The sequence below is a fragment of the Pseudomonas sp. ZS1P83 genome (genome assembly GCF_054897825.1).
The window spans coordinates 570433-626919 of the sequence record NZ_CM142706.1 but is presented as its reverse complement, the minus strand read 5'-3'; the positions used below and the strand labels follow the sequence as shown (position 1 = coordinate 626919).

54 protein-coding genes (2 of these 54 cut by a window edge) are annotated in these 56487 nt (G+C 59.6%); 25 read left to right on the top strand and 29 right to left on the bottom strand.

Translation table 11 applies throughout. The features are described from left to right. The 10 genes from pcaC to pcaR form a co-directional block, all read right to left on the bottom strand. On the bottom strand, positions 1–330 hold the 5' portion of the coding sequence (gene pcaC, locus ACYZT0_RS03030) for a 4-carboxymuconolactone decarboxylase (protein ID WP_033060940.1). It extends 63 nt beyond the left edge of the window; only the first 330 of its 393 coding nucleotides appear in the window; the start codon lies at positions 328–330; its stop codon lies off the left edge, out of view. Positions 331–340: 10 nt separating this feature from the next. After that, positions 341–1132, bottom strand: coding sequence for a 3-oxoadipate enol-lactonase (gene pcaD, locus ACYZT0_RS03025; RefSeq protein WP_462044570.1), 792 nt, complete (start codon positions 1130–1132; stop codon positions 341–343). Between the two features lie 11 nt (positions 1133–1143). Further along, a complete protein-coding gene (locus ACYZT0_RS03020) occupies positions 1144–2508 on the bottom strand; it encodes a 3-carboxy-cis,cis-muconate cycloisomerase (RefSeq protein WP_462044569.1) in 1365 nt (454 codons plus the stop codon). Between the two features lie 148 nt (positions 2509–2656). Further along, positions 2657–3223, bottom strand: a complete 567-nt coding sequence (pcaG, locus tag ACYZT0_RS03015; RefSeq protein ID WP_462044568.1) for a protocatechuate 3,4-dioxygenase subunit alpha — start codon at positions 3221–3223, stop codon at positions 2657–2659. Position 3224: 1 nt separating this feature from the next. Continuing rightward, on the bottom strand, positions 3225–3929 hold the full coding sequence (gene pcaH, locus ACYZT0_RS03010) for a protocatechuate 3,4-dioxygenase subunit beta (RefSeq protein WP_462044567.1): 705 nt from the start codon (positions 3927–3929) through the stop codon (positions 3225–3227). Positions 3930–3982: 53 nt separating this feature from the next. Then, positions 3983–5188 (bottom strand): 3-oxoadipyl-CoA thiolase, encoded by a 1206-nt coding sequence (gene pcaF / locus ACYZT0_RS03005; RefSeq protein ID WP_462046495.1) that lies wholly within the window; start codon positions 5186–5188, stop codon positions 3983–3985. Further along, positions 5185–5964, bottom strand: coding sequence for a CoA-transferase subunit beta (locus ACYZT0_RS03000; RefSeq protein ID WP_462044566.1), 780 nt, complete (start codon positions 5962–5964; stop codon positions 5185–5187). The genes pcaF and ACYZT0_RS03000 overlap by 4 nt, the downstream gene beginning before the upstream one ends. Further along, on the bottom strand, positions 5964–6821 hold the full coding sequence (locus ACYZT0_RS02995) for a CoA transferase subunit A (protein WP_462044565.1): 858 nt from the start codon (positions 6819–6821) through the stop codon (positions 5964–5966). Before ACYZT0_RS02995 ends, ACYZT0_RS03000 begins: the two co-directional genes overlap by 1 nt. Before the next feature lie 173 nt (positions 6822–6994). Beyond that, entirely contained in the window at positions 6995–8341 is a 1347-nt protein-coding gene (locus ACYZT0_RS02990) for an aromatic acid/H+ symport family MFS transporter (RefSeq protein ID WP_462044564.1), read from the bottom strand. Between the two features lie 138 nt (positions 8342–8479). Further along, positions 8480–9322 carry a pca regulon transcriptional regulator PcaR gene (pcaR, locus tag ACYZT0_RS02985; RefSeq protein WP_462044563.1) on the bottom strand — a complete coding sequence of 281 codons (843 nt, stop codon included), beginning with the start codon at positions 9320–9322 and terminating at the stop codon, positions 8480–8482. Positions 9323–10010: 688 nt separating this feature from the next. Between pcaR and ACYZT0_RS02980 the strand changes: the two genes are divergently transcribed. Together ACYZT0_RS02980 and ACYZT0_RS02975 are read left to right on the top strand one after the other, a co-directional pair. Beyond that, positions 10011–10211, top strand: a complete 201-nt coding sequence (locus ACYZT0_RS02980) for a hypothetical protein (RefSeq protein ID WP_007935837.1) — start codon at positions 10011–10013, stop codon at positions 10209–10211. A gap of 377 nt (positions 10212–10588) precedes the next feature. Then, positions 10589–12064 (top strand): inorganic phosphate transporter, encoded by a 1476-nt coding sequence (locus ACYZT0_RS02975; RefSeq protein WP_462044562.1) that lies wholly within the window; start codon positions 10589–10591, stop codon positions 12062–12064. Between the two features lie 171 nt (positions 12065–12235). Here ACYZT0_RS02975 and ccoM read toward each other — a convergent pair whose 3' ends face one another. The 3 genes from ccoM to ACYZT0_RS02960 form a co-directional block, all read right to left on the bottom strand. Next, positions 12236–12349, bottom strand: a complete 114-nt coding sequence (ccoM, locus tag ACYZT0_RS02970; RefSeq protein ID WP_282381713.1) for a cytochrome c oxidase subunit CcoM — start codon at positions 12347–12349, stop codon at positions 12236–12238. 144 nt (positions 12350–12493) lie between these two features. After that, on the bottom strand, positions 12494–12655 hold the full coding sequence (locus tag ACYZT0_RS02965) for a hypothetical protein (RefSeq protein WP_007935839.1): 162 nt from the start codon (positions 12653–12655) through the stop codon (positions 12494–12496). A 100-nt stretch (positions 12656–12755) separates the two neighbouring features. Beyond that, positions 12756–13097, bottom strand: coding sequence for an aspartate-semialdehyde dehydrogenase (locus tag ACYZT0_RS02960; RefSeq protein ID WP_462044561.1), 342 nt, complete (start codon positions 13095–13097; stop codon positions 12756–12758). A gap of 253 nt (positions 13098–13350) precedes the next feature. Between ACYZT0_RS02960 and rapA the strand changes: the two genes are divergently transcribed. Then, positions 13351–16197, top strand: coding sequence for an RNA polymerase-associated protein RapA (gene rapA / locus ACYZT0_RS02955; protein WP_462044560.1), 2847 nt, complete (start codon positions 13351–13353; stop codon positions 16195–16197). A gap of 173 nt (positions 16198–16370) precedes the next feature. Here the strand turns inward: rapA and ACYZT0_RS02950 are convergent, their stop codons facing one another. After that, a complete protein-coding gene (locus ACYZT0_RS02950; protein WP_462044559.1) occupies positions 16371–17720 on the bottom strand; it encodes a spinster family MFS transporter in 1350 nt (449 codons plus the stop codon). 291 nt (positions 17721–18011) lie between these two features. On the opposite strand from ACYZT0_RS02950, the gene ACYZT0_RS02945 reads away from it, so the two are divergent. Further along, a complete protein-coding gene (locus ACYZT0_RS02945; RefSeq protein WP_462044558.1) occupies positions 18012–20294 on the top strand; it encodes a putative bifunctional diguanylate cyclase/phosphodiesterase in 2283 nt (760 codons plus the stop codon). Here ACYZT0_RS02945 and ACYZT0_RS02940 read toward each other — a convergent pair. Next, entirely contained in the window at positions 20185–21081 is an 897-nt protein-coding gene (locus tag ACYZT0_RS02940; protein ID WP_462044557.1) for an NAD(P)-dependent oxidoreductase, read from the bottom strand. The genes ACYZT0_RS02945 and ACYZT0_RS02940 overlap by 110 nt on opposite strands. Positions 21082–21279: 198 nt before the next feature. Between ACYZT0_RS02940 and ACYZT0_RS02935 the strand changes: the two genes are divergently transcribed. After that, positions 21280–23475, top strand: a complete 2196-nt coding sequence (locus ACYZT0_RS02935) for a hypothetical protein (protein WP_462044556.1) — start codon at positions 21280–21282, stop codon at positions 23473–23475. Positions 23476–23689: 214 nt separating this feature from the next. On the opposite strand, the gene ACYZT0_RS02930 is transcribed toward ACYZT0_RS02935, so the two are convergent. Further along, positions 23690–23995, bottom strand: a complete 306-nt coding sequence (locus ACYZT0_RS02930) for a DUF2288 domain-containing protein (protein WP_033059033.1) — start codon at positions 23993–23995, stop codon at positions 23690–23692. A gap of 338 nt (positions 23996–24333) precedes the next feature. Between ACYZT0_RS02930 and ACYZT0_RS02925 the strand changes: the two genes are divergently transcribed. The 5 genes from ACYZT0_RS02925 to ACYZT0_RS02905 all read left to right on the top strand — a co-directional run bounded on the left by ACYZT0_RS02925 (position 24334) and on the right by ACYZT0_RS02905 (position 29336). Then, positions 24334–25461, top strand: coding sequence for a branched-chain amino acid ABC transporter substrate-binding protein (locus tag ACYZT0_RS02925; protein ID WP_462044555.1), 1128 nt, complete (start codon positions 24334–24336; stop codon positions 25459–25461). A gap of 232 nt (positions 25462–25693) precedes the next feature. Beyond that, positions 25694–26617 (top strand): high-affinity branched-chain amino acid ABC transporter permease LivH, encoded by a 924-nt coding sequence (gene livH / locus ACYZT0_RS02920; protein WP_123366879.1) that lies wholly within the window; start codon positions 25694–25696, stop codon positions 26615–26617. Continuing rightward, complete coding sequence (locus tag ACYZT0_RS02915) at positions 26614–27870, top strand: high-affinity branched-chain amino acid ABC transporter permease LivM (protein WP_462044554.1); 1257 nt, start codon at positions 26614–26616, stop codon at positions 27868–27870. Before livH ends, ACYZT0_RS02915 begins: the two co-directional genes overlap by 4 nt. Beyond that, positions 27867–28634 carry a high-affinity branched-chain amino acid ABC transporter ATP-binding protein LivG gene (gene livG / locus ACYZT0_RS02910; protein ID WP_462044553.1) on the top strand — a complete coding sequence of 256 codons (768 nt, stop codon included), beginning with the start codon at positions 27867–27869 and terminating at the stop codon, positions 28632–28634. Before ACYZT0_RS02915 ends, livG begins: the two co-directional genes overlap by 4 nt. Then, positions 28635–29336 carry an ABC transporter ATP-binding protein gene (locus ACYZT0_RS02905; protein ID WP_201114164.1) on the top strand — a complete coding sequence of 234 codons (702 nt, stop codon included), beginning with the start codon at positions 28635–28637 and terminating at the stop codon, positions 29334–29336. Positions 29337–29442: 106 nt separating this feature from the next. On the opposite strand, the gene ACYZT0_RS02900 is transcribed toward ACYZT0_RS02905, so the two are convergent. Beyond that, positions 29443–30354: a LysR family transcriptional regulator gene (locus tag ACYZT0_RS02900; protein ID WP_462044552.1), complete on the bottom strand. Its 912-nt coding sequence runs from the start codon at positions 30352–30354 to the stop codon at positions 29443–29445. A 105-nt stretch (positions 30355–30459) separates the two neighbouring features. On the opposite strand from ACYZT0_RS02900, the gene ACYZT0_RS02895 reads away from it, so the two are divergent. From ACYZT0_RS02895 to ACYZT0_RS02885, 3 genes are all read left to right on the top strand, one after another. Beyond that, positions 30460–31059: a short chain dehydrogenase gene (locus ACYZT0_RS02895; RefSeq protein WP_462046494.1), complete on the top strand. Its 600-nt coding sequence runs from the start codon at positions 30460–30462 to the stop codon at positions 31057–31059. 59 nt (positions 31060–31118) lie between these two features. Further along, entirely contained in the window at positions 31119–31784 is a 666-nt protein-coding gene (locus ACYZT0_RS02890) for a COG3650 family protein (protein ID WP_462044551.1), read from the top strand. Positions 31785–31879: 95 nt separating this feature from the next. Continuing rightward, positions 31880–33493, top strand: a complete 1614-nt coding sequence (locus ACYZT0_RS02885; RefSeq protein WP_462044550.1) for an NAD(P)/FAD-dependent oxidoreductase — start codon at positions 31880–31882, stop codon at positions 33491–33493. A 120-nt stretch (positions 33494–33613) separates the two neighbouring features. Here the strand turns inward: ACYZT0_RS02885 and ACYZT0_RS02880 are convergent, their stop codons facing one another. Next, positions 33614–34708, bottom strand: coding sequence for a PLP-dependent cysteine synthase family protein (locus ACYZT0_RS02880; protein ID WP_462044549.1), 1095 nt, complete (start codon positions 34706–34708; stop codon positions 33614–33616). Positions 34709–34958: 250 nt separating this feature from the next. Here ACYZT0_RS02880 and nhaA point away from each other — a divergent pair, with 250 nt between their 5' ends. The 4 genes from nhaA to ACYZT0_RS02860 all read left to right on the top strand — a co-directional run bounded on the left by nhaA (position 34959) and on the right by ACYZT0_RS02860 (position 38041). Further along, a complete protein-coding gene (gene nhaA / locus ACYZT0_RS02875; RefSeq protein ID WP_462044548.1) occupies positions 34959–36146 on the top strand; it encodes a Na+/H+ antiporter NhaA in 1188 nt (395 codons plus the stop codon). A gap of 119 nt (positions 36147–36265) precedes the next feature. Further along, positions 36266–37492, top strand: coding sequence for a colicin E3/pyocin S6 family cytotoxin (locus ACYZT0_RS02870; protein WP_462044547.1), 1227 nt, complete (start codon positions 36266–36268; stop codon positions 37490–37492). Positions 37493–37499: 7 nt separating this feature from the next. Then, the gene (locus tag ACYZT0_RS02865) at positions 37500–37754 is read left to right on the top strand and encodes a colicin E3-like toxin immunity protein (protein ID WP_462044546.1); all 255 of its coding nucleotides are present in this window, start codon (positions 37500–37502) and stop codon (positions 37752–37754) included. A 56-nt stretch (positions 37755–37810) separates the two neighbouring features. Continuing rightward, entirely contained in the window at positions 37811–38041 is a 231-nt protein-coding gene (locus ACYZT0_RS02860; protein ID WP_462044545.1) for a DUF7683 domain-containing protein, read from the top strand. 64 nt (positions 38042–38105) lie between these two features. Here the strand turns inward: ACYZT0_RS02860 and ACYZT0_RS02855 are convergent, their stop codons facing one another. Beyond that, positions 38106–38570 carry an outer membrane lipoprotein gene (locus ACYZT0_RS02855; protein WP_462044544.1) on the bottom strand — a complete coding sequence of 155 codons (465 nt, stop codon included), beginning with the start codon at positions 38568–38570 and terminating at the stop codon, positions 38106–38108. A gap of 169 nt (positions 38571–38739) precedes the next feature. On the opposite strand from ACYZT0_RS02855, the gene ACYZT0_RS02850 reads away from it, so the two are divergent. Beyond that, complete coding sequence (locus ACYZT0_RS02850; protein ID WP_462044543.1) at positions 38740–38976, top strand: hypothetical protein; 237 nt, start codon at positions 38740–38742, stop codon at positions 38974–38976. Between the two features lie 5 nt (positions 38977–38981). Here ACYZT0_RS02850 and pdxH read toward each other — a convergent pair whose 3' ends face one another. From pdxH to dinG, 5 genes are all read right to left on the bottom strand, one after another. After that, the gene (gene pdxH / locus ACYZT0_RS02845) at positions 38982–39629 is read right to left on the bottom strand and encodes a pyridoxamine 5'-phosphate oxidase (protein ID WP_462044542.1); all 648 of its coding nucleotides are present in this window, start codon (positions 39627–39629) and stop codon (positions 38982–38984) included. 24 nt (positions 39630–39653) lie between these two features. Beyond that, positions 39654–40793 (bottom strand): OmpA family protein, encoded by a 1140-nt coding sequence (locus tag ACYZT0_RS02840; protein ID WP_462044541.1) that lies wholly within the window; start codon positions 40791–40793, stop codon positions 39654–39656. A 113-nt stretch (positions 40794–40906) separates the two neighbouring features. Continuing rightward, on the bottom strand, positions 40907–42052 hold the full coding sequence (locus ACYZT0_RS02835; protein WP_462044540.1) for a serine hydrolase domain-containing protein: 1146 nt from the start codon (positions 42050–42052) through the stop codon (positions 40907–40909). Between the two features lie 140 nt (positions 42053–42192). Then, positions 42193–44703 carry a beta-agarase gene (locus ACYZT0_RS02830; RefSeq protein ID WP_462044539.1) on the bottom strand — a complete coding sequence of 837 codons (2511 nt, stop codon included), beginning with the start codon at positions 44701–44703 and terminating at the stop codon, positions 42193–42195. 95 nt (positions 44704–44798) lie between these two features. Beyond that, on the bottom strand, positions 44799–46943 hold the full coding sequence (gene dinG, locus ACYZT0_RS02825; protein WP_462044538.1) for an ATP-dependent DNA helicase DinG: 2145 nt from the start codon (positions 46941–46943) through the stop codon (positions 44799–44801). Positions 46944–47042: 99 nt separating this feature from the next. Here dinG and ACYZT0_RS02820 point away from each other — a divergent pair, with 99 nt between their 5' ends. Next, positions 47043–47507, top strand: coding sequence for a CopD family protein (locus ACYZT0_RS02820; protein ID WP_462044537.1), 465 nt, complete (start codon positions 47043–47045; stop codon positions 47505–47507). Between the two features lie 110 nt (positions 47508–47617). Here the strand turns inward: ACYZT0_RS02820 and ACYZT0_RS02815 are convergent, their stop codons facing one another. From ACYZT0_RS02815 to ACYZT0_RS02800, 4 genes are all read right to left on the bottom strand, one after another. Further along, positions 47618–48376: a collagen-like triple helix repeat-containing protein gene (locus ACYZT0_RS02815; RefSeq protein ID WP_462044536.1), complete on the bottom strand. Its 759-nt coding sequence runs from the start codon at positions 48374–48376 to the stop codon at positions 47618–47620. Beyond that, complete coding sequence (locus tag ACYZT0_RS02810) at positions 48369–48647, bottom strand: DUF1145 domain-containing protein (RefSeq protein ID WP_462044535.1); 279 nt, start codon at positions 48645–48647, stop codon at positions 48369–48371. Before ACYZT0_RS02810 ends, ACYZT0_RS02815 begins: the two co-directional genes overlap by 8 nt. 149 nt (positions 48648–48796) lie before the next feature. After that, on the bottom strand, positions 48797–49513 hold the full coding sequence (locus ACYZT0_RS02805) for an OmpA family protein (protein WP_462044534.1): 717 nt from the start codon (positions 49511–49513) through the stop codon (positions 48797–48799). A gap of 90 nt (positions 49514–49603) precedes the next feature. Continuing rightward, complete coding sequence (locus tag ACYZT0_RS02800; protein WP_462044533.1) at positions 49604–50299, bottom strand: OmpA family protein; 696 nt, start codon at positions 50297–50299, stop codon at positions 49604–49606. Positions 50300–50489: 190 nt separating this feature from the next. On the opposite strand from ACYZT0_RS02800, the gene ACYZT0_RS02795 reads away from it, so the two are divergent. The 4 genes from ACYZT0_RS02795 to ACYZT0_RS02780 are packed head-to-tail and all read left to right on the top strand — an operon-like array spanning position 50490 to position 52213. Beyond that, positions 50490–50987 (top strand): DUF6231 family protein, encoded by a 498-nt coding sequence (locus ACYZT0_RS02795; RefSeq protein WP_462044532.1) that lies wholly within the window; start codon positions 50490–50492, stop codon positions 50985–50987. 4 nt (positions 50988–50991) lie between these two features. Further along, entirely contained in the window at positions 50992–51468 is a 477-nt protein-coding gene (locus ACYZT0_RS02790) for a YchJ family protein (protein ID WP_462044531.1), read from the top strand. A 44-nt stretch (positions 51469–51512) separates the two neighbouring features. Continuing rightward, entirely contained in the window at positions 51513–52007 is a 495-nt protein-coding gene (locus ACYZT0_RS02785) for an LEA/WHy family protein (protein ID WP_462044530.1), read from the top strand. Then, positions 52004–52213: an SEC-C metal-binding domain-containing protein gene (locus tag ACYZT0_RS02780; protein WP_462044529.1), complete on the top strand. Its 210-nt coding sequence runs from the start codon at positions 52004–52006 to the stop codon at positions 52211–52213. Before ACYZT0_RS02785 ends, ACYZT0_RS02780 begins: the two co-directional genes overlap by 4 nt. Positions 52214–52339: 126 nt before the next feature. Here ACYZT0_RS02780 and ACYZT0_RS02775 read toward each other — a convergent pair whose 3' ends face one another. Continuing rightward, positions 52340–52888: a cysteine hydrolase family protein gene (locus tag ACYZT0_RS02775; RefSeq protein WP_462044528.1), complete on the bottom strand. Its 549-nt coding sequence runs from the start codon at positions 52886–52888 to the stop codon at positions 52340–52342. A 411-nt stretch (positions 52889–53299) separates the two neighbouring features. Between ACYZT0_RS02775 and ACYZT0_RS02770 the strand changes: the two genes are divergently transcribed. Both ACYZT0_RS02770 and ACYZT0_RS02765 read left to right on the top strand, forming a co-directional pair. Further along, positions 53300–55750 carry a penicillin acylase family protein gene (locus ACYZT0_RS02770; RefSeq protein ID WP_462044527.1) on the top strand — a complete coding sequence of 817 codons (2451 nt, stop codon included), beginning with the start codon at positions 53300–53302 and terminating at the stop codon, positions 55748–55750. A gap of 212 nt (positions 55751–55962) precedes the next feature. Continuing rightward, positions 55963–56487: the 5' portion of a ligase-associated DNA damage response exonuclease gene (locus ACYZT0_RS02765; RefSeq protein WP_462044526.1), read on the top strand. Its footprint extends 510 nt past the window's final position; 525 of the gene's 1035 nt are visible here — the first part of the coding sequence; the start codon lies at positions 55963–55965; its stop codon lies off the right edge, out of view.

Genomic DNA, 56487 nt, shown 5'->3' with positions numbered 1-56487 from the left:
CGCTGCCGGAATGCCGCAGTAGATCGCGCTCTGCATGATCACTTCCTTGATCTCGCCGCGGGTCACGCCGTTGTTGGCGGCGGCGCGCAAGTGCAGTTTGAGTTCTTCGTTGCGGTTCATGCCGATCAGCATGGCCATGGTAATCAGGCTGCGGGTATGACGCGGCAGCCCCGGACGGGTCCAAATGTCGCCCCAGGCATGGCGCGTGATCATTTCCTGAAACTCCGAGTTGAACTCGGTCAGAGCGTTCAGGCTGCGGTCGACGTGGGCGTCGCCGAGTACTGCACGGCGGACTTTCAGGCCCTCGTCGTAACGTTGTTTCTCGTCCACAGCAGTCCCCTTAATGAGCTGACAAAAACGCCAGTACTCGCTCGCTGAACGCAGCACCGGCCTGAACGTTGGACAGGTGTGCGGCATAGAACTCGGCGTACTCGGCGCCCTGCACGTGTTCCTGAATGAAGTGTCCGCCGGACGGCGGCGTGACCGCGTCTTCGGTGCCGGCGATGACCAGCAGCGGCACCTTGATCGAGGACAGTTGATCGCGGAAGTCTGCATCGCGCACGGCGGCACAGTTCGCGGCATACCCTTGATGCGAGGTGGCGGCCAGCATGTCAGTAATCTTCTTCGCGGCAGCAGGATTCGCTGCAGCAAAGTCCGGGGTGAACCAACGTGCAATCGACGCATCACGAAGGGCGACCATGGCCGCCGCGCCGTCACGCAGCACGGTTTCGATCCGGGGGTTCCACACCGACGGATCGCCGATTTTCGCTGCGGTGTTGCACGCCACCAGTTTGTGCAGACGCTGGCCAGCGTTGATCCCCAACCATTGACCGATCAAGCCGCCCATCGACAGACCGCAGAAATGCGCGCGTTCAATGTGCAGCGCATCCAGCAGCGCCAGCACGTCGCGGCCCAGTTGCTCGATGCTGTACGGACCCGGCGTAACCAGCGATTTTCCGTGGCCACGGGTGTCAAAACGCAGCACTCGGAAATGCTCGGAGAACGCCGCAATCTGCGCGTCCCACATGTGCAGGTCAGTGCCCAGCGAGTTGGACAGCACCAGCACCGGCGCATCCGCCGGGCCATCAAATTGGTAATGCAGTTCGCCCTCGGCGAGTTGTACGAAAGCCACAGCAATCTCCTTCAGGCAGTCAATGCAGAATGTTCAGCCACCGCTCGCTCGACCCAGGTATGGGCCCGACCGAGATAGTGGGCGGGGTCCAGCAGATGATCGAGTTCAGCATCCGACAGTTCGGCGGTCACTTGCGGCTCGTCGCCGAGTACCGCTCGCAGATGACGTTGTTCGGCCACTGCGCGCTTGCAGCATTGCTCCAGCAAATGGTGCGCCGTGTCGCGCCCCACTCGTTGAGCGAGGACGATACTCACCGCTTCGGCGAGCACCAGGCCTTGGGTCAGATCGAGGTTGCGGGTCATGCGTTCGGCGTCCACTTCCAGTCCCTCCGCCACCAGCAACGCTTGTTTCAGGCTGCCGGACACCAGGCAGCAAATCTCCGGCAGGGTTTCCCACTCGGCATGCCACAGGCCCAGGCTGCGCTCGTGTTCTTGAGGCATGGCGCTGAACAGGGTCGATAGCAAACCCGGAATGCGCGTTGCAGCGCCGATCAGCACCGCCGCGCCTACCGGGTTGCGTTTGTGCGGCATGGTCGACGAACCGCCCTTGCCCGGCGCCGAGGGTTCGAACACTTCAGCGGCTTCGTTCTGCATCAACAGGCTGATGTCGCGACCCAGTTTGCCGAGGCTGCCGGCGATCAATCCCAATACCGAGCCGAACTCCACCAAGCGATCTCGCTGGGTGTGCCAAGGCTGTTCCGGCAACGCCAGTTGCAACTCCTCGGCCAATGCCTGGGCAATTGGCATCGCCTGCTCGCCGAGGGCCGCGAGGGTTCCGGAGGCACCGCCGAATTGCAGCACCAGCAGTCGCGGTTTGAGTTCCAGCAGACGCTGACGGCTGCGAGTGACAGCGCCCAGCCAACCGGCGATTTTCATGCCGAGGGTGACTGGCGTCGCGTGTTGTAACCAGGTGCGCCCGGCCAGCGGTGTGGCGACGAAACGCAAGGCTTGAGTCGCGAGAGTTTCGCCCAGGTGCGCCAGATCGCTTTCGATGAGTTCCAGCGCCCGACGCAGTTGCAGCACCAAACCTGAGTCCATCACATCCTGGCTGGTCGCGCCCAGATGCACATAGCGCTCGGCTTCGGCATTGTTGGCCGCGATCTGTTGACCCAGCGCCTTGACCAACGGAATCGCCGAATTGCCCGCAGTGGCAATCGCCTCGCCGAGGGCGGCGAAGTCGTAATGCCCGGCCTGGCATGCCGCTTCAATAGGCGCGACAGCCGTTGGCGGAATCAGCCCTACGCGCGCCTCGGCCCGGGCCAGTGCCGCTTCGAAATCAAGCATCGCTTGAACCCGACCCTGATCGCAAAACACCTCACGCATATCGCGGGCAGTGAAATAGGCATCAAACAATTGATTGCCCGGTCGCTCGTTCATAAACGGTCCCTGGAGGCGTGGGCCGGTCAGGCCCACGGGTAAAGATCAAAGGTCGTGGTGCAATACTTCGACTGGCAGTGCAATCTCTGTGGCGAGGGGGCAAGCCCCCTCGCCACAAAATCTCCCTGACCAGCAGAGCCTTCATCACTCAATAATCAAAGAACACCGTCTCCGCATCCGTCCCTTGCAGAATCACATTCCACTGATATACACCCGAAGCATCCTGCTTCGCCAGCAACGTACTGCGGCGTTCAGCCGGCACACACTCCAGCAGCGGATCCGACACATTCGCCGGTTCGCCATCAAAGTAAATCCGCGTCAGCAAGTGCTTCACCAACCCGCGAGCAAACACCAGCACCACAAGATGCGGCGCCTGGGTCGTGCCTTTCAAGCCTTCGACCGTACCCGGCTTGATGGTGGTGAAACGAAAGCGTCCTTGCGCATCCACCGGCACCCGGCCAAAGCCTTCGAAGTTCGGGTCCAGGGGTTTGTCCTGATCGTCTTCGGGGTGGTCGTACTTGCCGGCGGCGTTGGCTTGCCAGACTTCCAGCATCGCGTCGTTGACGACGTCGCCGTTGCCATCGATGACTTGCCCGGTGATCGCCACTCGCTGGCCCAGGGTCTGTTCGACGGTCATGTCTTCGCGGTTCAGCCAGGTCAGGCCGATGTGGTAATACGGCCCGACGGTGTGGGACGTGGTCGCGTTCAGCGTCATCTTATTTCTCCATCGGCGTGGCTTCGCGGCCGCGCAAGACGATGTCCCAGCGATAACCGAGGGCATAGGAAGGGATGGTTTTTTCCAGGTCGAAACGGGCGATCAAACGCTCTTTGGCGCTGGTATCCGGTACGCAGTTGTAGATCGGGTCATAGGCCAGCAGCGGGTCACCCGGGAAATACATCTGAGTCACCAGGCGCGTCAGAATACTCGGCCCGAACAGTGAGAAATGGATGTGCGCCGGGCGCCACGCGTTGTGGTGGTTGCCCCACGGGTAGGCACCGGGTTTGATGGTCTGGAACTGGTACCCGCCATCGGCGTCGGTCACAGTGCGGCCGGTGCCGGTGAAATTCGGGTCCAGCGGCGCATCGTGCAGGTCGCGGGCATGGTTGTAGCGACCGGCAGCGTTGGCTTGCCAGATCTCCACCAGAATGCCCGGCACCGGCAAACCCTCTTCATCCAGCACGCGGCCGTGAATGATGATGCGCTCGCCCAGTGGCTCGCCCTTGTGCTGGGCGGTCAGGTCGTTGTCCTTCTCCTGCACACGCTCGGCGCCGATGGTCGGACCGGTAATTTCCGACAGCGAATGGGGCAAAAACACCAACGGCTTGGACGGCGAGCGAAGGTTGGTGGATTGATAGGCCGGGTGTAGGTATTCCGGCTGGGTGCCCTCTTGCGGGCGGCGGTAACCAGGCTTGTCAGTCATGAAACATTCCTCAGTTCTTATTAGTCGACGCTTCTTTTTCACAGCTAAACGCGTCAGACCCGTTCGATCGCCAAGGCCAGACCCTGGCCCACGCCGACGCACATGGTCGCCAGACCTTTCTTGCCACCGGTCTTTTCCAGCTGATGCAGCGCGGTCAGTACCAGGCGGGCGCCGCTCATGCCCAGCGGATGGCCCAAAGCAATGGCGCCACCGTTCGGGTTGACCTGGGCAGCGTCGTCCGCCAGTCCCAGTTCACGCAGCACCGCCAAACCCTGGCTGGCGAACGCTTCGTTGAGTTCGATCACGTCGAAATCGCTGACGGCCAGACCGAGGCGCTCGATCAATTTGCGCACTGCAGGCACCGGACCGATGCCCATGACCCGTGGTGCAACACCGGCGCTGGACATGCCCAGCACTTTGGCCCGGGCGGTCAGACCGTGTTTCTTCACCGCCTCGCCAGAGGCCAGAATCAATGCCGCCGCACCGTCGTTCACACCGGAAGCATTTCCGGCGGTGACTGTTTTGTCGGGACCGTTGACCGGTTTGAGTTTGGCCAGGGTTTCCAGCGTGGTGTCGGCGCGAGGATGTTCATCCTGACTGAAGACACTTTCACCCTTCTTGTGGGCAATGCGCACTTCAACGATTTCTTCGGCGAAAAATCCTGCAGCTTGCGCGGCTGCCGTCCGTTGCTGACTGCGCAGTGCGAAAGCGTCCTGATCGGCGCGGGAAACCTCGTAATCGTCGGCCACGTTATCGGCGGTCTGCGGCATCGCATCCACGCCGTACTGGGCTTTCATCAACGAGTTGATGAAGCGCCAGCCGATGGTGGTGTCTTCCAGCTTCATGTTGCGCGAGAACGCCGCATCCGCCTTGCCCATCACGAACGGTGCGCGGGACATCGACTCGACGCCGCCAGCAATCGCCAGCTCCATCTCGCCACTGGCAATGGCCCGGAAAGCGGTGCCGATGGCATCCATACCCGAGGCGCAGAGGCGATTGAGGGTCACGCCCGGAATGGTTTCCGGCAGGCCCGCCAGCAACAGCGCCATGCGCGCTACGTTGCGGTTGTCTTCGCCGGCCTGGTTGGCGCAACCGAGGAACACCTCGTCCACCGCGTTCCAGTCGACCGACGGGTTGCGCTCCATCAGCGCCTTGATCGGCACAGCGGCCAGGTCGTCGGCGCGAACCGCCGACAGGCCACCGCCGAAACGGCCGATGGGGGTGCGAATCGTGTCGCAGATATAAACGTCGCGCATCAGGCTTCTCCGGGTGCTTGACCGTGGGCCGCGGCAGTGCGGGCTTCCAGATCCCTGAGTGCGGTCAGTTCGACGACCGTCGGCTCAGCGGTATTTTCAACCGTCTCGGCAAAACGAATCGCCCAACCGGTAGCCGCGGTGACTTGCTCGCGGGTCACATCAGGGTGCAGCGCGGTGACCACGAATTCATGGGTGCCGGCTTCCGGTTCCATGATGCACAGGTCGGTAATGATGCCGACCGGACCTGCGCCCGGCAGCCCCAAACGCTTGCGCGAATCACCGCCCTCGACATGGCCAACCGAGGTGATGAAGTCGAGTTTGTCGACAAAGGAACGCGCCGACTGCTTGAGGATGATCAGCACACTTTTGGCCGAACCGGCGATCTCCGGCGCACCACCGGCACCTGGCAGGCGGACTTTCGGCTGATGGTAGTCGCCCACCACGGTGGTGTTGATGTTGCCGAAGCGGTCGACTTGCGCAGCGCCAAGGAAACCGACGTCGATGCGCCCGCCCTGCAACCAGTAGCGAAAAATCTCACCGGTCGGGACCACGGTATCGGCGGTTTCCGCTAGTTCACCGTCACCGATCGACAGCGGCAGTACACTCGGCTTGGCACCGATCGGACCCGACTCGTAGATCAGGACCACATCCGGCGAGGACGTCAGACGCGCCAGGTTGGCGGCTTTCGACGGCAGGCCGATGCCAACGAAGCACACCGAACCGTTTTTCAGACGGCGGGCAGCGGCGACAGTCATCATTTCATTGGTGGTGTAAGTCATTACTTCGCCTCCGAAGCAGCGGCCAGTTTGGCCTGGAACTCGCTGAAGTCAGCGCAGCCGTGGATGTACTCGTTGATCCACGCGGTGAAGGTTTCACGGTCGCGGGCAATCGGGTCCCAGGCCTGGTAGAAACGGTTATCACGCTCGTTGTAGCCGAGAGCGTAGGACGGATGCGCGCCGCCGGGAACGTGGCAGACCGCGCTCAACGCCCACGTCGGCAGAACACACGAGTTCATCGGTGCATTGAGGTCGTCGACGATTTCTTCGACGGTAACGATGCAGCGCTTGGCAGCCAACGCCGCTTCTTTCTGCACGCCGAGAATGCCCCAGAGCAGCACGTTGCCCTTGCGGTCGGCTTTCTGCGCGTGAATCACGGTGATGTCCGGGCGCACCGAAGGCACGGCCGCCAATACTTCGCCGGTGAATGGGCAGGTAACGGTTTTGATCAGCGGATTGACCTTCGGCAGGTCGGAACCGGCGTAGGCGCGCAGCACCGCGAACGGTAGGCCGGATGCGCCAGCGACGTAGGCATTGGCCAGGTCGGCGTGGCTGTGCTCTTCGATCTCCAGCGCGTGTGGCCACTGCTTCTCGACGGCGTCACGCAGGCGGTGCAGCGAACCGACGCCCGGGTTGCCGCCCCAGGAGAAAATCAGCTTGCGAGCACAACCGGCGCCGATCAACTGGTCGTAGATCAGGTCAGGCGTCATCCGCACCAGGGTCAGGTCTTTCTTGCCCTGGCGAATGATTTCGTGACCCGCCGCCGTAGGAATCAGGTGAGTGAAGCCTTCGAGCGCGACCGTATCGCCGTCGTTAACGAATTGCTTCACCGCGTCGTGCAGCGAAAGGATTTCAGCCATGGGGCAGGCTCCCGTTTGGTTATGAACCGACAGTGGAAGAAAAAGACGCGATGCGCAGCGCCGGAATGACTGAAGAGTAAGCCCCTGAAAAATGCCAAACAATCCGATAATCGACTGAGTGTTCGTTTATCGAACAGATTGTTATCTGGCTACCGATCTTCTGACCCTCGGACTCAGGTCGCATCCGAATGACTGACCATGCCCTTGATCACCACCGCCGTGGTCGCCAATGCCGCTGGAATCACCAGCGCTGTCAGCACCTGCTCGAAGTTCCAGCCAAGGCCCAGCAGTGTCGCGCCCATCCAGGCACCGAGAATCGCGCCGAAGCGGCCTATCCCGAGCATCCACGACACCCCGGTCGCTCGCCCCTGGGTCGGATAAAACCGCGCCGCCAGTGAAGGCATCGCCGATTGCGCGCCGTTGACACACATCCCGGCCACCAGCACCAACGTCGCCAGCAGCGTGATGTTGCCCAGGCTTTGCCCTACCGCGTAGGCAAACACCCCGGCGAGTAGATAGAAAATGCCGATAACCTTGTGCGGATTGAACCGATCCATCGCCCAGCCCACACCCACCGCGCTCAATACCCCACCAAACTGGAACAACGCGCCAATAAACGCCGCGTTCTCCATACTCGCGCCACTGTCACGCATCAGCGTCGGCAGCCAACTGGTCAGCAGATAAACGATCACCAGCCCCATGAAGTAAGTCAGCCACAGCAACAAGGTGCCGGTGCTGTAGGTGCCGGAGAAGATCACTGCGAAAACGTTGCGGGCCTTCACGGTTTTCTGTTCGGGCACGCTGAAGCTGGAAGCCTTGGCAACGACCGTCGGGTCGATGGGCGCCAGCGTCTTGCGCACCTTGTCGGTGCCGCGATTGCGCACTACGAGGTAGCGCGCCGATTCCGGTAACCAAAAGAACAAAACGACTGCGAGGATCAACGGCAGAATCCCGCCGATCAGCAGCAGGCTGTGCCAGCCAAAGGCGGGGATCAGCTTGGCGGAAATGAAACCGCCGCCCGCCATGCCGAGATTGAAGCCGCAGAACATGCTGGTCACCAACAGGGACTTCTTACGCTCCGGGGTGTATTCGGACAGTAGCGTCGTGGCGTTCGGCATGCCGGCGCCAAGGCCCAGGCCGGTGAGAAAACGCAGTACCAGCAGCTGATCAACGTTGGTGCTGTAAGCCGAAGCCAGGCTGAAAGCGCCGAACAACAACACCGCGCCCACCAGTACGACTTTTCGCCCGAAGCGGTCAGCCAACGGGCCAGAACCCAGTGCGCCGAAGACCATGCCGATCAGCGCAGCACTCATTACCGGGCCAAGGCTGGCGCGGTCGATACCCCAATCCTGAGACAGGGCAGGCGCGATGAAGCCCATCGCCGCCGTATCGAGGCCATCGAGGAAAACAATCAGGAAACACAGGATGACCACTCGCCACTGGTAGCGCGAAATGGGTTGAGCATTGATGAAGGACTGCACGTCGAGGCAGTTTCCTACAGCAGACTGAGGCTGGTTCATTATTTTTATCCACGCAAGAACGCAGTCGGACAGGTGCCAGCCAAGGCTGGCGCTGCCGCGACATTAGTGATCTTGGGGAAAGAGCGTCAATTCGATAAACGCGAGTCTGTGCGTTTATCGAACATCTTAGTGGACGGTTCAGGCGAAGAGTTGTGCACTAAGGTCGCGGCTGGCGCTCAGAAGGCCCGGAAGAAAGCGCTGCTCCAGCTCGTTGCGGCTGACCCGGCCAGCGTGGGTACTGACGTTCAGCGCTGCGACCACTTGCCCGGAAGCGTCGTACACGGGAACGGCAATCGAGCGCAGGCCCTGTTCCAGTTCCTGATCGACGATGCACCAACCTTGCTGTCGCACCTCTTGCAGGCATTCGAGCAACGCCTCGGGGGTGTGCAGGGTTCGGCTGGTCTTGGCTTGCAGCTCTGCATGGTCGAGGTACTCGCGCAGTGACGTATCGTCCAGCGCCGCGAGAAGAATCCGACCCATCGAAGTGCAGTAGGCGGGCAGACGTCCACCCACCGACAAGTCGACGGAAATCAATCGCTGAGTGGTGGCCGAACGAGCGATGTACAAGATGTCATCGCCCTCCAGAGTGGCCATGTTGCAAGCTTCATGGAGTTGCTCGCTCATGCGGTCCAGGTAGGGCTGGGCGGAAGCAGCCAACGGAGTCGAGGACACATAGGCATGGCCGAGCGTCAGCACTTTGGGTAGCAGCGAATAGGTGCGGCCGTCGGTGGTGGCGTAGCCGAGTTTAATCAGCGTGTGCAGGCAACGTCGCACAGCGGCGCGGGGAATTTCCGTGCGGTGGCTGATCTGGGCAATGGTGAGGTGACGTTTGCGTTCCTGGAACGCTTGCACCACGGCCAGGCCTCGGGCGAGGGACGTCATGAAATCGGGGTCGCCGGTCAGTGCCTGGATCCGCTTGGCGGGCGAGGCAACGATCGGCGGCGCCACTGAAGCGAAGGAATTGCGCATTTGATCGTTCATACAAGGTCCTTTTCCCACACGGATCAGCGGCTATTACACGCGGCAGCCAGCCTCTCACACAAGCCCGAGCAACCAAGACTGTTCGATTATCGAACCATCGACCGATAATCGCAATCGACTCTCATCTGGGCCAGCCGACTATTGAACGGGTTTGCACCCCCCTATGACCTATTTTTACACTGGCTCGGGCGCAGACTAAAAGGGTCGATGTAATTGCCTTAACTTGTTCAACTGAATGGCGTCAGAAAGACATCACTGTAAATTCGGCGTCGCCGAGCGACCTAGTTAGCCGTAAAAGTTGCGAGTACCTAAAACAATCACACATCAAGACCCACTTTTAACTCTTTGCCGATAGTGTTCTTCAAATCGACCGCTATAATGCAATTCAGTGGCGACCGGTTTTTAATTTCCGATTCCGCCACCCGGTAGCGCGATGTTCCATTGCCGCTGCTTGCAGCAAGCGCCTGACGCTCATTTCATATGCTTCGCCAAAGCGTTCGCTGAAACAGGAAACTGATGCTACGTCAGCTGTTTGTCTCTGGTGCGTGGCCGCCTGCAACATGGAAGTATTGATCTCAATGCCGTAAAAACGATGCCTTCATCGGCCTTGTCTTTTCGGCGAGCGTAGTCAATACATTTGATGCAACGCGTTTCACCAGAATTTAACTCAACTCAATCAGGTAGCACTGTGACGAAAGACGAACTGCGCGCGGAACTTGAGCGCCAGGAACAACGTTACAAGGAAGTTTACGGCGGGGAAGTCACCACCTACGCCGCTCAGCCCGAACCAGAGCGCAAACCCTGGCGTAAACGCGCCACTGTTCAGGATCAGGCTTTCACTCAAGAATTGCAGAAAATGGAAAAGGAACTCAAAGCCGAAGAGCCATAACCGCCTTGGCCTGAATTCTTCAAGGGTCTGCGTCTGCACCCGCTACAAAGCGGGATGTATCGATGATGCCTTTCGCGCCCGCTATGAGCGGGCAGCGGCCACCTCACCTACCGGATGAGGCAAATGGCTCATGTCTGGCCCTCTTTTCAGATATTTCACACAAGCTTTCAAATCTCTTCTCCCCACGAGAGGAACCCTTGTGGCTGCTGCCTTTTCAAAGAAATTCAATGACTTGAAAAACCCCGCCAAAACCTCGGGCTTAGGCTGTCGTCACAAACTAATTCATTGAAGAATGTTACCGATGAGCACCTAGTGCATCGATTAGCAGTCTTTTCTGGCATAATCGCGCCCCCTCACGACCGGGTCAGAAAACCTTCATGATCGATTTATTCAGCGGACTGGATGCTTGGGTGCTTGTGAGCCTCTTGCTCGCCCTGGCCTTTGTCCTCGCCTTCGAGTTCATCAACGGCTTTCATGACACCGCTAACGCGGTGGCTACTGTTATCTACACCAAAGCCATGCCGCCCCATCTGGCGGTGTTCTTTTCCGGTGTGTTCAACTTTCTCGGCGTGCTGCTGGGCGGTGTCGGCGTAGCCTATGCCATCGTCCACCTGCTGCCGGTAGAGCTGCTGATCAATGTGAACACCGGTCACGGGCTGGCCATGGTGTTCTCGCTGCTCGCCGCCGCTATCACCTGGAACCTGGGCACCTGGTACTTCGGCATTCCGGCTTCCAGCTCCCATACGCTGATCGGGTCGATCCTGGGTGTCGGCCTTGCCAACGCCTTGATCAACGACATTCCGTTGGCTGATGGCGTGAACTGGCAGAAAGCGATCGATATCGGTGCCTCCCTGGTGTTCTCGCCGATGGCCGGCTTCCTGGTTGCAGCCCTGATATTGATCGGCCTTAAATGGTGGCGTCCGCTGTCGAAGATGCACAAGACGCCGGAACAGCGCCGCAAGCTCGATGACAAGAAGCACCCCCCGTTCTGGAACCGTCTGGTACTGGTGATCTCGGCCATGGCCGTGAGCTTCGTGCACGGTTCCAACGATGGCCAGAAAGGTATCGGCCTGATCATGCTGGTACTGATCGGTATTGTCCCGGCGCAGTTCGTACTTGACCTGGGCAGCACCACCTACCAGATCGAGCGGACCCGCGATGCGACCTTGCACCTGAGTCAGTTCTACAAGCGCAATGCCGCAACACTGGGTGACTACCTGGCCCTGGGCAAAAGCGTGGAAGGCGATCTGCCGGAGAAGTTCCGTTGCAACCCGCAACAGACCGAACCGACCATCGACGCTCTGCTCGGCACCCTTAAAGGTGTCGCTGACTACCACTCCCTGCCGTCGGAAAGCCGCATCGAAGTGCGCCGTTATCTGCTCTGCCTGGACGACACGGCGAGGAAAGTCGGCAAGCTGCCAAGCCTCAACGCCCGTGAAAAGGCTGACCTGGACAAGCTGCGCAAAGACCTGACCACCACCACCGAATACGCCCCGTTCTGGGTGATTCTGGCGGTGGCTCTGGCGCTCGGCCTGGGCACCATGGTCGGTTGGAAACGCGTGGTTCTGACCATCGGCGAGAAGATCGGCAAGCAAGGCATGACCTACGCACAGGGCATGTCTGCACAAATCACCACCGCGTGCATGATCGGCCTGGCCAACATCTTCAGCCTGCCGGTTTCCACCACCCACGTCCTGTCCTCGGGCGTGGCCGGCACCATGGTCGCCAATAAAAGCGGCCTGCAAGGTGGCACCGTCAGAACCATCCTGCTGGCCTGGGTCCTGACCCTGCCAGCCACAGTGGCCCTGTCGGCCGGCCTGTTCTGGCTGGCATCGAAGGCACTGGGCAGCTGATACATAGCCGCACAAAAAAAGGCGCGTCCCGTGAGGTTCGCGCCTTTTTAATGCTGCTGGAAAGTTGATCGTTCCCACGCTCTGAACGATCAAACAATAAAACCGAGGTCAAAAAAAAGGGCAACCGAAGTTGCCCAAAATGCCTTGCGTGCTCATTGCTTCCAGAAAGACCTACGGTTTGCGCTTATGCGAATCCTTCCAGATAAAAAATCCAAACCCTGCAAAAAACATAACCATGAGGCCGACAGTCAGCACTCCGGCGATCACCACGTTATCGAAAAACATGACTGGCCTCCTGCAGTTGCCTTGTTGCGATAGGGCTAAGTTAACCAATCAGGCAGGAAAGAAAATTGACCGGGATCAATGTCGCCCGAGACTGGGCGTAAAGGAGGGGAAATAACTGACCTGCATCAACCGACGCAGGGTGTTTCAACGCTTTTTCGGCTTGTTCTTCGGCTTCTTCTTCGCTTTACCCAACGGCATGGCTTGTTCGAACGCCTGGCGTACTTCGTTCAAGCGCTTTTCATTAAGGTCATGAACCCGCTTGGCGCGTTCGGAGTTCAGGTCGATCAGCTTGTCGTCTTGGCTCATGGTGCTCAGTGCATCGCTTGTAGTGAAATTCAGCTGCCGTATCGGCAGGCAAGGATGTGCCAATAATGAGGTCTGATGGCAGCGCTGACCAGCCACCCCCTCAAATCTGGATATCGACCCACAAACCCTGCCGAGGCTGATCTTCCATCAACGGCGCCACCGGCACGGTATTGTCGGCGTTGAGGTCGTCCCCGGGAATCGCCAGGTGCTCTTCGGGATCTTCATCAGCTTCACGGCGACGTCGGTCACGTTCCTGCTGCCGGCGCTGCTCCTCCCGTAGCTGCAAGCCCGCTTCTTCGGGGTCGCGCTTTTGCAGGTCGATAGTGCTTTCGTTGGAGCTTTCCTGCACCGGCACCACAGGTGGAATATCCGGCCGCTGGCGAATCGGATCCTGCTGTGAGGTGATCGGCACAGCACTCAGGGGGAGCATCGGTGGCAGCATAATTATTAGTCTCCTGTCAGCAAGCTGTCGGCTGCGGGGATGGCGACTTGAGCCATCGGTCGCAAATTGTGACCCGGTTGGCACTGTAGGTGCCGCCGCTCGCTGCGATCTTTCATCGGACAACACAGAACTCAAGTGTTCCCGAAAATCAAAAGATCGTCCGGCGTCGGCATCGCCTACGCACGTAAACCTTTGGTCTGCAGGCCCGATTCCGTTAAGATAGCCCGCTTTTTCAAGGTGGGAGTCAGGCAGCATGGCGCAGCAGTATCAACCGGGGCAACGCTGGATCAGTGACAGCGAAGCCGAGCTGGGTTTAGGCACCGTTCTGGCACAGGACGGCCGCTTGTTGACCGTGCTCTATCCGGCCACTGGCGAAACTCGCCAGTACGCGCTACGGAATGCGCCCCTCACCCGCGTGCGGTTTTCGCCGGGTGACTCGATCACTCACTTCGAAGGCTGGAAACTGACCGTCCAGGAAGTCGACGATGTCGATGGCCTGCTGGTCTACCACGGCCTCAACGCTCAAAACGAAGTGGTCACCCTGCCGGAAACCCAGCTGTCGAACTTCATTCAGTTCCGTCTGGCCAGCGACCGTTTGTTCGCCGGGCAGATCGATCCGCTGGCCTGGTTCTCCCTGCGTTACAACACCCTGGAACACACCAGCCGCCAATTGCAATCCTCCCTTTGGGGTCTGGGCGGCGTGCGTGCGCAACCGATCGCGCACCAGTTGCACATCGCCCGTGAAGTCGCCGACCGCATCGCGCCGCGGGTTCTGCTGGCGGACGAAGTGGGCCTGGGTAAAACCATCGAAGCCGGTCTGATCATCCATCGCCAACTGCTCTCAGGCCGCGCCAACCGTGTGCTGATCCTGGTTCCGGAAAACCTTCAGCACCAGTGGCTGGTGGAGATGCGCCGCCGCTTCAACCTGCAAGTCGCGCTGTTCGACGAAGAACGCTTCATCGAAAGCGATGCCGCTAACCCGTTCGAAGACACCCAGCTCGCGCTGGTTGCACTCGAGTGGCTGGTGGACGACGAGAAGGCTCAGAACGCGCTATTCGCGGCAGGTTGGGACATGATGGTCGTCGACGAAGCGCACCACCTGGTGTGGCACGAAGAAAAGGCCAGCCCGGAATACACCCTGGTCGAACAGCTTGCTGAAACGATCCCGGGCGTACTGCTGCTGACCGCGACCCCGGAACAACTGGGTCAGGACAGCCACTTCGCGCGTCTGCGCCTGCTTGACCCGAACCGTTTCCATGACCTGCACGCCTTCCGCGCCGAGAGCGAAAACTATCGCCCGGTGGCCGAAGCCGTTCAGGAGCTGCTGGACAAGGGACGCCTGTCGCCTGAAGCGCACAAAACCATTCACGGCTTCCTCGGCAATGAAGGCGAAGCCCTGCTGACCGCCGTCAACGATGGCGACACTGAAGCCAGCGCCCGCCTGGTCCGCGAACTGCTCGACCGCCACGGCACCGGCCGCGTGCTGTTCCGTAATACCCGCGCCGCCGTGCAGGGTTTCCCGGAGCGCAAACTGCACCCGTACCCGCTGCCGTGCCCGGCTGAATACCTCGAACTGCCGTTGGGCGATCACGCCGAGCTGTATCCGGAAGTCAGCTTCCAGGCCCAGCCGGACGCCAACGAAGAAGAGCGCTGGTGGAAATTCGACCCGCGTGTCGAGTGGCTGATCGACACGCTGAAAATGCTCAAGCGCACTAAAGTGCTGGTGATCTGCGCCCACGCCGAAACCGCCATGGACCTGGAAGACGCCCTGCGTGTGCGTTCCGGCATCCCCGCCACGGTGTTCCACGAAGGCATGAACATCCTCGAGCGTGATCGCGCCGCCGCCTACTTCGCCGACGAAGAGTTTGGCGCACAAGTGCTGATCTGCTCGGAAATCGGCAGTGAAGGTCGCAACTTCCAGTTCTCGCACCACCTGGTGCTGTTCGATCTGCCGTCGCACCCGGACCTGCTGGAGCAGCGTATCGGTCGTCTGGACCGGATCGGCCAGAAGCACATCATTGAAGTGCACGTGCCGTACCTGGAAACCAGCCCGCAAGAGCGGCTGTTCCAGTGGTACCACGAAGCATTGAACGCATTCCTCAATACCTGCCCGACCGGCAACGCCTTGCAGCACCAGTTCGGCCCACGTCTGCTGCCGTTGCTGGAAAACGCCGACGACGGCGAGTGGCAAGCGCTGATCGACGAAGCCCGCGCCGAGCGCGAGCGTCTGGAAGGCGAGTTGCACAGCGGCCGTGACCGCTTGCTGGAGCTCAACTCCGGCGGCGCTGGCGAAGGTGATGCGCTGGTCGAGGACATCCTTGAGCAAGACGATCAGTTCGCCCTGCCGATCTACATGGAAACCCTGTTCGACGCGTTCGGCATCGACAGCGAAGACCACTCGGAAAACGCACTGATCCTCAAACCTAGCGAAAAAATGCTCGACGCCAGCTTCCCGCTGGGCGACGACGAAGGCGTGACCATCACTTACGACCGCAACCAGGCGCTGTCTCGCGAAGACATGCAGTTCATCACCTGGGAACACCCGATGGTTCAAGGCGGCATGGACCTGGTCTTGTCCGGTTCCATGGGCAACACCGCCGTGGCGCTGATCAAGAACAAGGCGCTGAAACCTGGCACCGTGTTGCTGGAACTGCTTTACGTCAGCGAAGTGGTTGCCCCGCGCTCACTGCAACTGGGCCGTTACTTGCCGCCGGCGGCGCTGCGCTGCCTGCTCGATGCCAATGGCAACGACCTGTCGACCCGGGTCTCGTTCGAAACCCTTAATGATCAGCTGGAAAGCGTACCGCGCGCCAGCGCCAACAAGTTCATCCAGGCTCAGCGCGATCAGCTGACGCCTCGGATCAACGCCGGCGAAGAGAAGATCTTCCCGCGTCACGCCGAGCGCGTGGCTGAGGCGCAACGTCGTCTGGCCGCCGACACCGACGAAGAACTGGCGCGCCTGACCGCTTTGCAAGCGGTCAACCCGACGGTGCGCGACAGCGAACTGGTTGCCCTGCGCAAGCAACGCGAGCAAGGCCTGGCCATGCTCGATAAGGCTGCCCTGCGACTGGAAGCGATTCGGGTGTTGGTGGCGGGTTAAGTCCCCTGCTCCACTTTGCTAAAAAAAAGGCCCGCAGCGATGCGGGCCTTTTTTGTCCACTCGTTCCCACGCTCTGCGTGGGAATGCAGCCCGGGACGCTCTGCGTCCCTTTCGAGAGCTGGAACGCGGAGCGTCCCTTGAGGCATTACCACGCAGAGCGTGGGAACGATCATTTACGCAGTGACCGCCGGGATTTGTGGCTCAACCACCGCCACCAATCCTTCTTTCATCCGCTTGGCATCGCGCACAAAACACCGCGAAGCCAGGAACAGAAACACCATGGTGAAAAACAGCGCCACCGGGATCAAATACATCGCGTCATGCAAGCCGACAGCCTTGAACGCCTCGGTCATCTGTTCGGCACCGGCCGAGAGCATCGCCGTGTGCGCAAAGTGGTCGGACAAGCCGCCCACCACCACCGGCCCCAAACCGCCACCCAGCAAATATAACCCGGCAAAGAACAGCGCCATGGCCGTGGCCCGCAAGCGCGGCTCGACTACGTCCTGAATGGCTGTGTAAACGCAGGTGTAGAAGTTGTAGGCAAACAGCCAGCCCACACTGAACACCGCCACAAACACCCCGATCTCGATCCGCCCGGAATGCAGCGCCCAAGCGGTGCACACCGTCGAGATGATCAAGCTGAATGCCGCAAACAGCAGACGACCACTGGCCACCCGCTGGTGAATCTTGTCAGCGACCCAACCGCCCAGTGTCAGGCCGAACAACCCGGTCACGCCGACGATCACCCCGGTCGCCACCGCCGCTTCCTGCAACGGCATCAGGAAGTAACGCTGCAGCATCGGCACCAGAAACGAGTTGCAGGCATACGTGGCGAAGTTGAAGCACAGCCCCGCCATCACCAGCCACAGGAAAGTCGGCACCGCCAGCACCCGACGGATCGGCCGGTCTACGCGTTCCTGCGAAACCTGCACGCTTTCCGCGGCGCCGCGTTTCGGTTCCTTGATGAAGAACATGAAGATCGCCAGGATCAGCCCCGGCACCGCCGCGATGAAGAACGGTGCGCGCCAGCTGTCGAAGGCCTTGACCATGGCGCCGATGGTGAAGAACGCCAGCAGCAGGCCCAACGGCAGCCCCAGCATGAAGATACCCATGGCCCGCGCCCGGCGGTGGGCCGGGAACAGGTCGCCGATCAGCGAGTTGGCGGCCGGTGCATAACTGGCTTCACCGATGCCGATGCCCATGCGCACGATCAGGAAACTCCAGAAACTCCCCACCAGTCCGTTGACCGCTGTCAGCCCGCTCCAGGCCGCCAGGCCCCAGCCCATCAATTTGCTGCGCGAACCGGTATCGGCCATCCGCCCCAAGGGCAGGCCGGCAATTGCATAGACGATCGTGAAGGCGGTGCCGATGATCCCCAACTGAAAGTCGCTGAGGTGCCATTCCATACGGATCGGCTCGATGATGATGGCCGGGATGGTGCGGTCGAAGAAGTTGAACAGGTTGGCGAGGAACAGCAGGAACAGAATGCGCCAGGCATTCGCCGCTTGGGTCGAGTTCTGCATGGGTCCGTCTCTTTTATTGTTATTGGGGCTTCACTGCCAGCGCATCCGAGCCCGGGACCTGCAATTTAGTCAGGCCCGCCAGAGCTGTCTGTCATTATTTGTAAAGCTGATATCCGCCCATGGAAGATGTCGCAGCCCGTGCAACAGTTTATTTCCAAACGCTCTAACGTTCATTTCAAAATGGTTGCGGCCAATGTGCCACTATCGCTTGCACTCTTTACACGCCCTCTATACTCCAAAGCATTCGCCAGCGTTCATGGCGCAGCCAGGATGACAAAGACGGGGCATGCTATGGAGTGGCTTGGTTTGCTTTTCATTACCGAGCTTCCGAAAAGCGGACAGGTAATGCTCAATTGCGCACATGACCCTTTTCTGGTGTTACTGGCTTATTTGGTCGCCTGTGTCGGCAGCTTTGCCACACTGGACATGGCCGAACGGGTGGGTCACGCCGAAAAAATCGCTTCGAAACGGCTCTGGCGCTGGATCGGCGCCGGTTGCCTTGCGGGCGGGATCTGGGCCATGCATTTCATCAGCATGCTGGCATTCCAGGCGCCCGTCGAAATTCATTACCAACTGCCCATCACTCTGCTCTCGCTGTTATTCGCCCTGACCGCTTCGTGGCTGGCGATGCACACGCTCAGTCATCCTGACCTCAATTTCTGGCAGTACCTGCGGGCCGCGGTCTGGATCGGTCTGGGCATCGCGACCATGCACTATGTGGGCATGGCTGCCATGCGTTCGGTTGCAACGGCCTATTACAACCCCGCCCTGTTCGTCCTCTCCATCGTGATCGCGATTGGCGCCAGCCTCGCCGCCCTGTTGATTTCCAGTCACCTGCGCGATGGCACCGGTTTGTATCACCCACTGGTCAAATTCACCGCCAGCCTGGTGCTCGGGGCCGGTATCGTCAGCATGCATTTCACTGGCATGGCCGCGCTGACCCTGGTGCTGCCCACCGGCAGCCTGCCGATGCTACCCGCTGAAAACAACCACCTGCAACTGGGGCTGACGGTGGCAATCATGGCCCTGTTGATCATCGGTAGCTGCATCAGCGCGGCACTGGCCGACAAGAAACTACAAAACAAGGAACACGACCTGCGACGGGTCAATGCTCTGCTTAGTCAACTGGATCAGGCGCGCATGTCGCTGCAACAGGTGGCGCACTATGACGCCCTGACCAACCTGATCAACCGCCGCGGCTTCAATCAGATCTTTGCCGAGAAACTGATCGAGAAAACCAACGAGGGAGGCATGCTGGCGGTGCTGTTCCTCGACATCGACCATTTCAAGCGCATCAACGACAGCCTCGGCCACGACGCCGGCGACGAATTGCTCAAGGTCCTGGCAAGCCATATCAAAAGCTCGGTACGCAGCCACGACGACGTGGTGGCGCGCTTCGGTGGCGACGAGTTCTGCATTCTCATCGGCCTGCACGACCGTGAAGAAGCCCGGCACATGGCCCAGCGCATCATGCTGAAAATGAAGGAACCCATCGAGCTGTCCGGCCGGCGCATGGTCATGACCACCAGCATCGGCATCAGCCTGTTCCCCGAAGACGGCAAGACGTGCGAAGAACTGCTGAAAAACGCCGACCTTGCGCTGTATCAGTCCAAAGGCAGCGGCCGCAACAGCCTGCATTTCTTCAGTTCGAACCTCAGGACCCGGGCTACGATGGAACTGCAACTGGAAGAAGAACTGCGCCATGCCCTGCGCGAAGACACGGGGCTGATGATCCATTACCAACCGATCTACGACCTGAAAAGCGGCCAGGTCACCAAACTGGAAGCGCTGATTCGCTGGCAACACCCGATTCACGGCTTACTCACGCCGGAGCGTTTTATCGGCATCGCCGAGGCCAACGGGTTGATCGCCGAACTGGACAACTGGGTACTGCGCAAGGCGTGTGAAGACCTGGGCGAGTTATCCCGCCACGGCTGTGAAGCACTGAAGATTGCGGTGAACTGCTCGCCGCTGAACCTGGCACGCGAGGAACTGGCCGACGAAATCGAATACGCCCTGCGCGTGGCCGGGGTTGCGCCCGAGCGCCTGGAACTGGAGGTCACGGAGAACGCGCTGATGGGCAACATCGCCAACACCCTGATGCTGCTGCGGCAGATCCGTGCCCTCGGGGTTTCATTGTCGATCGACGACTTTGGCACCGGCTACTCATCCTTGGCCTACCTCAAGCGCCTGCCGCTGAACACACTGAAAATCGATCGCTCATTCATTCAGGACATTCCCAAGGCAACCCAGGACATGGAGATCGTCCAGGCGATCATCGTCATGGCGCACACCCTGCATTTGCAGGTGGTCACCGAGGGCGTCGAGACCTTCGAGCAATATGACTTTCTCGAACGCCAGGGCAGCGATTTCGTCCAGGGTTACCTGCTCAGCCGCCCGGTACCGCTGGAAGAATTACGCCCGGTACTGAACGAAATCAACCAGCGCAAGCACCCGTACACGGTCAGTCCTTTGAGTCTGGCTCGCGGTATAACTGCACTAACGTTGACGGATCTTTCTCCAAAAAACCCTGTGCCCCATGCAGTCGCATCAGTTGTGCGGCCAATCCACTGATCGGCGTGGCCGAGCCTTGTTCGCGAGAGAATTTCACCGCCGTGTCCAGATCCTTGAGCAGCGTGCGCACATGCCATTTCACCGGTTCGAACCGGCTCTCGGCCATTTGCGGGGCGAGGATCTGCAACGGTTTTGAATCGGCGAAACCGCCGGCCAGCGCTTCGGCGATCAGGCTTGCATCTACGCCTGAACGTTCGGCCAGCGCCACCACTTCGGCGATCACCAGGGCATTGCAGGCGACGATCATCTGATTGCAAGCCTTGGTCACTTGGCCGGCTCCGACGGTGCCCATATGGGTTACGCGTTGACCGAGGCTCAACAGAACGGGTCTAACACGCTCAAGGTCCGCCGCTTCACCACCAACCATGATCGCGAGGCTACCCGCCTCGGCGCCGACCACCCCGCCTGACACCGGTGCATCCAGCCAACTTATGCCGGTTTTGCTGGCGAGCTCTGCCGCCATTTCCCGCGTCGCTGTGGGCTCCAGACTGGAAAAATCCACTAGCAGCTGAGCGCTTTTTCCACCTTCGGCAACGCCTGCCGGGCCAAACACCACCTCGCGAACCACCGCCGTATCCGCCAGACACAGCATCACCACGTCCGCGTGTTCGCACAGCTCAGCCGGCGTTGCCACCTGCCGCGCGCCTGCATCCACCAGTGGCGCGCATTTGTCTGGATTACGGTTCCACACCGTCAGCGGATAACCCGCTGCCAGCAGGCGCCGGCACATCGGCAAACCCATCAGGCCGATCCCGGCAAACCCAAGTGAAGGTAACGTTGCCATCATTTAGCCTCCTTTTGATTAAAGATCACCGAATATTGGCCGATTCATCAAGACTAAGGAAATGATTCCCCCGAGTGATGCTCAGGCCAACACCCTGACGCTTGGCCAAAATACGCGCTGAAAAAAGACGCGATTTCCCATTCCGTGATGGTTTGACGACAGCCTGTCGCCCAACCAACCAGTCCAGGTATATGGCGCACAATGACTTCTAAAAACAATCCGGCTACTGCGATATCCGATCTGACCCTGAGCCCTGCGGCGAACAGCCCCGCCCCCTCGAAGCCAGTGACCCCATCGCGCCCGCTGGCGACTCAGCAATACCTGTACTTCACCGAAACCAATACCGACCGCATCCTCGATAATCTCGACGGCCTGCGTGACATGGTGTTCCCGCGCCCACCGCATCTGGAAGGCGCCAGTGAACAGCACAGCGATCAGGAATTCCCGTCGGTATGCCTGATCGGTCTGGGCCGCTGCGGTTCGAACATCGCACTGGACGTGGCGGAGCTGGTGTACAACGCGCGCAAGTTCTACCTCAACGAATTCAATAACGAAGATCGTCTGTCGCCGGACAAGCGCTTCGCCGAAAAGGGCTACAGCCCGGCACAGTGGATTCGCAACAACCTGCGCCTGGGCCCGAACAAGGCCACCAAACCGGTGTTCCTGGTAGAACCGCTGGTCATGCTCGGCGACCTGGACAAAGACATCGCCGGTCGCATCCGTTTCTCGCGCAAGGGCGAAAAAAGCGGTTTCCTGCGCGACTACAGCAAAATGAAGATCATGGACTTGTCGGAAGTCCACGCCGGTGGCGCCGGTAACGCGCCGATCCTCGGCCAATACCTGGCCAAGATTATCCTGAACAAGGACACCCAGCGTTTCTCCAGCCCTGACTGGAAGATGATTCACTCGTACCTGATCGACAGCTGCGGGATCAAGGCCAACCAGTCGCGCCTGTATTTCTCGATCTTCAGTGCCGGCGGCGGTACCGGTTCGGGCATGGCCTCGGAATTCGGCCTGGCCCAACAGCACTCCTACATGAACAAGACGTTCGATACCAAACCGATGGACGAGCACGACAGCAAGAGCGGTCACTCCTTCGTCTTCGAACCGATCTTCACCAGCGGCATCTGCGTGCTGCCGAACATTTCCGATCATCGCAGCGAAATGTCCGAGGCGCTGCACATCAACGCCGGTCGCCTGCTGTGCAAGTACCTGTCGGAAGAATGGGATTTCTCGTACAACTTCGACAATGAAGACAGCAGCGAAGCCAGCGTCATGGGCCGTATCCGCCCATGGAACGCCATGATGCTGATCTCCAACGACATCATGCGCTATGCCGAAGAAAGCGATGACGGCAACATTCAGAACATCGACGTCAACGCGATGGAAAAGCACGCCAACCAATACATCTCGCAGCAGATCTTCAACATTCTGACGGCGCAGGCGGTCACCACCGACTATGATCAGAACTATTTCCGTCGGGCCGGCATCGACATTGGCGAAACCATTCGCCTCGACGCCAACGACCTGTTCATGAGCCTGGCCGGCCCCGTAGCGATTGCGTACGCCGAGTCCGTGGTGCCGGAAACCCCGCCGCCGAGCAGCGACAAATTCAAGGTGTTCGAGAAGGAGCCGCAGCGCCTGAACATCGATGACTTGTTCTTCCGCTCCATCGACTTGCCGCACTTCAACAAAGTGACCCAGGCGATCGAAGGCATCAGCCTGTTGCCGATCGAGTCCAAGCGCTATCGCGCCTCGCTGGAGCAGTACAAGAATTCGGGCTATGACGCGGCCGCATTGCACGACCTGCACTTCTTCAAGAATTGCTCGTCGGTGGTCTCGATTGTTTCGTTGCCCAAAGACTACAAGTTGTCCTATATGGACCTGAACCGGTTGAAGACCCACCTCAACAGCCTATTCCCGAACACCACGCTCAAGCGTTATGCGCTGGTGATCGGCGCCTCGGCCAACCTGTCGCTGACCACCCTGATCGCCAAGAGCCCGTGCCTGTCGGACGACTTCCTGACGCTGATCGTGGCCTTCATCAAGCGTTGCTTTGCGAAAAACCCGTACCGCTTTGACGAGACCCTGGATAACTCGATCCTGGACTTCATCATTAATGAAGAGTTCGACGAAGGCCTGATCGACGACTTGCTCAACGAATTCGAGAACCCGGCGAAGATCCTCGACACCAATTGGTACGCGATCAAACCCATGTACGAGAAGAAGTACCGCGAGCTGATCAACGACAAGGACAAGTTCGTCTCGATCAACGACATTCGTTTGTCGCGCGATTGCGTGAAGAAGGCGATCAAGTACCTGCGTGAGATCTACCGTCACCGGATTGGCAAGACCAAGGTTATTTCCCTCAATAACCACACCGGCAAGACCTTCTAAGACTCGGTCATGATCGTTCCCATTCTCCGCGCGGGAACGATCACATCCAGAAACAATTAAGCAGCCATCAGGCTGCTTACAAAACTGTTCCCGTTACGCGCACGTCACCCTCGCCAAGACCCTGCTGTGGCCTTTCTCTACGGCAACATGCCATCACGCTACTCGGCTACACACTTTTGTCCCACAAATTCTCGCACCAATTGAGTGCAACCCTTCAGCTCGTCGCCCTTTCCTGGATCAGAATCCACGGCGAAACGACCACTGCCCACAGCTCCGGATCGCGTTCGAAAAGATCCAGCGCCCGCGTTTCAGACAGCTTGGCGACCTTGTCGGCGGCCAGCCAGGCAGCCACTTTCTCGCCTTCATCCGTTGCCACAGCCTCCGCTGCGGCGATCAAATCCAGACCGGGATCGACCCACAATAGGGCACCCTTGGCGAAGAACGGCTCCAGCTCTTTCCAGGTAATAGATGCGGTTTCACCAAGCAGCTTGGCATAGAGGGTGCTAGGTTCTTGAGTCATGGGCCCTGTCCGGAAAAGAAATTGACGCAATCATAACGTCGGTGGTCTGGCAGAAAAACCCGGATGCAATTGAGTCACTGATTGAAAAGTGCAGGAAAGCCAAGGATTGCTGTTAATTCAGCCTGAACCCCCGCCGCAATTCTGTCTTTTTCTTTCAATAAAGCGACACCCTCAGGTTTTGCCCCCTGGCGCCAGCTTCCCAGGCTCACAATTGGCGCTCTACACTGTACCGGTACAGTTGCCGGGGGCATTTTCCGGAGGATATCGAAGATATCTGACCCGGTTCTGCTGCTACGGCGCCAGGACTATAAAAACTACAACAGTAAGAGTGGAGCACTATGACTAAGGCTACTAAGCAGATTTCCAAACTGTTTGCCGCTATGGTTCTGGCCGGGGTTGCCAGCCATTCGTTCGCAGCTGACACCATCAAGATCGGCATCGCCGGCCCTAAAACCGGTCCTGTAGCCCAATACGGCGACATGCAGTTCAGTGGCGCCAAAATGGCCATCGAACAAATCAACGCCAAAGGCGGCGTAAACGGCAAGATGCTCGAAGCCAAAGAATACGACGACGCCTGTGACCCAAAACAAGCGGTAGCGGTCGCGAACAAAGTCGTCAACGACGGCGTCAAGTTCGTGGTCGGTCACCTGTGCTCCAGCTCCACCCAACCGGCTTCGGACATTTACGAAGACGAAGGCGTGATCATGATCACCCCGGCTGCCACCAGCCCGGACATCACCGCCCGTGGTTACAAAATGATCTTCCGTACGATCGGTCTGGACAGCGCCCAGGGCCCTGCCGCCGGTAACTACATCGCCGAATTCGTCAAACCAAAGATCGTTGCTGTTTTGCACGACAAACAGCAATACGGTGAAGGCATCGCCACCGCCGTGAAGAAAACCCTGGAAGGCAAAAACGTCAAGGTTGCCGTGTTCGAAGGCATCAACGCCGGCGACAAAGACTTCTCTTCGATGATCTCCAAGCTCAAGCAAGCCAACGTTGACTTCGTCTACTACGGCGGCTACCACCCGGAGCTGGGTCTGATCCTGCGTCAAGCCCAGGAAAAAGGCCTGAAAGCCAAGTTCATGGGTCCGGAAGGCGTGGGTAACGACTCCATTTCGCAGATCGCCAAAGACGCTTCCGAAGGCCTGCTGGTAACCCTGCCGAAATCCTTCGACCAGGATCCGGCCAACATCGCCCTGGCTGACGCGTTCAAAGCCAAGAAAGAAGACCCGAGCGGCCCGTTCGTGTTCCCGTCCTACTCGGCTGTTGAAGTCATCGCCGGTGGTATCGCTGCCGCCAAGAGCGAAGACGCTACCAAAGTGGCTGCTGCTATCCACGCTGGCACCTTCAAGACCCCGACTGGCGATCTGAGCTTCGACGACAAGGGCGACCTGAAAGACTTCAAATTTGTGGTTTACGAGTGGCACTTCGGCAAACCTAAAACTGAAGCCAAGCCTCAGTAAGGCGTTGCCTGACTGACTGCCAATAAAGCCCACGGCGTGCCGTGGGCTTTGTTTTACGAACGTATTGGGCCGCGCTGGCGTGATCCGCCAGTCTCCCCACCTGAAAATCTCAAAACCGTCATCAGCGGTTCGCTGGCAAACCTCGCGTTCGAAGTGGATGCAGATCCACGGGGCTCGAGCGGGAAAATGACTCCACCAGTGAAATGCGTATCAGGTTTTTAGGAGCGCTGTAATGCCTGACATCTATCACTTTTTCCAACAGCTGGTTAATGGTCTGACCATTGGCAGCACGTATGCCCTGATCGCCATCGGCTATACGATGGTTTACGGCATCATTGGAATGATCAACTTCGCCCACGGCGAGGTGTATATGATTGGTTCTTACGTGGCGTTCATCGCCATTGCGGGCCTGTCCATGATGGGACTCGACAGTGTTCCGCTGTTGATGACCGCCGCTTTTCTCGCGACCATTGTCGTGACCAGTGCCTACGGTTACAGCATCGAACGGATCGCCTACCGCCCCTTGCGCGGCAGCAACCGTCTGATCCCGCTGATTTCCGCCATCGGCATGTCGATCTTCCTGCAGAACACAGTTCTGCTGGCGCAAGACTCCAAGGACAAATCCATCCCCAACCTGATCCCGGGTAACTTCTCCATCGGGCCAGGTGGCGCACAAGAAGTGCTGATTTCCTACATGCAAATCGTGGTGTTCGTGGTGACCCTGGTCGCCATGCTCGGGCTGACGCTGTTCATCTCCCGCTCTCGCCTGGGTCGCGCCTGTCGTGCCTGTGCCGAAGACATCAAGATGGCCAACCTTTTGGGTATCAACACCAACAACATCATCGCCCTGACCTTCGTCATCGGTGCCGCGCTGGCGGCTATCGCGGCCGTGCTGCTGAGCATGCAATACGGCGTGATCAACCCGAACGCCGGTTTCCTGGTCGGCCTCAAGGCCTTCACCGCAGCGGTACTAGGCGGTATCGGCAGCATCCCCGGGGCCATGCTCGGCGGGATCGTGCTTGGGGTGGCGGAAGCCTTTGGTGCCGATATCTTCGGCGACCAGTACAAGGACGTCGTGGCGTTCGGCTTATTGGTTCTGGTGTTGTTGTTCCGGCCAACCGGCCTGTTGGGCCGTCCGGAGGTTGAAAAAGTATGACTAGGAATCTTAAACAGGCGTTGTTCAGCGCCTTGCTGGTGTGGGCTGTTGCCTACCCGGTACTCGGTCTGAAACTGACCATCGTCGGCATCAACCTCGAAGTTCATGGCACCAGCACTGCAACGCTGATCACCATCGCCGTGTGCTCGGTGCTGATGTTCCTGCGAGTGCTGTTCGACCAGCAGATCAGTGCAGCCTGGAAATCCTCGCCCAACATGCCGGTGATGCCGGCCAAGGCCAGTACCTTCCTGACCCTGCCGACCACCCAACGCTGGATCATCATCGCGTTGATCATCGGTGCCCTGGTCTGGCCGTTCTTCGGCTCCCGCGGCGCGGTGGATATCGCCACCCTGGTGTTGATCTACGTGATGCTCGGTCTGGGCCTGAACATCGTGGTCGGTCTGGCCGGTCTGCTCGACCTCGGTTACGTCGGCTTCTATGCCGTCGGCGCCTACAGCTATGCGCTGCTGTCGCATTACTACGGTCTGAGTTTCTGGATCTGCCTGCCGATCGCCGGCCTGATGGCGGCCACCTTCGGCTTCCTGCTCGGCTTCCCGGTCCTGCGTTTGCGCGGTGACTATCTGGCAATCGTGACGTTGGGCTTCGGTGAAATCATCCGACTGTTCCTGCGTAACCTGACCGGCCTCACGGGTGGTCCGAACGGCATCAGCAACATCGAGAAACCGACGTTCTTCGGCCTGACCTTCGAACGTAAAGCCGCTGAAGGCCTACAGACCTTCCACGAGTACTTCGGCCTGGAATACAACTCGATCAACAAGGTGATCTTCCTTTACCTGGTTGCGCTGTTGCTGGCGCTGTTTGCCCTGTTCGTCATCAACCGCTTGCTGCGCATGCCCCTGGGCCGTGCCTGGGAAGCGCTGCGTGAAGACGAAATCGCCTGCCGTGCGCTGGGTCTGAACCCGACGATCATTAAACTTTCGGCCTTTACCCTGGGTGCATGCTTCGCCGGTTTCGCCGGGAGCTTCTTCGCCGCGCGTCAAGGCCTGGTGACACCGGAGTCCTTCACCTTTATCGAATCGGCGACCATCCTCGCCATCGTGGTGCTGGGTGGCATGGGCTCGCAACTGGGCGTCGTACTCGCCGCCACGGTGATGATCCTGTTGCCGGAAATGATGCGTGAGTTCAGTGAATACCGCATGTTGATGTTCGGCGCCTTGATGGTGCTGATGATGATCTGGCGTCCTCAAGGTCTGCTGCCCATGCAACGTCCTCACATGGAGCTGCGCAAATGAGCCGCGAGATCCTTAAAGTCGAAAATCTGAGCATGCGCTTCGGCGGCTTGCTTGCGGTCAACGGCGTGGCCCTGACCGTGCACGAAAAACAGGTCGTGGCGCTGATCGGGCCCAATGGCGCGGGCAAGACCACTGTGTTCAACTGCCTGACCGGTTTCTACAAGCCGAGCGGCGGCAGCATTCTGCTGGACGGTCAATCGATCGAAGGCCTGCCCGGTCATGAGATCGCCCGTAAAGGCGTGGTGCGGACCTTCCAGAACGTGCGCCTGTTCAAGGACATGACCGCGGTCGAGAACCTCTTGATCGCCCAGCACCGTCACCTGAACACCAACTTCCTGGCCGGTCTGTTCAAGACCCCGGCGTTTCGCAAGAGCGAGCGCGAGGCCATGGAGTTCGCCGAGTACTGGCTGGAAAAGGTCAACCTCAAGGCGTTCGCCAACCGTCCGGCCGGCACCCTGGCTTACGGTCAGCAACGTCGACTGGAAATCGCTCGCTGCATGATGACCCGTCCGCGGATCCTCATGCTCGACGAACCGGCCGCCGGCCTGAACCCGAAGGAAACCGAAGACCTCAAGGCGCTGATCAGCATGCTGCGTGAAGAGCACAACGTCACCGTGCTGCTGATCGAACACGACATGAAACTGGTCATGAGCATTTCCGACCACATCGTCGTGATCAACCAGGGCACGCCTCTGGCCGACGGCACGCCGGAACAGATCCGCGACAATCCTGAAGTGATCAAAGCCTACCTGGGGGAAGCGTAAATGCTGCAATTCGAAAACGTTTCCACCTTCTACGGCAAGATCCAGGCGCTGCACAGCGTCAACGTGGAAATCCGTCAGGGCGAAATTGTCACCCTGATCGGCGCCAACGGCGCAGGCAAATCCACGCTGCTGATGACCCTCTGCGGTTCGCCGCAGGCCCACAGCGGCAGCATCCGCTACATGGGTGAAGAGCTCGTGGGGCAGACCTCGGCGCAGATCATGCGCAAGAGCATTGCCGTGGTTCCGGAAGGTCGTCGGGTGTTTGCCCGTCTGACCGTGGAAGAAAACCTCGCCATGGGCGGATTCTTCACCGACAAGGGCGATTATCAGGAGCAGATGGACAAGGTCCTCGGACTTTTCCCACGCCTGAAAGAACGCTTCGCTCAGCGCGGCGGCACCATGTCCGGCGGCGAACAGCAAATGCTCGCCATCGGCCGTGCGCTGATGAGCAAACCCAAGCTGCTGTTGCTCGACGAACCTTCCTTGGGCCTGGCACCGATCATCATCCAGCAGATCTTCGACATCATCGAACAGCTGCGCAAGGACGGTGTGACGGTGTTTCTGGTGGAGCAAAACGCCAACCAGGCGCTGAAAATTGCTGACCGCGCGTACGTTCTGGAGAACGGCCGGGTGGTGATGACAGGCACCGGTGAAGCGCTGCTGACTGATCCGAAAGTGCGTGAAGCGTACCTGGGTGGTTGAGTCTTTGCGGTAAACAAAAAAACGGCCTTCGGGCCGTTTTTTTCGTTTTTACATTCAGCGACGATGAATGATCGTTTCCACGCTCCCGCGTGGGAACGATCATTTTCTAGCGCAGCCGATCCAGTGCCTCACCACTGCGCTTGAACCAGCCAATCAGATAATCCGCTAGCACTTGCGTCCGTTTCGGCAGCCCGCCCTGATACGGATGCACCAAATACATCGGCATGCGGCGAGTCTGGTAATCGCGCAGGAGCCAGCGCAAACGGCCGTCAGCCAAATCCGCTTGCAGTAAGTACGACGGCAACCGCGCAATGCCGGCGCCGGCCAGTGCCGCTTTCTTCAGCAGGCTGTAATGATTGCTGGCGAACGGCCCCGAAACCCGTACCCGCAACAACTCGTGTTGCTGGTGATAAAGCCACTCTTCGCGACCGCTGTAATGGCTATTGAGCAAGCAGCGATGTTCAGCGAGTGCCAGCGGCGTCAGCGGTTCACCGTATTGCTCAAGGTAGGCCGGGCTGGCGCAGGTCATTTCATGCCAGGCCAGCAGCGGTCGGGCGACCAGGCGCTCGTCATTGCCCACCTCGGAGCGAACCGCCAGGTCAAAGCCGTCGCGGGACAAATCACGATAGCTGTTGCTCAGGTCCAGCTCGATCTGCACCTCGGGGTACTTGCCGGAAAACTCCAGCAATAGCCCATCGAAGAAGGTTTCCCCCAGCGACACCGGAACCGTCATACGCACCGGCCCAGCCATATCATCCTTCAACCGCGCCAATGCCTGACGCGCCCTCTCGACCTGGACTACAAGCGCCTGGGCTTGCGGCAACAGCGCCGCGCCCGCTGCCGTCAAACTCAAGCGGCGGGTGGTGCGTTGCAGCAAGACCACGGAAAAGCGCGTCTCCAGCAAGCTGATACGCTTGGAGAGCTGGCCCTTGCTGCAACCCAATTGCTGGGCCGCCAAGGTAAAACTCCCGGCTTCGATCAACACGGCGAACGCCGCCAGATCATCCATTTCACTCATGGATTGTTTCCATTTGAAAACCAAAGGTTGCCTATTAGCGCGCTTATCAATGGAAAAAACCACTCTAGACTGAGACCTCATTCAAACCACTCAAGGATCAGCATGATGAAAATTCTTTTGATAGGGGCAGGCGGCACCATCGGTTCGGCGGTCGACAAGGCGCTGTCCGAGCGTCACGAGATCATCCGCATCGGCCGCAACAGCGGTGATTTCCATGTGGATATCAGCGACAGCGCCTCGATTCGCAAGCTGTTCGAACAGACCGGCAAGTTCGATGCTCTGGTCTGCGCCGCGGGCAACGTGACCTTCGCGCCCTTGGGCGAAATGACCGAAGAAAGCTTCGCGCTGGGCCTGAAAGACAAGCTGATGGGCCAGGTCAATCTGCTGCTGATCGGCCGCGAGTACGCCAACGACAGCGCCTCGTTCACCTTCACCACCGGCGTCCTCAGCCACGACCCGATTCGCAGCGGCGCTTCGGCAGCGCTGGTCAATGGCGCCCTGGACAGCTTCGTCCGCGCCGCCGCCATCGAACTGCCTCGTGGTCTGCGCGTCAATTCGGTGAGCCCCAACGTGCTGGTCGAAGCCATGGGCAAATACGCGCCGTACTTCCGCGGCTACAAGCCAGTTCTGGCAGCCGATGTGGCATTGGCCTACGCCAAAAGCGTAGAAGGCTTGCAAACAGGTCAGACCTTTCACGTGGGCTAAGCCCTTGTGATGAACGGTCAGGCTGAGTAACGTGGCGGCACTTGTCTGGAGACTCAAAGATGCGTGTTGCCCGTTCCTTAGTCCTTGTTGCCCTGCTTCCGCTATTCGCCGCCTGCCAGTTGTTCGAAGGCCCGCGTGAAAGTGCCTCCCACGTGGGCCAGACCCGCATGCAGGGCCAGTTGACGGCGGCGGATGGCAAGCTGTTGTTCCAGCCGTGCAATGAGCAACGCAGTTACGTGGTCAACGACACCGGAGGCACCAGTGTCCTGCAAGAGGCCGCGACCCTGGCCGATGCACAGGGCAAGCTGTTTGCCGACGTGCGTGGCCGGATTGTTGCCAGTGGTGCCGACAGCCGCCTCGATCTTGAGCAGCTGTACCGCGTCGAGCGCTCGGGCACCGCGTGCAACGATCCGAACTTCAAACTGCTGATTTTGCGCGCCGCCGGCCATGGGCCTGAGTGGAGCGTGAAAGTCAGCGGCAAAGGCATGGTCATCGACCGCGCCGGTCAAGCCCCCTTGGCCGTACCCTACGTTGAAGAGCAACTGGGCGATGGCCGCTTCAATCTCAGCACCGAAGCCAATAACCAGCACATCGAATTGTGGGTTGCGCCGCAACGTTGCGTCGACAGCACCACCGGCAGCGTCCAGCACATGAGCGCCGAACTGCGCATTGACGGCCAGGTCCAGCGTGGCTGCGGGTATTTCGGCGGATCGCGTAACGACTGATCGTTTTAGCCTCACGGGAATCATTCGTTGAGGCTTATAATCGCGGGCTTCAAACGCCTTGGCGCAGTTGTGCGCCCCGCGAACCGGATCCTGTCATGTTACGAATCACCGAACTCAAGCTGCCGATCGACCATCCCGATGAAGACCTGCGCCCTGCCATCGTGCAGCGCCTGGGCATTACCAGTGATGACCTGCTCGATTTCACCTTGTTCAAGCGCAGCTATGATGCGCGCAAAAAGTCTTCCGAACTGTGCTTCATCTACACCATCGACCTGAACGTTCGCGATGAGGCGGCGGTGCTGCACACGTTCGCCGATGACCGTAACGTCAACGTGGCGCCGGATGTCAGCTACAAAGTGGTCGGCCAGGCGCCGGCTGATCTTGAGCAACGTCCTGTCGTCGTGGGTTTCGGTCCGTGCGGGATTTTCGCCGGGCTGTTGCTGGCGCAAATGGGCTTCAAGCCGATCATCCTCGAGCGCGGCACCGAAGTGCGCCAACGCACCAAGGACACCTGGGGCCTGTGGCGTAAAAACGTGCTTAACCCGGAATCCAACGTGCAATTTGGCGAGGGCGGCGCGGGGACATTCTCCGACGGCAAGCTCTACAGCCAGATCAAAGACCCGAAGTTCATCGGACGCAAAGTCCTGCATGAATTCGTCAAGGCCGGTGCGCCGGAAGAAATCCTTTACGTCAGCAAACCGCACATCGGTACGTTCCGTCTGACCGGCGTTGTGGAAAACATGCGCGAGCAGATCCGTGCGCTGGGTGGCGAAGTGCGCTTCCAGCAGCGGGTGACCGACGTGTTGATCGAGGACGGCCAACTGGTCGGCGTCGAGCTCAATGGCGGCGAGCAGATTCATTCGAAACACGTGATTCTAGCCCTCGGTCACAGCGCCCGGGACACCTTCCGCATGCTGCATGGCCGTGGCGTATTCATGGAAGCCAAGCCGTTTTCGGTGGGTTTCCGCATCGAACACCCGCAGTCGCTGATCGACCGCGCGCGTCTGGGCAAGTACGCCGGCCATCCGAAACTCGGGGCTGCCGACTACAAACTGGTGCACCACGCCAGCAACGGACGTTCGGTCTACAGCTTCTGCATGTGCCCGGGCGGCACCGTGGTGGCGGCGACGTCCGAGCCAGGCCGTGTGGTCACCAACGGCATGAGCCAGTACTCGCGTAATGAGCGTAACGCCAACTCCGGGATCGTCGTCGGGATCACCCCCGAAGTCGATTACCCGGGCGGCCCGCTGGCGGGTATCGAGTTGCAGGAACGCCTGGAATCCCACGCCTTTGTGCTGGGCGGCAGCAACTATGAAGCCCCGGCGCAACTGGTCGGCGACTTCATTGCCGGCAAGCCGTCCACCGCGTTGGGCAGCGTAGAACCGTCCTACAAACCAGGCGTTGCCTTGGGTGATTTGGCGTTGGCCTTGCCCCCGTTCGCCATCGAAGCCATTCGTGAAGCGTTGTCCGCGTTCGAGAAGCAGATTCGCGGTTACTCGCTGCACGACGCCGTGTTGACCGGGATCGAGACGCGTACGTCGTCGCCGCTGCGGATCACCCGTAACGAGTCGATGCAAAGCCTGAACGTAAAGGGCTTGTTCCCGGCGGGTGAAGGTGCGGGCTATGCGGGCGGGATTCTGTCGGCGGGTGTGGACGGGATTCGGATTGCCGAAGCCGTGGCCCGCGACATTCTCGGCCTCGAGGCCTGACGTAATTGATCGTTCCCACGCTCCGCGTGGGAATGCAGCCAGGGACGCTCCGCGTCCCAAAAGCGGACGCAGAGCGTCCGGTGAGGCATTCCCACGCAGAGCGTGGGAACGATCATCGGGTCAGATATTGGCGCGGAGCACGGTATCCGGCAGCGGCTCGCCGCGTTCGACACTCGCCGCCACGGCATCCATCAAACCACTCAACTCATACCCCTGAGCCTTGAGCCAATCCTGATCGTAATAGGTGGTGGCATAGCGTTCGCCGCCATCACACAGAATCGCCACAATCGACCCCGACTCTCCCGCCGCCACCATCTGCTGGGCCGCCATCAAGGCGCCGATCAGGTTGGTCCCGCTCGACCCGCCAACATGACGGCCCAAACGCTGGGCCAGGTAATGCATGGCAGCCAGTGACAGGGCGTCCGGCACTTTGATCATCGCATCGATCACCTTGGGCAGGAACGACGCTTCCACCCTCGGCCGGCCAATGCCTTCAATCCGCGACCCATGGTCCAGGCACAGGCTAGCGTCGCCGGTCTGGTAGTAATCGAAGAACACCGAACGCTCGGCGTCGGCACACAGCACGCGGGTGCAATGTTGGCGATAACGCACGTAACGGCCCAGCGTCGCGGTGGTGCCGCCCGTGCCGGGGCTGGAAATCAGCCAGCTCGGCTCGGGGTGCCGTTCGAAGCGCATTTGCTGGAAGATCGACTCGGCGATGTTGTTGTTCGCCCGCCAATCGGTAGCGCGCTCGGCGTAGGTGAACTGGTCGATGAAATGCCCATCGTGTTCGCGAGCCAGGCGTTCGGATTCGGCGTAAATCTGTGTCGGATCGTCGACCAGATGGCTTTTGCCGCCGTAGAAGGCGATTTGCGCAATCTTCTCCTTGGAGGTACTCGCCGGCATCACCGCAATGAACGGCAAACCCAGCATACGGGCGAAGTACGCCTCGGAAATGGCCGTCGAACCACTGGACGCTTCAATCACCGGCGCACCGGGTTTGAGCCAGCCGTTACACAGCGCATACAAAAACAGCGAGCGCGCCAACCGATGCTTCAGGCTGCCGGTGGGATGGCTGGACTCATCCTTGAAATACAACTCGATGCCCGGAAAACCCGGCAGCGGCAAGGGGATCAGGTGGGTGTCGGCGCTGCGCTGGAAGTCGGCTTCGATGATCCGGATGGCTTCGCGGGCCCACTGTCGGTTGTCGCTCATGGTAGTTTTCTCGTCGAATCGGGCAAGAGTCGGCCTTGTCGCAAGGCTCATTCCTCAAGCTTAGGAAAAAACCTACATCACGCACAGGTACAGCTGAGGTCCAATACGTTCGGTAACTGCTAGGCTCAGGTCCTTCCCGGCTGTTCGCGTTGTAACGGCATATAACAAAAAAGAATATAACTTTTGTTTTAACAACTAACGGTACGGGTTAGGGTGTGCCACCTTTTGAATTCATCGATGGAGAGCGACCTTGCCTCTGCGTAACACGTTCACGCGTTTCTTTCAGTTGGAAGCTGCCAGCGGTCTGTTATTGATCGCAGCCGCAGCCCTGGCGTTGATCATCAACAATTCCCCGCTGTCGTGGCTTTATAACGGCCTGCTGGACACCCCCGTAGTCGCCCAGATCGGCGCACTGAAAATCGCCAAGCCTTTGTTGCTGTGGATCAACGACGGTCTGATGGCGATGTTCTTCCTGCTTATCGGCCTGGAAGTGAAGCGCGAAGTCCTTGATGGTCAACTGTCGAAACCGTCGCAAATCGTCCTGCCTGGCGCGGCGGCGATTGGCGGCATGGTGGTTCCGGCGCTGTTCTATTGGTTTTTGAACCGCGACAACCCGGCAGCCCTGGGTGGCTGGGCCATCCCGATGGCCACTGACATAGCCTTCGCCCTTGGCGTACTCGCCTTGCTCGGTAAACGCGTGCCGGTTTCGCTAAAGCTGTTCCTGATGACCCTGGCGATCATCGACGACCTCGGCGCCATCATCGTCATCGCGATCTTCTATTCCGGGACGCTATCGACCCTGTCACTGGCGCTGGCCGCGGCGTGCATTGTGGCGCTAATCGCGATGAACCGGCTCGGCGTGGTCAAGCTCGGGCCGTACATGATCATCGGTCTGATCCTCTGGGTCTGCGTCCTCAAGAGCGGTGTCCACGCGACACTGGCCGGTGTGACCCTGGCCTTCTGCATTCCGTTGCGCACGAAAAACGCCGAACCTTCGCCACTGCTGACCCTCGAACACGCCCTGCATCCATGGGTGGCCTACGGCATCCTGCCCCTGTTCGCCTTCGCCAATGCCGGCCTGTCCCTGAGTGGCGTGACCATGGAAAGCTTCACCCACCAGGTGCCCATGGGCATCGCGGTTGGCCTGCTGCTGGGCAAGACCCTCGGCGTCTTCGGCCTGACGTGGCTGGCGGTGAAAATCGGCATCGCCGCCCTGCCCCAAGGCGCCAATTGGGGCCAGGTATTGGGCGTTGCGATCCTCTGCGGCATTGGTTTCACCATGAGCCTGTTTGTCGGCTCCCTGGCCTTCGTGCCCGGCGCCAGTGAATACGCCGGGATGGATCGGATGGGGATTTTGACCGGTTCGATACTGGCGGCATTGATTGGTTATGCGGTGACGGCGGCAGCGAGTCGCAAGCGCACTGCGCTGCAGTCCTGAGAGAGAGAACACTCTTAGCAACATTCAGGATTCGTCCTACAGCCACGATTAGCCACGTTCGTTAACGTCGCACAGCTCCTTTTTTGAGGGCTGTCGACGTACGAACGCAAGGAAGATCAGTGGCTGGCAACAAGGAAGTCCCCAGGGTTAAAAACCCACCGTCAGGCGACGGTCATCACGTCACGCACCGCTTCATGACGGCCACCGAACTGGCCGAGCGCGACGCCCGACAAAACGCTTACGACGCCATGCTCGCGAGGCAAGACGCCTTCGAACGGAGTCGTGAGGTCGTGGCCAAAAAGCACGAAGCCGTTCGCGCCGGATGCGTCTTTGCCAAGTCCTGCAAGCTGCCGGACGCCATCATCGATTACTCGAATCCTTCGGGAATGGTGCCCACCGACAGCCTCAAGGACTACGGAGAAGTTGCCTGGCTCGGCGCTCGCGAGGTAGACGATGCCGGGCTGCTGAATCTTGAAACGATTAGCGGCAGCACCCTCTCGCTCGGCATGGGCCGCCTTGCACTCAGCGCGCCGGCTCTCGCCGTTCCGGCCGCAGCAGTCGGTGCTGCTGGAGCCACCGTATTGGCCGCGGTGGTTGCAGCGTTCTGGACGCCCAGCCTGGGCGACAGCGCCCTCTACACCGAAGATCAATTGCGCACCCTGAACCAGGCCAGAACCCGCGTTCGACTACAGGTAGAGCAACAGGCTGACGGCAGTCTCAAAGGCTATGGGTTTTACACCGGCAAGAACCGCGATTGGGAAATGGTCGATGTCGTGCAGTTCGCATTACGCGGCAGTCAGCAGGTGGCGGATCTCGGGGATGGTGTTGAGCTGATCTGGACACCGGCTGTGGATGGTTCCGACACCCTCGGGATTCCCGCGCTGGAAGCAGCTCCGCAAGCCCCGCATATTTGGGTTTATCCGCCGACGAAAGCGGCTGACAACATCATCGTGAACCCGGTTTATCCGCCTGATTACAAGGATTTCATTCTTGTGTTTCCGGTTGGTTCCGGGGTGTCGCCGCTATATGTTGTGGTCAGCGCTCCTCGTAAAGGCTTGCCAGCAGCCGGTCACAAGTATCATCCAGCACCAAAAACTGAGGATATCAGTGCATTTCCTGGTCTAAAAAAAGCCAAGAAAATGAACCCTGTCATAGGAGGCGGGGGACTCAGAGAACGTTGGACGGATGCAAAGGGTAAGAGGATCTATGAGTGGGACTCTATGCATGGTGAGCTGGAAGAGTATCGCGCTAGTGATGGAAGCCACTTGGGAGCATTTGACCCCATAACTGGTGAGCGACGTGACGATGCTCAATCTAAACGCAACATCCCCAAAAAATACTTGTGAGACGACGATGGGACTGAAGCTAAGGTTGGAATGGTATGACAAGCAAACTGAACTTTGTCAGGGCGAAGAGTCCTCCCAAGATTTAGGCGACGATGAGTCAATACTGAATGCTCTCGGCATCCCCGTCGAAAACAATATTAATAATGGAGGTTTTGATGTTGGCAGCCATTGGATCGATATTATTCAACCCCTCTTTCGCCACCTAATTGACTTGGCAACCCACGATTACCAACTATCTTTCGATTACCGCGAGAGCTGGTGATCCAGCAGAGGTATTTGACCTACCTATAACAGGATGACCTCAGGAGACACCGAGTTTTGATTTATCGTGTAGAAGCCTTCGATATCAAAACCGAATTCCTCGCGTTCGAGGAAGATTTACCCGACGGATCGGATGACCAACTGAAAATCATCATGGGATGGATTACAGATCAGCAAGGCTGGGAAGGCTATAACCTGTCCCAGTTGCAACTGTCAGCGATCGAACGGCTGATAGGAAAGTCCATCCACGACCCAGACCATTACTTCCAACTCACGTGCAATGTGTGAAGGCAGCAGACACAAAAAACCCCGACCAGTCACCTGATCGGGGTTTTCTTTTACCCGTTCCCGCTTAATGCGAAACGCGGCTAGTCCCATTAACAGTAGCAATCCGCACCCGCTCACCCACACGGAATACTTCATTCTCCTGAACCTGTTGCACGTAGGCGCGCATGCTGCCGTCGTCTTCGCGAACAGTGATTTCCACACCTTGGGCGCGGGTCAGGCCTTCTTCGGTGGCCGAACCGAGCAGGCCGCCGGCGACTGCGCCGATTACGGCTGCTACGATGCTGCCGCGACCGCCGCCGATGGCGCTACCGCCGACACCGCCGACGACTGCGCCAGCTGCGCCGCCGATCGGGGTTTTGGTGCCTTCGATTTTCACCGGACGCAGCGATTCGATGGTGCCCATACGAACCGTCTGCACGCGACGCGCTTCGTCACGGGAGTAGGAGTCACCGGTCAGGCTCGATTGGCATCCAGTGAGCAACATCGCCATCGTGGAAAAGGAAGCAACCAGCAGAACAGACTTACGCATAGCATCAACTCCAAAGGACAGGTATTCATTAAACTCCGCAGCTTGACGCCTGTCACGGCCTTGCCCGGATAAAATTGGTTTGATTCAGGCCCGGTACAGGGCGCTACCACGAACTTGACACACAGTAGCGGCAAATTCCGCAATCTGCGCCACTGAACCAAGGATTTTCATGGATTACTTCATCATTGTCGTCACCACCGTCGCCGGTCTGTACTTCCACTGGTGGTTATACGTGCGGATCAAACGCTGGATGGACCGCGATCTGGCGCTGGCACTGGCGGGGAAAGACGAGCAGAAAAAGGCTTTCATGCTCCAGCAACTGGCGAACGCTCAAGCGCAGAAGATCAAGCGCCGAAACCTGCCCCAGTGGCTTGAAGCCGCTGCGGCAGGCTATCTTGATCGGTAGACTGTTTAGGGTGCCAGACGTTCAAGAATCCAGTTGGCGCCCTGCAAACGGTAGTTGAGGCGATCGTGCAGGCGGCTCGAACGGCCCTGCCAGAACTCGATGCGCTCCGGTAACAAACGGTAACCACCCCAGTGCTCAGGGCAATGAGGTTGCGTGTCGCTGAAACGTTGCTCGGTGTCCTTGAGCAGCGCTTCCAGTTCGGCACGATCGGCGATCACCCGACTCTGAGGCGAAGCCCAGGCACCGAGGCGGCTGCCCAGTGGACGGACCTGGAAATAGGCGTCGGACTCTTCAGGCGTGACTTTCACCACCCGCCCTTCGATGCGCACCTGGCGCTCCAGGGCCGGCCAGAAAAAGGTCATGGCGGCAAACGGGTTCGCGGCCAGATGCTGGCCCTTGGCGCTGTCGTAGTTGGTGAAGAAAGTGAAGCCCTGCTCGTCCAGCCCCTTGAGCAGCAGAATGCGGCAATGCGGCCGACCGTCCTGATCGACGGTGGCCAGGGTCATGGCATTGGCCTCCACCGGAGGTTGCTCGGTTTTCACCGCGTCGGCAAACCACTGATGGAACAGCCCGAATGGCTCGACCGGGGCTTGTGCCTCGGTCAGGCCATCACGGGTGTAGTCGCGACGCATATCAGCCAGGCCCTGGGTCATGGCGCATTCCTTTTGGTTAACGAATCACTTCTTTGTGGCGTCGCCGTCGGCAGCAGCGGCGGCGGCTTTTTTCGAGTCGGCAGCGGCTTTGGCCGGAGCGGTCTTTTTCGCCGGAGTCGCGGTTTTAGCTGGCGCTTTCTTGGCGGCGGCTTTTTTGGCCGGGGCCTTTTTCGCGGCAGGTACATCTGCTTTCTTGGCGGCCGGTGCAGGAGTAACAGGCTTGACCACTGGCTTGATGTCCTGGCCAGCAACCATCTTCACTGGCGCCGGGGCCGGCATGTTGTACTTGCTCAGCAACGCAACCATGGTGTTTTGCGGGGTCACCAGCAATTCCACTCGACGGTTCAAGGCACGGCCTTCATTGCTGTCGTTGGCAGCACGCGGGGCTTCGCCACCCATGCCGCGCAGCATCAGGCGATCACGCTGCAGACCGCTGAGGCGGAAGATCGCCGCCACGGCCTGGGCACGCTCTTGGCTCAGTTTCACGTTGGCCGGTGCGGCGCCCGACGTATCACTGTGGCCGAGCACCAGCACGGCAGACTTTGGATCAACTTCAAGGATTTTCGCGACGCGAGTGAACGGGCCGAGGGTCACCGGCAGCAACATGGCCGGACGGTCAGGGTTGAACGAGCCTTCTACCGGCGCGGTCACCACCAAGACGTTTTCACGGCGCTCGAGTTGCAGATTGCTACCCTTGATCGCTTCGCGCAGGCGCGGTTCGTAGTCATCGAGCCAGGCCTGGGTGACTTTCGGATCGGGCATCGGCACGGCTTTGGCGGTGCTTTGCTCTTTGCCACCGAACGGCCACCACCATTTGCCACCTGCATCGGCCTCAGCCTTGGTCACAGCGGCAGGTTTGGCTTCAGGTTTTACCTCTGGTTTTACTTCTGGCTTGGCCGGGGTCTTGTCGGCGGCATCATCGGAGCCGAACGGCCAGTACCAATGGCTGGAGCTTTCAGTCTTGGCTACCGGAGCAGTCGCGGCAGGCTTCAGGGGTGCCGGGGTCGAAGCCGGAGCCGGAGCCGGAGCCGGGTTTTTAGCAGCGACTTTGTCGGAGGAACCGAAAGGCCACCAGCTGCTGCCATCCGAGTCATTTTGTGGAGTTTGTGCGCAACCGGTAATAGCGAAGCACAGGGCCAAAGCGAGCGTTTTATTGGAAGACATTGGATATCCACAAAATGAAGTATTGAAGTATCAGGCCGGATTGACCCGGATAAACAGACGCTTGGAAACCACAGAAGCCTTGGGGTTCCGGACCTGAAACCCCTGAGCGCGATTTACAGACAAGTGGCCAGTGCCCGCACAAGCTTTTGCGCGCGCGGATCCATCAAGACGTACGGCCCTAAGGTATTTGTCACAAAGCCGAAAGCCACATCGTGTTCCGGGTCAGCAAAGCCGATGGAACCGCCGGCACCCGGATGGCCGAACGCACGAGGACCGAGGCCGTAGGTGGCGTTGGGGACGTCCGGTTGATCGAGCATGCAACCCAGGCCGAAACGGGTCCGGGTCAGTAAAATCTTGTCGTCGCCGAGGCTGTGTTCGCGCGTCAGCTCGTCGAGCATTTCGCTTTCCAGCAAGCGGCCATCGAGCAGCCCGGCATAGAACCCGGCCAGGCTGCGGGCATTGCCGTGGCCATTGGCGGCCGGCTGCTGCATGCGTCGCCACTCGGGTTTGTTGGTGCTGGTCATGATCGACGGCGGGTTAGTGAACGCCCTCGTGGTCATGGCCGTCGGCTCGCGCATAGTCACTTGCAACAAGCGCTGGGCGGCGGCGTCGCCGACATTGCCCTTGCCACGAGCGATGTGCGCCACGCGATGGAACTCTTGATCCGCCAGACCGACGTGGAAATCCAGCCCCAAAGGCTTCGCGACCCGCGCCACGATCGACTCACCCGGACCACGACCGTCGGCACGACGCAACAACTCACCGACCAGCCAGCCATAGGTGATCGCGGCGTAACCGTGACCGATTCCCGGCGTCCACCACGGTTGTTCGGCGGCCAAGGCGTCAACCATGGTTTGCCAGTCATACAGGGCTTCCGGGGCCAGCAGCTCACGCACCGCCGGAAGACCGGCCTGATGGCAGAGCAATTGACGCAAGGTGACCGACTCTTTGCCAGCGGCGGCGAACTCCGGCCAGTAGCGAGCCACCGGGGCATCCAGTTGCAGCTTGCCTTCGGCCACCAGTTGCAGGGCAGTCACAGCAGTAAAGGTCTTGGTGCAGGAAAACAGGTTGGCGATGGTGTCGCTGTGCCAGGCTTCAGCGCCATCCTTGTCGGCGCTACCGGCCCAAAGATCGACGACGGTTTCACCGCCGATCTGGATGCACAGCGCTGCGCCGCGTTCCTGAGGATCGTCGAACAGCGCCGCAAAAGCTTCACGCACCGCTTCGAACTTCAGATCGTAATAACCCTGAATCTGCACCCGCAACTCCTCTGGATAAACACTCTACAAAGTGGCCCGCATTGTTCCAGCCCTGGAAGGTTTTGGGAACTGTGGCGGGCCGGGCGGTCGCCATACCGCCCGGCGAAAAACACTTAGAAATTCAACGTACCTGTCAGCACTCAGTGACCATTGCCAGAATGCCCGCCCGCATGTCCAGCGCCCTGCCCTGCGCTTTTGCCAGTATCGCCTTTTTTGCCGCCTTCAGCTTCGTGACCAGCTTTATCCGCTTCAGCCTTGGCCTTCTCGGCTTCTTTACCGAGCTGATCGACGGTCTGCAAATTGCTCTTGCGTACGCTATCGACGAACCCCTGGAACGGCAGATCGGTGATGCCCACCAAACCAAAGTGCCCGTTCTCGCCATCCAGCAGACGACCGGCAACCGGTTGATCGAGGTATTGGAACCAGTGCACCCCGACGATCGACGGTTCGCTCATCGCCTGTTTGAGGAAATTAGCGTAAGCCGGCCCACGGTCCTCTTCCTTCGCCAATTGCGTCACGCCGCCCCAGAGCGGGCCGCGATCCGCGGAGCCGAAGTTGAACTCCGTGATCAGCACCGGTTTGTCCAGGCTGCGCAGTTTGGCGAAGTCGTAACCGTCCTGCGGTTGCAGGGTGTACATGTTGAAGCTCAGCACGTCGCAATACTGGGCACAGGACTCAACCGCTTCAGGAGTGCTGATGGCAAACCGGCCACCCAGCAACAGCTGATTCGGCGCGTGCCACTTGAGCGAGTCGGAAATGGTCTTGAAGTACGTGTCGGCGAAGACTTTCTGGAAGTATTTGAAGTCGGCTTCGATTTCCGGGTGTTCGGCGCTTGGCAGCGGCGGCACGAAGCCCGGGTCTTCCATCAATTCCCAGGCCGGCAAATCAATGCCCCAGGCTTTGGAAAGGCCCGCCTGATTGCGGTATTTGTCCCGCAGTTGTTTGAGGAACGCACGTTTGGCCGGGACGTCGGTGGTCATCTTCAACGTGCCATATGCCAAGGCGTAGCGGGCTTTCGGGTCGTCGCCGGGAACGGCCCAGGCCAGTTCGTTATCGGCAAAGTAACCGATCAGCCATGGATCGTCGCGATGGTCGCGGGCGGCAATGGCCACGGCACGTTCGGTGGCCATGGCGAAACGCGGGTCAAAAGGGTCGGGCATGCCGCCCCACCAATCGGTGCCGGTGCTGATGCTGGCGTAATCGCCGACAATCGACAGCGGCAATGTGTACGGCACACGAACAGCGTTGGCCAGCGCCGGGGCGCTCCAGTTGCCGATAGTGTTGAAGCCCCAGGCTTGCAGGCGATCAAGCGTGTGGCTGGCCCATTGTTTTTCATCGACAACCGCTTTGCAGGGTTCGGCGGGTATTTTCTCAGCAGTGTTCGCGGCCGTCGCTTCAACTGCGCCGGTCTTGGCTGCTTCGGCGACACCGGATTCGGCGGTCGAAGGAGCAGCGGGTTGCTCAGCGGCCTTATCGGCCGTTGCCTCAACGGCGTCAGCCTTGGCGGCTTCGGCGACACCGGCCTTGGTGTCGCGGCCCAGTGCGCAAGGTTCGCCATACAAGCGCTGCAGGTTGGCACCATAGAAGTCGTACCAGCGACCGGCGTTATATCCACGGCCCTGATCGACACCGTTGCCACCGCGGTTGTCGCCTTCGCCATAGTGGCTGGCCAGCGGCTCGTCGGGTTTTGGCAGGGATTCGAACATCCATTCGCGGCCGGCGATGTAAGTCTGGTTGACGTCTGGAGTGACAGTGTTGACCCCGAGCGAATAAAACGGATGCCCTTCAGGGGTCACCAGGTTCCAGCGACCGTCACGCTTCTCAGTGCGGAAAAAGCCGCTAGCCTTGAATGCCGGACCTTTGTTCCAGCCACCGAACTTGTCCAGGGACGACTTCTCGCGCTCGGCCAGCCAGGTTTTCAGTTGCTGCTGTTCTTTGGCGGCGGCGCTTTTCAGTTGCTCGTCGCTGCTGACTTTCTCTGGCCATTTGGTCCGGGTTGACTGGCCGTAAGCGTCTACAAGGCCGCCAAAAGCCGCTTGGGTGAGCGTATCGTCGTCCTGCACACCAAAGCGCTCAAGCAGAATACTTTGGGCGACTTTCGGCTGATCCATCGACAAGGTCACCGATACCACTTGGCTGCGCTCCAGCTCACCGACGCTGCTGGCCAGCAATACGCGTTGCCCCTCAAACATCATCGGCATCGGCGGGCCAGCTTTCAGGCCGAGGCTCAATGGCGAAAAGGGCTGCAGCGGTACCCATAAAGTTTGCGCAGGGCCGGCCGGCAAGTCGACGCGGCTTATCAGCGTCTTGCCGTCGTTGCTCTGAATTTTCACGTACAGGGTCACGGCCCAGTTCATTGCACTCTGAATCCGCAAACTCATGAAGCCCGACTGCGACCAGTCCCAGGCGCCGGTCTGCGGGGCCAGACGCAAAGTCGGTTGTGCCACCGGGTTGAACGTCACCCGACGCAACACTTCGCCCTCAGCCGTTTGCTCGGCATTGGATTGCGGCAGGCTGGCGTCCTGAGTCGCCACCTGGACCACGTCGGCGGGGCGCACAAAGTTGAACAGCGTCTGTTGGCCGGCAGGGGCTGCCAGCAAGGGGGCTGCAAACATCAGAGCGAAAATAGCGGGCAACGAACGGCGGATCATAAGAACGAAGTTCTCCCTAACGACCAACAATGGCCAGTGGAAAAGCGATGGCTGAGAGATAGACAACGGGTTGGGCAAAATTACCCAGCCCTGTATCAGGAAATTTCACGACGGAAGGGAGGCAACGCATTGAGGATTGCCTTGCCGTAACGCTGGGTGACCAGACGTCGATCGAGCAAGGTGATGGTGCCGCGGTCTTCTTCGGTGCGCAGCAAGCGACCGCAGGCCTGGACCAGCTTCAGCGAAGCATCCGGCACCGAAATCTCCATGAACGGATTGCCGCCCCGAGCCTCGATCCACTCGGCCAGGGCCGCTTCGACCGGATCGTCGGGCACCGAGAACGGAATCTTCGCGATGACCACGTGCTCACAATACGCACCGGGCAAGTCGACCCCTTCGGCAAAACTCGCCAGGCCGAACAACACGCTGGAATCACCGCCATCGACCCGTGCCTTGTGCTTGTTCAGGGTTTCCTGTTTCGACAGGTTGCCTTGAATGAACACTTGCTTGCGCCAGTCGCGATCGAGGCCGTCGAACACGTCCTGCATCTGCTTGCGTGAGGAGAACAGCACCAGGGTGCCACGCGAACCTTCCACCAAGGCTGGCAAGTCGCGGATGATCGCCGCGGTGTGGGCCGGCGCGTCTCGCGGATCAGCCTTCAGATCCGGCACTCGCAGCACGCCAGCGTCGGCATGATGGAACGGGCTCGGGACCACCGCGGTCACGGCTTTTTTCGGCAGGCCGGCACGCATGCGGAAACGGTCGAAGGTGCCGAGGGCGGTCAGGGTCGCCGACGTCACCAGAGCGCCGTAGGCGACGTTCCACAGGTTTCGACGAAGCATTTCCGCCGCGAGAATCGGGCTGGCATTGACCTCGATATCGAACAGCGAACCGCTTTCGGCCAGGGTCAGCCAACGAGCCATTGGAGGGTTGTCTTCCGGGTCTTCAGCGGTGAAAGCGCCCCACAATTCCCAGTTGCCCGAAGAGCGCGACAACAGGCTGCCGAACAGCGGATACCACTCTTCAGCCTGATTGCTGGCAATGCCGATGTTAACTTCGCCGTCCATGCCTTCCTTGAGCAGTTCGGTCAGTCGGGTAAAGACATCGGTCAGACGAGCAAAGCCCTTCTTCAGCTCGATGCCCATTTCGCGCATGTGCTCGGGAATGACCCCGCCGACAAAGCGATGACGCGGCCGCTCGCGACCTTCGACGTCTTCGCCGGGCTTGAAATCGGCGACCTGCTCGCAGGCGGTGAACATGAATTGCTGCTGTGTCTTGATCTCCCGCGCGAGTTCCGGCACCTGCTCGATCAACTTGCCCAAGTCGCCCGGCAGCGGATGCTGGGCCAGTAATTTGGCGAGGTTCTTGGCGGTGGTTTCCAGCCAGTCGGCGGTCGAACGCAGACGTGTGTAATGGGCGAAATGGCCGATGGCTTTATCCGGCAGGTGGTGACCTTCGTCGAACACGTAGAGGGTGTCGCGCGGGTCCGGCAGCACGGCACCGCCGCCCAGCGCCAAGTCGGCCAGGACCATGTCGTGGTTGGTGACGATCACGTCGACCTTGCCCATGCCTTCGCGGGCCTTGTAGAAGGCGCACTGACCGAAGTTCGGGCAATGACGGTTGGTGCACTGGCTGTGATCGGTGGTCAGACGCGCCCAATCGGCATCTTCCAGTGCGGTCGACCAACTGTCGCGGTCGCCGTCCCACTTATTGCCGGCGAGTTTCTCGATCATGCTGGTGAACAGTTTCTGACTGGCCTCATCGACCTCGATCTTGAAGCCTTCTTCTTCGAACAGCTGAGCCGTGGCGGTTTGCGCGTGACCTTCCTGAAGCAACATGTCGAGCTTGGACAGGCACATGTAGCGCCCGCGCCCCTTGGCCAAGGCGAAGCTGAAATTCAGCCCGCTGTTGCGCATCAGGTCAGGCAAATCCTTGTAGACGATCTGCTCTTGCAGGGCCACGGTGGCCGTGGCAATCACCAGACGCTTGCCGGCGGCCTTCGCAGTGGGGATTGCGGCCAGGCTGTAGGCCACGGTTTTACCGGTACCGGTGCCGGCTTCCACCGCGACAATCGCGGGGTCGCCACTGCGCCGGCCTTCGTCGTCGGTGTCGATGTCACCGAGGACCTTGGCAATTTCGGCAATCATCAGGCGTTGGCCGTAGCGCGGTTTGAGGCTCTTGGCTTCGAGAAAACGCGAGTAGGCGCCCTGGATCGTGGTTTTGAGTTCGGTGCTGATCATGGATTGTCGGGCGCAAAAAACGCTGGATAAATTTTCAGTGGTTCGGATCGGCCGCTATCATACCCCGCTAATTAATCCCGCGCAGAACGGAGTACCTCAATGACACCTTTTGGTCTAGTTTATACCCTGCATGTACTGTCAGCCCTGGTGTGGGTTGGCGGCATGTTTTTCGCGTGGATGGTCTTGCGTCCCGCGGCGATGACAGCTTTGGAAGGCCCGGCCCGTTTGAAGCTGTGGGTAGAAGTGTTTCAAGGTTTTTTCCGCTGGGTCTGGGTCGCGGTGGTGCTGTTGCCGATCAGCGGTGTGGGCATGATTCATTTGCAGTACAGCGGTTTTGACGCGGCGCCGCGGTATGTGCAGGTGATGATGGGGTTGTACGTGGTGATGACGGCGCTGTTTATCCGGATTCAGGCGTTGTTGTTGCCGGAGTTGCGCACGGCGGTGGCGGCGCAGGATTGGCCGACGGGGGCCTCGGTGCTGGGGAGGATTCGCAAGATGGTGGGGATTAATCTGATTGTCGGGTTGGGGCTGGTGGCGATTGCTGCGGCGCGGCCGATGCTGTGATCGTTCCCACGCTCTGCGTGGGAATGCCTCAAGGGACGCTCCGCGTCCAGTGACGCGGAGCGTCACGGGCTGTATTCCCACGCAGAGCGTGGGAATAATCAGTTAAAGGGTTACAACTGCTGCACGGTCACCGAACCCGCCGCACCCGCTGCCCCTGGCTGGCCATCAGTACCTGGACGACCACTTTTTCCGCCATCGGCCTTGTAGACGAAGCAGCCCTTGGCCTTGCCTCCCGCTCCCGGCTTGCCGCCAGGCCCGGCCACGCCACCGGCACCGCCGGCCACCTGGACCTTGATCTGTTCTGCAGGGTAATCGCGCGGCACTTCCAGCCTTACCAGCGCACCCGGTGCTCCCGGCTGACCGTCGCTGCCATTACTGCCATCAGCACCGCGACCGGCCTGACCCCAGGTACAACCCGGCGCCTGACCATTGGCCCCATCGAGACCGACGAAACCCGGTGCGCCCGCGCCGCCGCGAGCGTCCACCAACAATAGTGGCGCGCTCAGTGTCTTGATCTGCAAATTCAGGTTCCGCCCGGAGCGGGCCGCCTTGAGGTAAGTCCCCGGCGCACCGCGAGCAGTGATCTGGCTGCCTTCGGACAGCTGCGCACGACTGACCCTCAGCTCAAGCGGCTGTTCGCTGGGTACGATGGCGATCCGCGCTTCACGACCCAGGCGCAATTCACCGACGGTGACCTCGGTCACATTTGAAGGAATCAACAACGTGCCGTAATCGGCCACTTCCAGGCGTTCCAGCTGCAAGGTGCTGGCGGTGTTGGGCAAGCGCATCAAGGAGTTGCTTTCGACGCTTACCACCTGAGCGCAAGCCAATGGGCTGATGAGTGCGGCGAGCAGAGATAGTTTACGCATGGGAAGCCTTCGGTACGGTGGGAGCCGGGATGGTTTGCAGGTGGAAAACGCCGAAAAAGAGGATTTTCAGGCGATCACGCCAAGGGTGAGCGCGACCTCTGAGACTGCGGTAGCAGAACACCGCCTCCAGAAAATGGAGCAGCGCCAACAGGCTGCCAACCAGATCGACCAATAGATGCAGAGGATTGATAAACGGCGTGAGCTGATTGACCAGCACCACCAGCCAGAACAGCAGGGTCAACAACTTCCCCAGCGCCCAAAACACGTTCATACGCGCCCCCCGTTGAGAATTATTCTTTGCGCGCACAGTACCGGCTTCCACGCGGGATAAGCCAGAGGCCAAAGGAAAATTCTTCATTAAGGCCGCCGAATGGCCGCCGGACCGACCTCAATTGTCGCCCGACGGCTCTATCACGGGGCTCAGCGATTGATGTGCAACTCCACCCGACGGTTCTCCGCCCGTCCTTCATCCGTTTCGTTATCGGCCACCGGCTGACTTTCGCCCTTGCCCTCGCTGGTGAGTTTGTTCGGCGCCAGTCCCTGACTCAACAGGTAGGACGCCACGCTACTGGCGCGATGTTCCGAAAGTGCCTGGTTATAGGCGTCCGAGCCTTGGCTGTCGGTATGACCGATCACCTTGATGCTCACCACATCGGCGCTTTGCAGTTTGGGCATCAGCGAATCCAGCTGACTCTTCGCGGCGGGGGTCATGTCGGATTGGTTGAAGGCAAACAGTACGTCGCCAGCGTCGCTCAGGGTGATGACTTCGGATTGCGCAGGTTCGGGCTTCACGCTGGCCGGGTACTGCGGTAATGGACAACCATGATGTTCGACGGGGGTATTGGCAGGTGTATCAGGGCAGCGATCTCGTCGATCGAAGACCCCATCATCGTCTTCGTCGCCATCCTGGGCGTAACAGATCAAGCCACCGGTCAATATACCAAGCGCCGCTCCACCGGCCGCCCAACCGCTACTTTGAAGAGCGCCCAGACCTCCACCGACCAGACCGCCGATAACGCTGCAAATTGGCCAGGTTCGTTGATTGAGGGGGGCGGTGCCATCGCTGTGAGTAGCGCAACCGGTCAACAGGCTGCCAAGCAGCACAACCGGCAAGACGGTCCGTGTGAGAACACTCATGGTGAAAGCTCCTGTGTTACCGGCCAATGCCGGTTACACAGGAGTAAAGACCCGCATCCGCGACTGCACAAGCCGCGGAGTACGAGGGGTTTAGCGGTTGATTTTGATTTCCGTGCGACGGTTCATCGAGCGGCCGTCAGCGGTATTGTTATCAGCGACCGGTTGGCTTTCACCGGCACCGGTAACAGACACGAATTCGCTGCGGGGTACACCTTGGGAAATCAGGTATTCGACCACCGAGTGCGCACGACGATCCGACAGTTTCTGGTTATAGGTATCACTACCCACGCTGTCGGTGTGACCGGTTACGCTCAACTGGGCAGTGCTCGATTCCTGCTTCAGGCGAGTGGCGATTGTGTTTAGTACATCTTTATCGGAAGGGGTAAGTGTGGCCTTGTCAAACTGGAAATGAACATCGCGAATGACGATGACTTCTTCTTTAACCACGGCCGCTTCTTCGACCACTGGCGCAGGAACCGGTGGAGGGCAACCGTCGGCATCGACCTGTACGCCTCTAGGTGTACCCGGGCACTTGTCGCGGCTATCCGGCACGCCATCGCCGTCTTCGTCGCCATCACCGTGAACCCAGCAATAGGCCGCAGCCGTGCCGCCGACGATCAGCGCGCCATACCCCGCCCATGCCGAGCTCTCGGTCGCGCCGAGACCTGCACCCACGACACCACCGACCGCCGCACAAGTCGGCCAGTCGGTTTTCTGCAAACCTGCGCAACCAGTCAACACACTGGTTAGCAGAACCAAGGGTAATGCTGTGCGAACTATGCTCATCTGGTTTTCTCCTGAGGGGATCGGCATAGAACCGATTCAGGTAGTAAAGACCCGAGTTTTAATCTCCGCCAGCAATAGGCCATTGCAGTTTTGCCCCGTGTTTACGGTAGATCGACGCTTTTGGGAGAACCACCTCTAGGCCCGGTCCCTTGAGCAGGCTAGTCTTGGCAGCTCTGATTGAGGAACTTCGATGATTGCAGGTATTTCTTCGCGCACGCCCCAGCAGGCGTTGGCCGCTTTACTTGATCGTTACGCCCCCGCGCGCCTGTTGCTGATTGGCGCCAGCGAATTCCCCGCGCTTGAGGCCTTCAAGCTGGCGCACCCGGACACCTGTGTTGCACACGCGGCACCCGGGGTGTTGCCTGACGAATTGGCCGCGCGCCGGTTTGACCTGGCGCTGGTGGTCGATTGCCTCGAGCATTTGCCCAAACGCGATGGCCTGAACCTGCTTGGCGGGATCCGTAACCTCAACGCCAGTCGCATCGCGGTACTGGCGGACTTGCCGGCCAGCGGCTGGCAGGAGACCGATTTTTTCTCCCTGGCCCTGCAGGCCAGCGAACGCTTCCAGCGCGACGATCAAGTGCTGACCCTGTTCACCTATGATTTGCTTGACTACAAACAAGTACCCGACTGGCTAAACTCACGGTTCTGGGCCAATCCGGAAAACTTCGGGAAATATTGGTGGTAACGCAATGAGTACATCCATTTGCCCCTGCGGCAGCGGCTCCCTGCTTGATGCCTGTTGCGGTCATTACCATGCCGGCCATCTTGCGCCTTGTGCCGAAGCCTTGATGCGTTCGCGCTACAGCGCCTATGTATTGGGGCGGATCGATTACCTAGTGACAACCACCCTGCCCGCGCAACAGGCCGGCCTCGATCGACAGTCCATCAGCGACTGGAGCGCCCAAAGCACCTGGCTGGGTCTTGAAGTGGAAAGCTCGGAGGTCTTCGGCGGTCAGCCGGAACACGCCTTCGTGACTTTCACCGCGCGCTGGCACGACGGCAGCGGTGAACACAGCCACCGTGAGCGCTCGTCGTTCGTGCAGAACGCCGGCCACTGGTATTTCATCGACCCCACCGTACAACTCAAGGCCGGACGCAATGATGCGTGCCCTTGCGCCAGCGGACAGAAATTCAAGAAGTGTTGTGCGGGTTATTTCAGCAGTTGAAGTAATCGCAAGAGACTAGACTGGGCATCAAAGGGAGTTACTCAATGCTCAGTCAACGGCGCGTCTTTCAAACCCTCACCTTGCTTCTGTTTCTGGGGCTCGGCGGCTGCGCGTCCTGGTTCGGCGACGATCTGCCGGAGCCGCAGGTGCATCTGGTCAAGGTCGAAGTGGTCCAGGCCAAACTGATGCAGCAACGATTCCTCCTGCACTTTCGCGTCGACAACCCCAACGACAGTGACCTGACGGTGCGAGGCATCGAGTACCGCATTCACTTGGGCGACATGCTGCTGAGCGAAGGCGAGCACGAACATTGGTTCACGGTCGGTCCCAAGCGCAGTGCCTACTTTAAAGTGCCGATCCGCACCAATCTGTGGCCCAAGGTCCGGGAGCTGGTGAAACTGCTGAAAAAACCCGAGCAGCCCATCCCCTATCGTCTGGAAGGTGAACTGGAAACCGGTTTATTCATCGCGCACTACGTGCACCTGGCGCGTAATGGCGTGATAATCCCCGCCGATTTAATTCCGGAGCAAAACCGATGACCCAGCAACCCCATGTCCATGGCCCTGACTGCAGCCACGATCATGACCATCACGACCACCATGATCACGACCACGGCCATGTTCACGGTCCGAACTGCGGCCACGCCCACCAGGAACCGGTGCGCAACGCCCTGAAAGACGTCGGCCGCAACGACCCTTGCCCCTGCGGCAACGGCAAGAAATTCAAGAAGTGCCACGGCGCATAACGCACTGACGCACTGACGCACTGCTGCGTAGGAGCGAGCGGTGCGGCGATCCGACTTGCCCGCGAAGAACGATGACGTGGTATGCCTGAATGTCCGAGGCGCCCTTTTCGCGGGCAAGCCTCGCTCCTACAAAATCTGCGCAGTGCTCACGACCGTCGCATATTCGCCCTGCAAATTACCCAGCGACATCGCATGCACTTCCTCGGCTGTATGGGCTTTACCAAAGTAGTCAGCCTTGTCGAAGGTAAAACACGCATCCTCCGCCACCCACGCATCAAACCCAAGATTCCCGGCCGTTCGCGCCGTGGACTCCACCGAGTTGTTAGTCGCCACGCCAGCAATCACCAGTTGATCAATCCCAGCCTCGCGCAAACTCGCCTCCAAACGGGTCGAACAAAACGCATCCGGGACCTGTTTCTGAATCAGCAGCTCGCCGGTTCGTGGCTGGAACCGCGCCTGAAACTCCACCCCGGACTGCTCCGGCCAGAACACCGAATCCGGCGACCGGGACAGGTGCTGCACGTGAATCACCGGTCGCCCGGTTCGCCGCCAATGCGTTAGCAAATCGAGGATTCGCTCCTCGGCCTGAGGATTATTTCGGCGACCCAATTTGGGATGCAGGATGCCTTTTTGTTGATCGATGATGATCAGCGCCGCGTTCGTTTTGAGCTCCATGCCGGTTGTTCTCATGCTGGGTCATTGAATTTCACGCACTTCAACATCACCTCCTTTTACAGGCAAGCTATCGAATGCAAACAGGACGAATCCTGAAAAACGACGCAATCCCCTGTGGCGAGGGGGCTTGCCTCCGTTGGACCGCGTAGCGGTCCGAAACCACCACAGGTGAAGAAATAACCCCGCCGCCGCTTGCGCGGCCACCTCCTGCTCACTAACGTAGCGCCTTTAATGTGCCCGGCCTCGGAAGTCCGTTCATCTTTTGACGAGTGGCTGATGTTGTCAGACAAGGCGCCGCGACGAGTCATAGCCCGCTATGGCGAGGAGCGGCAGTCTGGCGACATTAGACGCCGTCAAAAGTGAACAGCGACTTTCGAGGCCGGGCACCACTACCCCCGCAGGAGCTTTGCCATGGCCTCGCCAGCCCTTACACATTTTCTTCCCCGGTTCGGCGTTGCCGCAGCAGTGGCCGGTGTTTTAAGCCTGACCGGTTGTCAGACCTGGAACACCCAGGACACCCTCCCGTCGACCACCGGCGTGCAGCCGCTCAAGGGTCTGGCGCAGAACGTTTCGGTACGCCGCAATGCCATGGGCATGCCGTTGATCGAAAGCAGCACCTTCCACGACGCCTTGTTCACCCTTGGTTACGTCCACGCCAGCGACCGCATTACGCAAATGGTCACCCTGCGCCTATTGGCTCAGGGCCGTTTGTCGGAGATATCCGGTCCGGACCTGCTGGACGCTGATCGCTTCATGCGCGCCGTCAACCTGAAGAAAAGCGCCGGCGAGCTGTACAAAGCGTCATCACCGCGCCTCAAACGCTTCTTCGAAGTTTATGCGCGCGGGGTCAACGCCTACCTGTTCCGCTACCGCGACAAGTTGCCAGCAGACCTCGCGGCCACCGGTTACAAACCTGAATACTGGAAGCCAGAAGATTCAGCGCTGATTTTCTGCCTGCTGAACTTCAGCCAATCGGCCAACCTGCCCGAGGAAATTTCCTCACTGACGCTGGCTCAGACCGTCAGCACCGACAAACTCGCGTGGCTGACGCCGTCAGCCCCCGATGAAAAACTGCCGGTGGCCGAAACTGAAAAACTTCAGGGCATCAAGCTCAACGGGCAAATCCCGGGCCTGGCCGACATCAGCAAAGCCACGAGCCAACTGTCCGATCTGAATCTGCTGGGCGCCACCTCGTCGAACAACTGGGCGATCGGCCCGCAACGCAGCCGCAGCGGCAAAAGCCTGCTGGCCAGCGACAGCCACGGACCACTGGGCGTGCCGTCGTTGTTCAGTTACGTACAGATTCGCGCGCCGAAGTACCAGGCGTCTGGTGTGACGATTGCCGGTTTGCCAATGGTGCTCGGCGGTTTCAACGGCAAAGTGGCGTGGAGCATGACCACCGTCATGGGCGACAACCAGGACCTGTTCCTGGAAAAAATCAAACGCCAGGGCAACGGACTTTCCTACGAGGTGGGCGGCAAATGGCAGCCGGCGATCGTGCGTAACGAAACCTACTTCGTCAAAGGCCAGCGGCCGATTCGCGAAGTGGTGTACGAAACCCGTCACGGCCCGCTGCTCAACAGTGCCCAAGGCACGACGCTGGCCAATGGGTTCGGCCTGGCCTTGCAGACGCCAAACTTCACCGACGACAAGACACTGGACGCGTTTTTCGACCTGTCCCGTGCCCAGACCGTCGAGAAAGCCTCGGACGCCAGCCGTGAAATCCGCGCCATTGCGCTGAACCTGGTATTTGCCGACGCCAGCAACATCGGCTGGCAAGTCACCGGTCGCTATCCGAACCGTCGCGAAGGTGAAGGCCTGCTGCCGTCGCCGGGCTGGGAAGGTCGTTACGATTGGGACGGTTACGCCGACCCGATGCTCCATCCCTATGACCAGGATCCGACCCAAGGCTGGCTCGGCACCGCCAACCAGCGAGTCATTCCCCATGGCTACGGCATGCAACTGTCCAACTCCTGGTCAGCGCCGGAGCGTGGCGAACGCATGGCCGAACTGGCGGGCGTGGGCAAACACGACACGCGCAGCGTGATCGCCATGCAATACGATCAGACCACCACCTTCGCCGCCAAACTGAAGAAAATGTTTGCAGCACCGAGCATGTCCCAGCCGCTCAAGCAGGCCATCGAAGCGTTGCCTGAGGCGGATCGCGGCAAGGCTCGCGAGGCGTATACCCGCCTGATGGCCTTCGACGGCAAACTCAGCCCGACCTCCGCCGATGCGGCGATTTATGAGCTGTTCCTGCAGCAAAGTACCCAACAGATTTTCCTCGATGAACTGGGTCCGGAAAGCAGCCCGGCGTGGAAAGCCTTTGTCGCCAACGGTAAGTTGTCCTACGCGGCCCAAGCCGATCACCTGCTGGGGCGTGAGGACAGTCCGTTCTGGGATGACGCTCGCACACCGCAGAAAGAAGACAAACCGGCGATCCTCGCCCGCAGTCTGGCGGCGGCGATCAGCGCTGGCGACAGTCAGTTGGGCGGCGATCACAAAGCCTGGCAGTGGGGCAAACTGCACCGCTATGAATGGAAAAATGCCACTGGCCAGACCGTGCGCGGTCCATTCGCGGCGGGTGGCGATCACACCACGCTCAATACCTCGGCGTTCGCCTGGGGTCAGGATTTCAACACCACCCTGGCACCGGCCATGCGCTTTATCGTCGACTTCGGTCAGGCCGAACCGCTGATGGGGCAGAACGGCACTGGGCAATCCGGCAATCCGGCAAGTTCGAACTACCTCGACAATATTGATCCTTGGCTCAAGGGGCAATACATGAGTTTGCCGATGCAACCGCAGAACTTTGACAAGGTGTATGGGAAGACGCGGTTGACGCTGACACCTGGCAAGTAATCCCTTTCGCGACTGATTGTGACTGATCGTTCCCACGCTCCGCGTGGGAATGCAGCCCGGGACGCTCCGCGTCCCAACAGCGGACGCAGAGCGTCCATTGATGCATTCCCACGCGGAGCGTGAGAACGATCGGTAGCGGTTCTGAAACCAATAGAACTTCTCGCCTCGCGCCACCCTCATAGCTAACAAGTCCCTCCATTTTTGGTAACAACATGGATCTTGTTATCGCGCGTCCTGAAGGTTTGTACTGCCCCGCCGGCGATTTCTATATCGACCCGTGGCGGCCAGTCGAGCGTTCAGTCATCACCCATGCTCACGGCGACCATGCCCGTACCGGCAACCAGCATTACCTGGCGGCCGCTCCCGGCGAAGGGATTTTGCGTGCGCGATTGGGTCAGGATATCAACCTGCAAACCCTGCCTTACGGTCAACCTCTGACCCATCATGGCGTAACCCTGAGCTTTCACCCCGCCGGCCATGTGCTTGGCTCAGCCCAGGTGCGTCTGGAATACGGCGGTGAAGTCTGGGTCGCTTCGGGTGATTACAAGATCGAGCCCGACGGCACCTGCGCGCCGTTCGAACCCGTGCGTTGCGATACCTTCATCACTGAATCGACCTTTGGCCTGCCGATTTATCGCTGGCAACCCCAGGCGCAGGTCTTTGCCGAGATCAATCAGTGGTGGCAGGCCAATGCCGCCGCCGACAAAACCAGCGTGCTGTTCTGCTATTCCTTCGGC

What these genes read in the sequence shown, in the direction of transcription:
- ACYZT0_RS02795 (WP_462044532.1), top strand. Translation starts at nt 50,490, where the DNA reads ATGATTGCAGGTATTTCTTCGCGCACGCCCCAGCAGGCGTTGGCCGCT.
- ccoM (WP_282381713.1), bottom strand. Translation starts at nt 12,349, where the DNA reads ATGTTTTTCGATAACGTGGTGATCGCCGGAGTGCTGACTGTCGGCCTC.
- ACYZT0_RS02810 (WP_462044535.1), bottom strand. Translation starts at nt 48,647, where the DNA reads ATGAACGTGTTTTGGGCGCTGGGGAAGTTGTTGACCCTGCTGTTCTGG.
- pdxH (WP_462044542.1), bottom strand. Translation starts at nt 39,629, where the DNA reads ATGACCCAGGGCCTGGCTGATATGCGTCGCGACTACACCCGTGATGGC.
- pcaH (WP_462044567.1), bottom strand. Translation starts at nt 3,929, where the DNA reads ATGACTGACAAGCCTGGTTACCGCCGCCCGCAAGAGGGCACCCAGCCG.
- dinG (WP_462044538.1), bottom strand. Translation starts at nt 46,943, where the DNA reads ATGATCAGCACCGAACTCAAAACCACGATCCAGGGCGCCTACTCGCGT.
- ACYZT0_RS02895 (WP_462046494.1), top strand. Translation starts at nt 30,460, where the DNA reads ATGAAAATTCTTTTGATAGGGGCAGGCGGCACCATCGGTTCGGCGGTC.
- ACYZT0_RS02975 (WP_462044562.1), top strand. Translation starts at nt 10,589, where the DNA reads ATGATCGATTTATTCAGCGGACTGGATGCTTGGGTGCTTGTGAGCCTC.
- ACYZT0_RS02805 (WP_462044534.1), bottom strand. Translation starts at nt 49,513, where the DNA reads ATGAGTGTTCTCACACGGACCGTCTTGCCGGTTGTGCTGCTTGGCAGC.
- ACYZT0_RS02800 (WP_462044533.1), bottom strand. Translation starts at nt 50,299, where the DNA reads ATGAGCATAGTTCGCACAGCATTACCCTTGGTTCTGCTAACCAGTGTG.
- pcaG (WP_462044568.1), bottom strand. Translation starts at nt 3,223, where the DNA reads ATGACGCTGAACGCGACCACGTCCCACACCGTCGGGCCGTATTACCAC.
- ACYZT0_RS02935 (WP_462044556.1), top strand. Translation starts at nt 21,280, where the DNA reads ATGACTTCTAAAAACAATCCGGCTACTGCGATATCCGATCTGACCCTG.
- ACYZT0_RS02945 (WP_462044558.1), top strand. Translation starts at nt 18,012, where the DNA reads ATGGAGTGGCTTGGTTTGCTTTTCATTACCGAGCTTCCGAAAAGCGGA.
- ACYZT0_RS02960 (WP_462044561.1), bottom strand. Translation starts at nt 13,097, where the DNA reads ATGCTGCCACCGATGCTCCCCCTGAGTGCTGTGCCGATCACCTCACAG.
- ACYZT0_RS02820 (WP_462044537.1), top strand. Translation starts at nt 47,043, where the DNA reads ATGACACCTTTTGGTCTAGTTTATACCCTGCATGTACTGTCAGCCCTG.
- ACYZT0_RS02900 (WP_462044552.1), bottom strand. Translation starts at nt 30,354, where the DNA reads ATGAGTGAAATGGATGATCTGGCGGCGTTCGCCGTGTTGATCGAAGCC.
- livG (WP_462044553.1), top strand. Translation starts at nt 27,867, where the DNA reads ATGAGCCGCGAGATCCTTAAAGTCGAAAATCTGAGCATGCGCTTCGGC.
- ACYZT0_RS02855 (WP_462044544.1), bottom strand. Translation starts at nt 38,570, where the DNA reads ATGCGTAAGTCTGTTCTGCTGGTTGCTTCCTTTTCCACGATGGCGATG.
- ACYZT0_RS02780 (WP_462044529.1), top strand. Translation starts at nt 52,004, where the DNA reads ATGACCCAGCAACCCCATGTCCATGGCCCTGACTGCAGCCACGATCAT.
- livH (WP_123366879.1), top strand. Translation starts at nt 25,694, where the DNA reads ATGCCTGACATCTATCACTTTTTCCAACAGCTGGTTAATGGTCTGACC.
- ACYZT0_RS02770 (WP_462044527.1), top strand. Translation starts at nt 53,300, where the DNA reads ATGGCCTCGCCAGCCCTTACACATTTTCTTCCCCGGTTCGGCGTTGCC.
- ACYZT0_RS02995 (WP_462044565.1), bottom strand. Translation starts at nt 6,821, where the DNA reads ATGGCTGAAATCCTTTCGCTGCACGACGCGGTGAAGCAATTCGTTAAC.
- ACYZT0_RS02905 (WP_201114164.1), top strand. Translation starts at nt 28,635, where the DNA reads ATGCTGCAATTCGAAAACGTTTCCACCTTCTACGGCAAGATCCAGGCG.
- ACYZT0_RS02885 (WP_462044550.1), top strand. Translation starts at nt 31,880, where the DNA reads ATGTTACGAATCACCGAACTCAAGCTGCCGATCGACCATCCCGATGAA.
- ACYZT0_RS02965 (WP_007935839.1), bottom strand. Translation starts at nt 12,655, where the DNA reads ATGAGCCAAGACGACAAGCTGATCGACCTGAACTCCGAACGCGCCAAG.
- ACYZT0_RS02940 (WP_462044557.1), bottom strand. Translation starts at nt 21,081, where the DNA reads ATGATGGCAACGTTACCTTCACTTGGGTTTGCCGGGATCGGCCTGATG.
- ACYZT0_RS03000 (WP_462044566.1), bottom strand. Translation starts at nt 5,964, where the DNA reads ATGACTTACACCACCAATGAAATGATGACTGTCGCCGCTGCCCGCCGT.
- ACYZT0_RS02785 (WP_462044530.1), top strand. Translation starts at nt 51,513, where the DNA reads ATGCTCAGTCAACGGCGCGTCTTTCAAACCCTCACCTTGCTTCTGTTT.
- ACYZT0_RS02915 (WP_462044554.1), top strand. Translation starts at nt 26,614, where the DNA reads ATGACTAGGAATCTTAAACAGGCGTTGTTCAGCGCCTTGCTGGTGTGG.
- ACYZT0_RS02830 (WP_462044539.1), bottom strand. Translation starts at nt 44,703, where the DNA reads ATGATCCGCCGTTCGTTGCCCGCTATTTTCGCTCTGATGTTTGCAGCC.
- ACYZT0_RS02990 (WP_462044564.1), bottom strand. Translation starts at nt 8,341, where the DNA reads ATGAACCAGCCTCAGTCTGCTGTAGGAAACTGCCTCGACGTGCAGTCC.
- ACYZT0_RS02950 (WP_462044559.1), bottom strand. Translation starts at nt 17,720, where the DNA reads ATGCAGAACTCGACCCAAGCGGCGAATGCCTGGCGCATTCTGTTCCTG.
- ACYZT0_RS03020 (WP_462044569.1), bottom strand. Translation starts at nt 2,508, where the DNA reads ATGAACGAGCGACCGGGCAATCAATTGTTTGATGCCTATTTCACTGCC.
- rapA (WP_462044560.1), top strand. Translation starts at nt 13,351, where the DNA reads ATGGCGCAGCAGTATCAACCGGGGCAACGCTGGATCAGTGACAGCGAA.
- ACYZT0_RS02890 (WP_462044551.1), top strand. Translation starts at nt 31,119, where the DNA reads ATGCGTGTTGCCCGTTCCTTAGTCCTTGTTGCCCTGCTTCCGCTATTC.
- ACYZT0_RS02775 (WP_462044528.1), bottom strand. Translation starts at nt 52,888, where the DNA reads ATGGAGCTCAAAACGAACGCGGCGCTGATCATCATCGATCAACAAAAA.
- ACYZT0_RS02865 (WP_462044546.1), top strand. Translation starts at nt 37,500, where the DNA reads ATGGGACTGAAGCTAAGGTTGGAATGGTATGACAAGCAAACTGAACTT.
- ACYZT0_RS02815 (WP_462044536.1), bottom strand. Translation starts at nt 48,376, where the DNA reads ATGCGTAAACTATCTCTGCTCGCCGCACTCATCAGCCCATTGGCTTGC.
- ACYZT0_RS02880 (WP_462044549.1), bottom strand. Translation starts at nt 34,708, where the DNA reads ATGAGCGACAACCGACAGTGGGCCCGCGAAGCCATCCGGATCATCGAA.
- ACYZT0_RS02850 (WP_462044543.1), top strand. Translation starts at nt 38,740, where the DNA reads ATGGATTACTTCATCATTGTCGTCACCACCGTCGCCGGTCTGTACTTC.
- pcaR (WP_462044563.1), bottom strand. Translation starts at nt 9,322, where the DNA reads ATGAACGATCAAATGCGCAATTCCTTCGCTTCAGTGGCGCCGCCGATC.
- ACYZT0_RS02925 (WP_462044555.1), top strand. Translation starts at nt 24,334, where the DNA reads ATGACTAAGGCTACTAAGCAGATTTCCAAACTGTTTGCCGCTATGGTT.
- ACYZT0_RS02790 (WP_462044531.1), top strand. Translation starts at nt 50,992, where the DNA reads ATGAGTACATCCATTTGCCCCTGCGGCAGCGGCTCCCTGCTTGATGCC.
- ACYZT0_RS02930 (WP_033059033.1), bottom strand. Translation starts at nt 23,995, where the DNA reads ATGACTCAAGAACCTAGCACCCTCTATGCCAAGCTGCTTGGTGAAACC.
- ACYZT0_RS02840 (WP_462044541.1), bottom strand. Translation starts at nt 40,793, where the DNA reads ATGTCTTCCAATAAAACGCTCGCTTTGGCCCTGTGCTTCGCTATTACC.